The organism is Proteiniclasticum ruminis DSM 24773, from assembly GCF_000701905.1.
In the GTDB taxonomy this organism is placed as follows: domain Bacteria; phylum Bacillota; class Clostridia; order Clostridiales; family Clostridiaceae; genus Proteiniclasticum; species Proteiniclasticum ruminis.
The window spans coordinates 691,901-749,571 of record NZ_JNKC01000001.1 but is presented as its reverse complement, the minus strand read 5'-3'; the positions used below and the strand labels follow the sequence as shown (position 1 = coordinate 749,571).

46 protein-coding genes and 1 pseudogene (2 of these 47 running past the window's edge) are annotated in these 57,671 nt (G+C 43.0%); 32 read left to right on the top strand and 15 right to left on the bottom strand.

Annotated elements, in window-relative coordinates:
* Nucleotides 1-561: the 5' portion of an ROK family protein gene (locus T487_RS0103600; protein ID WP_031574147.1), read on the bottom strand. The gene continues 306 nt to the left of window position 1, outside the view; 561 of the gene's 867 nt are visible here — the first part of the coding sequence; it begins with the start codon at nucleotides 559-561; the stop codon falls past the left edge of the window.
* Between the two features lie 162 nt (nucleotides 562-723).
* Here T487_RS0103600 and T487_RS0103595 point away from each other — a divergent pair, with 162 nt between their 5' ends.
* From T487_RS0103595 to T487_RS0103580, 4 genes are all read left to right on the top strand, one after another.
* Nucleotides 724-1,704, top strand: coding sequence for a LacI family DNA-binding transcriptional regulator (locus tag T487_RS0103595; RefSeq protein ID WP_031574145.1), 981 nt, complete (start codon nucleotides 724-726; stop codon nucleotides 1,702-1,704).
* Between the two features lie 367 nt (nucleotides 1,705-2,071).
* Complete coding sequence (locus T487_RS0103590; protein WP_031574143.1) at nucleotides 2,072-3,451, top strand: PTS transporter subunit EIIC; 1,380 nt, start codon at nucleotides 2,072-2,074, stop codon at nucleotides 3,449-3,451.
* A 44-nt stretch (nucleotides 3,452-3,495) separates the two neighbouring features.
* Nucleotides 3,496-4,854, top strand: a complete 1,359-nt coding sequence (locus tag T487_RS0103585) for a glycoside hydrolase family 32 protein (protein WP_162178214.1) — start codon at nucleotides 3,496-3,498, stop codon at nucleotides 4,852-4,854.
* Nucleotides 4,855-5,109: 255 nt separating this feature from the next.
* A complete protein-coding gene (locus T487_RS0103580) occupies nucleotides 5,110-5,439 on the top strand; it encodes a hypothetical protein (protein ID WP_031574132.1) in 330 nt (109 codons plus the stop codon).
* A 60-nt stretch (nucleotides 5,440-5,499) separates the two neighbouring features.
* Here T487_RS0103580 and T487_RS0103575 read toward each other — a convergent pair whose 3' ends face one another.
* Nucleotides 5,500-7,077 (bottom strand): AcpB/EbpR/MafR family transcriptional regulator, encoded by a 1,578-nt coding sequence (locus T487_RS0103575; RefSeq protein ID WP_031574131.1) that lies wholly within the window; start codon nucleotides 7,075-7,077, stop codon nucleotides 5,500-5,502.
* A gap of 260 nt (nucleotides 7,078-7,337) precedes the next feature.
* Here T487_RS0103575 and T487_RS0103570 point away from each other — a divergent pair, with 260 nt between their 5' ends.
* Complete coding sequence (locus T487_RS0103570; protein ID WP_031574129.1) at nucleotides 7,338-14,600, top strand: SpaA isopeptide-forming pilin-related protein; 7,263 nt, start codon at nucleotides 7,338-7,340, stop codon at nucleotides 14,598-14,600.
* Between the two features lie 102 nt (nucleotides 14,601-14,702).
* Here the strand turns inward: T487_RS0103570 and T487_RS0103565 are convergent, their stop codons facing one another.
* Nucleotides 14,703-15,602, bottom strand: a complete 900-nt coding sequence (locus T487_RS0103565) for an EamA family transporter (protein ID WP_031574127.1) — start codon at nucleotides 15,600-15,602, stop codon at nucleotides 14,703-14,705.
* 481 nt (nucleotides 15,603-16,083) lie between these two features.
* On the opposite strand from T487_RS0103565, the gene T487_RS0103555 reads away from it, so the two are divergent.
* The 8 genes from T487_RS0103555 to T487_RS0103520 all read left to right on the top strand — a co-directional run bounded on the left by T487_RS0103555 (nucleotide 16,084) and on the right by T487_RS0103520 (nucleotide 26,298).
* Nucleotides 16,084-17,235 (top strand): PEP/pyruvate-binding domain-containing protein, encoded by a 1,152-nt coding sequence (locus T487_RS0103555; RefSeq protein ID WP_031574123.1) that lies wholly within the window; start codon nucleotides 16,084-16,086, stop codon nucleotides 17,233-17,235.
* Nucleotides 17,201-18,703 (top strand): DUF6938 domain-containing protein, encoded by a 1,503-nt coding sequence (locus T487_RS0103550; protein ID WP_051651467.1) that lies wholly within the window; start codon nucleotides 17,201-17,203, stop codon nucleotides 18,701-18,703. The genes T487_RS0103555 and T487_RS0103550 overlap by 35 nt, the downstream gene beginning before the upstream one ends.
* 263 nt (nucleotides 18,704-18,966) lie before the next feature.
* The gene (locus tag T487_RS0103545) at nucleotides 18,967-20,028 is read left to right on the top strand and encodes an ABC transporter substrate-binding protein (RefSeq protein WP_031574119.1); all 1,062 of its coding nucleotides are present in this window, start codon (nucleotides 18,967-18,969) and stop codon (nucleotides 20,026-20,028) included.
* 108 nt (nucleotides 20,029-20,136) lie between these two features.
* Nucleotides 20,137-21,252: an ABC transporter ATP-binding protein gene (locus T487_RS0103540; RefSeq protein ID WP_031574117.1), complete on the top strand. Its 1,116-nt coding sequence runs from the start codon at nucleotides 20,137-20,139 to the stop codon at nucleotides 21,250-21,252.
* On the top strand, nucleotides 21,245-22,897 hold the full coding sequence (locus T487_RS0103535) for an ABC transporter permease (RefSeq protein ID WP_031574109.1): 1,653 nt from the start codon (nucleotides 21,245-21,247) through the stop codon (nucleotides 22,895-22,897). The genes T487_RS0103540 and T487_RS0103535 overlap by 8 nt, the downstream gene beginning before the upstream one ends.
* Nucleotides 22,898-22,987: 90 nt before the next feature.
* Nucleotides 22,988-24,709 carry a sensor histidine kinase gene (locus tag T487_RS0103530; RefSeq protein ID WP_031574108.1) on the top strand — a complete coding sequence of 574 codons (1,722 nt, stop codon included), beginning with the start codon at nucleotides 22,988-22,990 and terminating at the stop codon, nucleotides 24,707-24,709.
* Nucleotides 24,706-25,467, top strand: a complete 762-nt coding sequence (locus tag T487_RS0103525) for a response regulator transcription factor (protein WP_031574107.1) — start codon at nucleotides 24,706-24,708, stop codon at nucleotides 25,465-25,467. The genes T487_RS0103530 and T487_RS0103525 overlap by 4 nt, the downstream gene beginning before the upstream one ends.
* Before the next feature lie 12 nt (nucleotides 25,468-25,479).
* Entirely contained in the window at nucleotides 25,480-26,298 is an 819-nt protein-coding gene (locus T487_RS0103520; protein ID WP_031574106.1) for an HAD family hydrolase, read from the top strand.
* Nucleotides 26,299-26,426: 128 nt separating this feature from the next.
* Here the strand turns inward: T487_RS0103520 and T487_RS15285 are convergent.
* The 5 genes and pseudogenes from T487_RS15285 to T487_RS0103490 form a co-directional block, all read right to left on the bottom strand.
* A pseudogene (locus T487_RS15285) lies at nucleotides 26,427-27,017 on the bottom strand (DUF1349 domain-containing protein).
* A 282-nt stretch (nucleotides 27,018-27,299) separates the two neighbouring features.
* Nucleotides 27,300-27,743: a MarR family winged helix-turn-helix transcriptional regulator gene (locus tag T487_RS0103505; protein WP_031574105.1), complete on the bottom strand. Its 444-nt coding sequence runs from the start codon at nucleotides 27,741-27,743 to the stop codon at nucleotides 27,300-27,302.
* Nucleotides 27,744-27,925: 182 nt separating this feature from the next.
* Nucleotides 27,926-28,843, bottom strand: a complete 918-nt coding sequence (locus tag T487_RS0103500) for a VOC family protein (protein ID WP_031574102.1) — start codon at nucleotides 28,841-28,843, stop codon at nucleotides 27,926-27,928.
* Nucleotides 28,844-29,398: an NADPH-dependent FMN reductase gene (locus T487_RS0103495; RefSeq protein WP_242848006.1), complete on the bottom strand. Its 555-nt coding sequence runs from the start codon at nucleotides 29,396-29,398 to the stop codon at nucleotides 28,844-28,846.
* A 321-nt stretch (nucleotides 29,399-29,719) separates the two neighbouring features.
* Complete coding sequence (locus tag T487_RS0103490; protein WP_031574097.1) at nucleotides 29,720-30,118, bottom strand: hypothetical protein; 399 nt, start codon at nucleotides 30,116-30,118, stop codon at nucleotides 29,720-29,722.
* Between the two features lie 509 nt (nucleotides 30,119-30,627).
* Here T487_RS0103490 and T487_RS0103485 point away from each other — a divergent pair.
* Nucleotides 30,628-31,995 (top strand): sodium-dependent transporter, encoded by a 1,368-nt coding sequence (locus T487_RS0103485; protein WP_031574095.1) that lies wholly within the window; start codon nucleotides 30,628-30,630, stop codon nucleotides 31,993-31,995.
* A gap of 72 nt (nucleotides 31,996-32,067) precedes the next feature.
* Here the strand turns inward: T487_RS0103485 and T487_RS0103480 are convergent, their stop codons facing one another.
* Both T487_RS0103480 and T487_RS0103475 read right to left on the bottom strand, forming a co-directional pair.
* Nucleotides 32,068-32,580 (bottom strand): GNAT family N-acetyltransferase, encoded by a 513-nt coding sequence (locus T487_RS0103480; protein WP_031574092.1) that lies wholly within the window; start codon nucleotides 32,578-32,580, stop codon nucleotides 32,068-32,070.
* 33 nt (nucleotides 32,581-32,613) lie between these two features.
* Complete coding sequence (locus tag T487_RS0103475) at nucleotides 32,614-33,069, bottom strand: outer membrane protein assembly factor BamD (protein ID WP_031574090.1); 456 nt, start codon at nucleotides 33,067-33,069, stop codon at nucleotides 32,614-32,616.
* Nucleotides 33,070-33,291: 222 nt separating this feature from the next.
* Here T487_RS0103475 and T487_RS0103470 point away from each other — a divergent pair, with 222 nt between their 5' ends.
* The 7 genes from T487_RS0103470 (at nucleotide 33,292) to T487_RS0103440 (ending at nucleotide 38,570) form a co-directional block, all read left to right on the top strand.
* Complete coding sequence (locus tag T487_RS0103470; RefSeq protein WP_031574088.1) at nucleotides 33,292-34,392, top strand: helix-turn-helix domain-containing protein; 1,101 nt, start codon at nucleotides 33,292-33,294, stop codon at nucleotides 34,390-34,392.
* A gap of 26 nt (nucleotides 34,393-34,418) precedes the next feature.
* Nucleotides 34,419-34,622 (top strand): PLDc N-terminal domain-containing protein, encoded by a 204-nt coding sequence (locus T487_RS0103465; RefSeq protein ID WP_031574086.1) that lies wholly within the window; start codon nucleotides 34,419-34,421, stop codon nucleotides 34,620-34,622.
* A complete protein-coding gene (locus tag T487_RS0103460) occupies nucleotides 34,623-35,540 on the top strand; it encodes an ABC transporter ATP-binding protein (protein WP_031574084.1) in 918 nt (305 codons plus the stop codon).
* Nucleotides 35,537-36,301 (top strand): ABC transporter permease, encoded by a 765-nt coding sequence (locus T487_RS0103455; protein WP_031574082.1) that lies wholly within the window; start codon nucleotides 35,537-35,539, stop codon nucleotides 36,299-36,301. Before T487_RS0103460 ends, T487_RS0103455 begins: the two co-directional genes overlap by 4 nt.
* A 263-nt stretch (nucleotides 36,302-36,564) precedes the next feature.
* Nucleotides 36,565-37,326, top strand: coding sequence for an SDR family NAD(P)-dependent oxidoreductase (locus T487_RS0103450; RefSeq protein WP_031574080.1), 762 nt, complete (start codon nucleotides 36,565-36,567; stop codon nucleotides 37,324-37,326).
* A 16-nt stretch (nucleotides 37,327-37,342) separates the two neighbouring features.
* A complete protein-coding gene (locus tag T487_RS15735; RefSeq protein ID WP_051651465.1) occupies nucleotides 37,343-38,131 on the top strand; it encodes an HNH endonuclease in 789 nt (262 codons plus the stop codon).
* Nucleotides 38,132-38,168: 37 nt separating this feature from the next.
* Nucleotides 38,169-38,570 (top strand): (deoxy)nucleoside triphosphate pyrophosphohydrolase, encoded by a 402-nt coding sequence (locus T487_RS0103440; RefSeq protein ID WP_031574075.1) that lies wholly within the window; start codon nucleotides 38,169-38,171, stop codon nucleotides 38,568-38,570.
* Between the two features lie 544 nt (nucleotides 38,571-39,114).
* Here T487_RS0103440 and T487_RS0103430 read toward each other — a convergent pair.
* Genes T487_RS0103430 through T487_RS0103420 form a run of 3 tightly spaced genes read right to left on the bottom strand, consistent with a single transcriptional unit; the run spans nucleotide 39,115 to nucleotide 41,806 of the window.
* The gene (locus T487_RS0103430; protein WP_031574071.1) at nucleotides 39,115-40,356 is read right to left on the bottom strand and encodes a dicarboxylate/amino acid:cation symporter; all 1,242 of its coding nucleotides are present in this window, start codon (nucleotides 40,354-40,356) and stop codon (nucleotides 39,115-39,117) included.
* A gap of 25 nt (nucleotides 40,357-40,381) precedes the next feature.
* A complete protein-coding gene (locus T487_RS0103425; protein ID WP_143004574.1) occupies nucleotides 40,382-40,942 on the bottom strand; it encodes a FumA C-terminus/TtdB family hydratase beta subunit in 561 nt (186 codons plus the stop codon).
* Nucleotides 40,943-40,960: 18 nt separating this feature from the next.
* Nucleotides 40,961-41,806, bottom strand: coding sequence for a fumarate hydratase (locus T487_RS0103420; protein WP_031574066.1), 846 nt, complete (start codon nucleotides 41,804-41,806; stop codon nucleotides 40,961-40,963).
* 177 nt (nucleotides 41,807-41,983) lie between these two features.
* Between T487_RS0103420 and T487_RS0103415 the strand changes: the two genes are divergently transcribed.
* From T487_RS0103415 to T487_RS0103400, 4 genes are all read left to right on the top strand, one after another.
* Nucleotides 41,984-42,922 carry a LysR family transcriptional regulator gene (locus T487_RS0103415; protein WP_031574063.1) on the top strand — a complete coding sequence of 313 codons (939 nt, stop codon included), beginning with the start codon at nucleotides 41,984-41,986 and terminating at the stop codon, nucleotides 42,920-42,922.
* A gap of 368 nt (nucleotides 42,923-43,290) precedes the next feature.
* A complete protein-coding gene (locus tag T487_RS0103410) occupies nucleotides 43,291-46,221 on the top strand; it encodes a DEAD/DEAH box helicase (protein WP_081827525.1) in 2,931 nt (976 codons plus the stop codon).
* A gap of 64 nt (nucleotides 46,222-46,285) precedes the next feature.
* The gene (locus T487_RS0103405) at nucleotides 46,286-46,591 is read left to right on the top strand and encodes a DUF960 family protein (RefSeq protein ID WP_051651464.1); all 306 of its coding nucleotides are present in this window, start codon (nucleotides 46,286-46,288) and stop codon (nucleotides 46,589-46,591) included.
* An 86-nt stretch (nucleotides 46,592-46,677) separates the two neighbouring features.
* Nucleotides 46,678-47,103, top strand: coding sequence for a YkvA family protein (locus tag T487_RS0103400; RefSeq protein WP_031574055.1), 426 nt, complete (start codon nucleotides 46,678-46,680; stop codon nucleotides 47,101-47,103).
* A 62-nt stretch (nucleotides 47,104-47,165) separates the two neighbouring features.
* Here the strand turns inward: T487_RS0103400 and T487_RS0103395 are convergent, their stop codons facing one another.
* A complete protein-coding gene (locus T487_RS0103395) occupies nucleotides 47,166-48,056 on the bottom strand; it encodes a DMT family transporter (protein WP_031574052.1) in 891 nt (296 codons plus the stop codon).
* A 302-nt stretch (nucleotides 48,057-48,358) separates the two neighbouring features.
* Here T487_RS0103395 and T487_RS0103390 point away from each other — a divergent pair, with 302 nt between their 5' ends.
* Nucleotides 48,359-49,708, top strand: a complete 1,350-nt coding sequence (locus T487_RS0103390; protein ID WP_031574050.1) for an MATE family efflux transporter — start codon at nucleotides 48,359-48,361, stop codon at nucleotides 49,706-49,708.
* A 64-nt stretch (nucleotides 49,709-49,772) separates the two neighbouring features.
* Here T487_RS0103390 and T487_RS15730 read toward each other — a convergent pair whose 3' ends face one another.
* Nucleotides 49,773-50,363, bottom strand: a complete 591-nt coding sequence (locus T487_RS15730) for a helix-turn-helix transcriptional regulator (protein ID WP_051651463.1) — start codon at nucleotides 50,361-50,363, stop codon at nucleotides 49,773-49,775.
* 434 nt (nucleotides 50,364-50,797) lie between these two features.
* On the opposite strand from T487_RS15730, the gene T487_RS0103375 reads away from it, so the two are divergent.
* The 6 genes in view from T487_RS0103375 to T487_RS0103350 are tightly spaced (at most 37 nt apart) and all read left to right on the top strand, a layout consistent with a single transcriptional unit that may run on beyond the window.
* Nucleotides 50,798-51,574, top strand: coding sequence for an acyl-CoA dehydratase activase (locus T487_RS0103375; protein ID WP_031574045.1), 777 nt, complete (start codon nucleotides 50,798-50,800; stop codon nucleotides 51,572-51,574).
* A 22-nt stretch (nucleotides 51,575-51,596) separates the two neighbouring features.
* Nucleotides 51,597-52,820: a 2-hydroxyacyl-CoA dehydratase subunit D gene (locus T487_RS0103370; protein WP_423219162.1), complete on the top strand. Its 1,224-nt coding sequence runs from the start codon at nucleotides 51,597-51,599 to the stop codon at nucleotides 52,818-52,820.
* A gap of 1 nt (nucleotide 52,821) precedes the next feature.
* Nucleotides 52,822-53,961, top strand: a complete 1,140-nt coding sequence (locus tag T487_RS0103365) for a 2-hydroxyacyl-CoA dehydratase subunit D (RefSeq protein ID WP_031574040.1) — start codon at nucleotides 52,822-52,824, stop codon at nucleotides 53,959-53,961.
* Nucleotide 53,962: 1 nt separating this feature from the next.
* On the top strand, nucleotides 53,963-55,144 hold the full coding sequence (locus T487_RS0103360) for a YkvI family membrane protein (RefSeq protein WP_051651462.1): 1,182 nt from the start codon (nucleotides 53,963-53,965) through the stop codon (nucleotides 55,142-55,144).
* Nucleotides 55,145-55,180: 36 nt separating this feature from the next.
* The gene (locus T487_RS0103355; protein WP_031574036.1) at nucleotides 55,181-56,803 is read left to right on the top strand and encodes a class I adenylate-forming enzyme family protein; all 1,623 of its coding nucleotides are present in this window, start codon (nucleotides 55,181-55,183) and stop codon (nucleotides 56,801-56,803) included.
* A gap of 37 nt (nucleotides 56,804-56,840) precedes the next feature.
* A protein-coding gene (locus T487_RS0103350; RefSeq protein ID WP_031574034.1) for an acyl-CoA dehydrogenase family protein crosses the window boundary here: on the top strand, nucleotides 56,841-57,671 show its 5' portion. It continues 309 nt past the right edge of the window; the window shows 831 of its 1,140 coding nt (coding positions 1-831); its start codon is at nucleotides 56,841-56,843; its stop codon lies beyond the right edge, outside the window.

Genomic DNA, 57,671 nt, shown 5'->3' with positions numbered 1-57,671 from the left:
TCCTTCATTGGCAGGACCTGCAGCAAGCCCTTCCAAACAGGTTTTGTGATAGGGGCAGAACCCCTCATAGGTGTCCTTGGGATTTTTATGTATCATAATATGTCCCATTTCCGGATGCAGCATCCCGTTATGGATTTTTCCATCAATGACGTAGCCTCCACCGATGCCTGTGCCTACGGTGATATAGAGGAGCGTATGCTCCTTTTCGTAATCGCCGAAGGTGATTTCCCCAAGTGCAGCTCCGCTGACGTCTGTGGCAATCTCCACGGGGATATTCAGACCTTTTTTCAGACTGCCCAGAATATCAAAATCTCCCCAGTGAGGTTTTGGGGTGGATGTGATATATCCGTATTTTTTCTTGTCCTTGTTCAGCTCCAGAGGACCAAAGCATCCTATACCAAGAGCATTGAGGTTTTTATCTTTGAAGAAATCCAAAGTGTCCTTCATGGTTTCCTCTGGAGTTCTGGTAGGGATGGAAATCTTCTCAAAGATCTCTCCTTTTTCATTTCCAACGGCCAGCACAAATTTTGTGCCTCCTGCTTCAATCGCGCCAAGTCTCATGAAATATACCTCCTAAATGTTTTATTCTTTCGCTTTCTTTTAGTTTGGGTGAAGTTTACTACTCTGTCAATGTTTTCAGTGATTTTCCTAGGGTTCATTTTGTGACCGGTTCCTTTGTGGTATGATGAAGATAAGAAAAGGGTAAAGGGCAGGGAAGAAGACATGATGACCATCAATGATATTGCAAAACTTGCAGGTGTGGCAAAAAGCACCGTCTCCAGATATCTCAATGGAGGATCCGTCAGCAAAAAGACAAAAGAGACGCTGGACCGAATCATCAAAGAAACGGAATATGTGCCAAACACCTTCGCCCAGAGCTTGAAAGTGAAGCAGTCCAATCTCATCGGCATCATCATTCCCAGGCTGAACTCTTATGCGACGAATGAAATCCTTCAAAGTGTGGACCGGTGTCTGAGGGAAAGAAATTATCAGCTTCTCATCGTGAATACAGATCAGGATGTGGACAGGGAAGTGGAGAACCTCTATGCACTCTCCAGACAGAAGGTGGCAGGGATCATTCTTCTAGCTACAGCGGTGACCAAAGCTCATAAGGAAGCCATGGAAAAGATCGGTATACCGGTGCTTCTTTTAGGACAGAGAAGTGATGCCACCTATGCCATCGTCCATGAGGAGGAAGAAGCAGGCGCTGCCATGGGAAGGCATGCCTTGAAGCTCGGTCATAAGAAGATTCTGTATCTTGGTGTCACAGAGAAAGATGAGTCTGTAGGCGTTCTCCGGAAGAAAGGTGTCATGGATGTCCTGAAAAACACAGTGGGCATCAAGGTTCAGGAAGAAGAGGTGGATTTTAATTTTGACATCACCTTCCAGTTTCTGAAAGAATACCTGAAAGGAAGAGAAGAAACCTATATCCTCTGCGCCACAGACAACATTGCGCTGGCCGCTTATAAAGCCAGCATCACCCTGGGGAGAAAAGTGCCGGAGGATGTCTCAATATCCGGCTTTGGCGGGTACTCCATCACGGATCTTGTGACGCCGTCCATCACGACGGTGCGCTATGCTTATAAGGAAATGGGCAGAATCGCTGCGGAAAATCTTTTAAGGCTTCTTCAGGGAGAAGAGATTCCGAAGAAGATTGCGCTCAGCGGAGAGTTTCTCCCAAAAGAATCCACCAAAATGCTTTAAATAGCGGAGTGCAGCATTTCACCTAAAACGCAAAGGTTTTAGGTGATTTTTTATTTTTGAAAGTTTTTAAAAAAGTTTGCCTGATACCCTTTACAAATGAATTGAGATACACTACAATAAAACTAAATTAGAACCGGTTCCAATTATCAGATAAAATTATAGCACGAACTTATCTTAGATAAAATAGTACAAAAGAGAAGATAATCATTGGTAATGAATGAAGTTGAATCAGAATTGATTTGATCAGCATGAAATTCTGATCAAGTGATTACTGAGGATTAGGTTAAAAAAACACAAATTATAAGAACCGGTTCAATATTTTGCTGCACACACCTTTATGCTACCCTAAGATGGAGGAGGAAATCTTATGAAACATGAAAAATCGATTCAAGACATCCTGCAGGCCGTAGGCGGAAAAGAAAACATCAAAAACTTTGAACATTGTGCCACAAGACTCAGAATCATCCTGCACGACAACAGTAAAGTGGACAAAGCTCTCGCTGAAAATGTGGAAGGCAGCAAGGGATATTTCTTTAACACCGGACAGCACCAGTTTATCTTTGGAACCGGAAAAGTAAATGAACTGTACCAGGAGTTCCAGTCCAGCCAGGGCACAGGAGAGACCGCAAGTTTCAAGGATGATGTCTACTCCAATATGAACGCTGGACAGAAGATTGTGAGAACCTTAGCGGATATTCTGATTCCTCTGATTCCTGCTCTTGTGACCACAGGTCTTCTCATGGGACTCAGAGGTCTCCTCCTGGAACTTGGTGTGGAAATGAGTGATACCGTGCTCATGCTGTTCCAGATGCTGACAGATACAGCCTTTGCATTCCTTCCTGTGCTCATTGCCTATAGCGCCACCAAGAAGTTTGGCGGAAATCCTATCATCGGTATTGTTGTGGGTCTTATGATGGTAGCACCCCAGCTGCCCAACGCCTGGGCTGTGGCAGGTGGAGACGCAGCGCCTCTTTATGTGAGCCTTCTTGGCATCAGCATTCCTCTTGTCGGATATCAGGGATCCATCATTCCGGCTATAGTAGCTGGGCTTCTGGTAGCGAAGATTGAAAAAAATCTCAGAAAAGTGGTGCCTCAGCTCATTGACCTGGTGGTAACGCCGTTCCTGACACTGACAGTCACTATCTTCCTTATGCTGTTTATCTTAGGACCTATCACTCATCAGATGGAAGTATATGTGACAGATTTCATCCTGATGCTTATTGAAGCGCCTCTTGGCATAGGCTATATGATTTATGCAGGCCTTCAGCAGGTGCTTGTCATCACAGGTCTTCATCATTCTCTTTCCATCCTGGAGCTGCAGCTTCTGGCGGAAACAGGCACCAATGTGCTGAATCCTCTTGGCACTGCCAGCATGGCGGGGCAGTTTGGTGCAGCCATCAGTGCAGCGCTTCTTATGAAGAACAAGCTGAAGAAGACCAATGCCATCTCTTCCACCACCTCTACGCTCTTTGGTATCACAGAGCCGCTTCTTTTTGGAGTGAACCTGAGAAGCATGAAGATATTCATCTCTGGTATTCTAGGTGGAGCCATCGGTGGACTTGTAACTTACATCTTTGGACTCACTGCTACTGGTATGGGAATCACCTTTATTCCTGGGCTGCTTCTGTATACCAGTTCCGTCGGTGCTTTAGTGCAGTACCTTATAGTCATCGCTGCAGCTTTTGCCAGTGCGTTCTTCTTTGTAAGACTGCAGGCGAAGAAGATTTCTGAAGAAATCAATGCCTGATAGAGACATATGCAGGGAGGATCATGGATCTAAGGAGGATAAGGATGAAGAATAAAATACAGAAAAATGGAGCCATGGATTTCCATGTGCTCCCTCCCCATGGTCTTCTCAATGACCCCAATGGACTGGTGCATTTTAATGGACTGACCCATGTGTTTTTCCAGTGGAATACAGAGGGGACAGATCACAGCTACAAAGCCTGGGGACATGCAGTAACAGAAGACTTTGTCCATTATACTTATTATGAGCCTGCACTTCTTCCAGATGAATCCTACGACAAGAATGGCTGCTACTCTGGAAGCGCTTTGGTTCATGAAGGAAAACTGTATCTCTTCTATACAGGAAATGTGAAGAATGCAGATGGAGAGCGGGAAAGCTATCAGTGTGCCGCTGTTTCAGAGGACGGGTTCAGCTTCAGAAAACTTGGACCGGTCATTGGAGAAGTTCCAGGATATACTGCCCATGTGAGGGACCCTAAGGTCTTCAAAGGGGAGCAGGGAGAGTTTTATATGGTCCTTGGGGCTCAGAGGGAGGATCTCACAGGTGATACCATCCTGTACCGGTCCATGGATCTTAAGAACTGGGAGTTTCTGGGTTCTCTTCTCGCTAAGAGAGAGGACCTAGGGTATATGTGGGAATGTCCGGATCTTGTGAGGCTGGGAGAAAAAGATGTGTTTCTTTTTTCTCCTCAAGGTCTTTCGGAGGATGGACACCGCTTTAAAAATATTTTTCAGACGGGCTACTATACCGGAAAATTTGACTCTGGAAGGTTTCATAAGGAGGAAGCTCCTTTTGATGAACTGGACCGGGGATTTGAGTTTTATGCGCCCCAGACCTTTGACATGCCCGATGGAAGAGTTCTTCTTCTAGGATGGATGGGCACCATGGAGAAAGAGAAGGAAGAAGCTTTACCTACACTCAAAGAAGGCTGGGTACACCACTTGAGTATACCAAGAGAGCTTCGGATAAATGCAGAGGGGAAAGTCATGCAGTCACCCGTTAAAGAGCTTTTGGGTTTCTTCAAAGAAGAAAATGCAGTAAGCGGAAAGGAGCTGAAGATTAGGAGAGAAGGATCGTTTCTTCTGGAGGTTCTCAATGAGCATGAGGCTCAGAGCATCCGTCTCCGTGTATCTTCTGATGTGGAACTGAAGCTGGAGGATCAGTGGTTTACGGTGGAAAGAGTCTCCTGGCTGGATGGAAAGAAGGAGATCAGGCAAGTGCCGCTGCCGCTGGGGCTGAAGAACCTGAAAATCATAGGAGACCATACTTCTCTGGAGATTTTTATCAACGGGGGAGAAGAGGTGTTCTCCTTGCGGTGTTTTGAAAATTCCTCAGATAGTTTGGTTTCTCTAATCAGCTCAGAAGCAGTGACCATGAAGATGTCAGGATTTCAGAAGGGCTAAGAATAAAGGATATAGTAAAAGGGAGCAGATGCATGGCATCTGCTTCTTGTTATTTTAGGATGTTATGTGCTTGCTAGAACCTATTTCAGAAAGGAATAATATTCAAGGATAAGTGATAACAGTTTATAATAACTCAGTTTATAATAATGAATACTGTAAACAGACAGAGGTTGATAAGTTCTAAATCTCCTGATATAATTTCGATAAATTTAGCATAAATGTATTTTTTCAGTAGAATTGGAGAAGTGAGTAAACATGGACTATAATACCGCAACAATGATCTACGGATTTTCTGGATTTCACCGACGAGAGAGTGGACTTACGCCGAACCTGAAACTGATGCATCTCATGATGGAGTCCTATGAGATGGAAGAGCGGGATTTCCGGCTTACGCTGGATGATTTCTATGTCTATGTGGATGTTGTTACGAAGAAGATTCATCATAGCAGCGATCAAAGCTTCCGGGAGGACCTCAATTATACCTTTGAAGATCCAAAAGCGAAGTTCGTACTGTCTGAAATCAGAAAGCAGGTGACAGAACGTTCTTTCATCCGTTTTTTTCTCCCGCTAATCGATAGAATCTAATTGATATGAATATATAAAAGGCAGGCGTTATTTTGACGCCTGCCTTTTTCTATTCTATTTCTAATAATGGGTAGTAAATGTGGCTTCGGTCAGAGGATGTTCTTTCAAGGTCTCTTTTTTGTCCATATGGTTTTTGATCCGTTTCATCTGATCCGCTTTCTTCTTGTCCACCACGGTGCTGATGGCTTTGTAGATGGAACTGATCTGATAGCCTTTTTCGTGGAAATGGAGATAGAGCACCGCGTTTTTTATGTCGATCTCCACCGAGGTGGTGGAGACTAAAAGATCAAATTGGTACTTCTCCAGATCTTTTGCTGTAAGCTCTGCTTCTGTGTAGATTTCCACGTCGATCATACTGTTGAAGTTTGCGATGAGAACATCCCGGACCGCTTGTGCATGGTTTTGACTGAGATGGCTGTAAAGAAGCACTTTACAGGATTTGAAGTTTTTGAAGAGATGATTTGTGAGGCTCTCGCTGTGGCACAGAAGTGTATAGTAGAGCTCCTCCAGAAGCGCTTCGGATGCGTTCACACCACGGCTTTTCAGGATGTCTTTGAAATAACTGGTTACATAAGTGTAGAAGAAGGGATACTCCAACTGATGATGCGTGACGATGATGAAGTCTCGGCTTCTGAAAAACAGATAGTCCGGAAGAACAGTAAGACCTTTCCCTTTCACGTGGAGCTGCAGAAGTTTATACAGTTCGATGAGAAAAGGCCAGCACTTCGAGGGCGGCAGCTGGAAAAGGTCTGTGGTTTCTTCAATCAGCCTAAAGAGCTCCCGGGTGCTTTCCTGAAAAGCAGGGTCTTTTTGAAGCCGTTCTTTATAGTACTCTGTAGTGTATTGAAGCTTCATGAAAGAGAGTTCATCCAAGACGGTGTCCAAAGAAAGTGCTCCGAGTGGGAAGCCGGTAAGACTTTGACGAAGCTCTTGGCGGATCTCAGGAAGCTTCTTCTCGGTGAAGAAGGACACAGGATACACGGGATGAAAGTGTCCTTTCTGGGCTCTCGTAAGTGAAACTGCAAACTGAAAAAGGATCTCCTGGGATTTGATGAATTTACTGTACTCATGGCAGTAAGGGGGATGAGTTTTCAGGAGACGATGAACATTCTCTTTGTCCAAATTTCTGAAGGGCCATTCGTCCTGACTGTAGGCTTCAAAAAAGTACCGTGTATAGAACCGTCGGATGAAGAACTCTTGGCCCCTTACCGCTAGAGGGCTTCCGGATACTTTGAGGTGATAGGGTTCCAGGGATTTTCTGATTTTCTTCAGAATCCTTTCTAAAGAGGAGGAGCTGAGAAAGAAATGTTCCTGAAGCTCACTGCAGGATGCTTCACCCTGGAAGAAAAGGTATTCAAGCAGCTGGAATCCGATGCTCTCCCGAAGAAGCTTTCTCTGGAAGTAATCCATACCGATGGAATCAGGCAGCAGCAGCTTCATTCCCTCGTTGGAGGAAAAGATCTCTCCAGAAAGAGGGAAAAGATCCACTTTCAGCTCATCCAAATAATTCAGAACGCTGCGCTGAGACAGGTGAGAAACCTCTGAGAGGCTCTGGATTGTGATTGGATCGTATTTTCTGTACAGTGCATTCAGAAGGGCATATTTCTTTTTATCTTTTTCTGACAGGATTTGCCACATGATGATCTCCTTCAAAATTCCATAATTATCCCAGTTTAACATAGCTGCAGTATAGCAAAGAAATTGGGGTTATATTCGTCAAATTTTGCATATGGATACGCAAAAACTGAAGAACCCCAAGTGAATAAGTTTGATAAAATATAAATAGTTATGGATAGTTATTATTATAAAATACAAAATACAAATAAAGCAAATGGGATTCGACATTCACTTGTTTTATTTTGTTTGTATAGAAATGAGAGAGTATAGGAGGATGAACCATGCGAATGACCCTGCGTAGAGGAAGCGCGCTGCTTCTTGCTATGATTCTACTTCTGCAGAGCGTGTTTGCCATTCCGGTGGAAGTACACGGAGATGCTGTAGGAGAAGAGTTCTTAATGAAAGCAGCCCATGTGACGGACAGTGAAAAGAATCTTACAAAGTCCATGAAAGCTGGTGGAGAATATCTTCTGGCATTGGACATGACAATGACCCTTCAGGAGGGAGAAGAAAAGAGAGATCTTATTTTAGCCTTACCTGATTTTTTTGCGCCAGAGAACCTTACGGATCTGGAAGAGGCGCTTCAGATAGCATTTGAAAATGGAAAGCTCAGCCTGTCTTTATCAGGAGATGAAAGCTTTGATGGAACCCTTTATATTCCGTTTAAGATGACGGGAGAAGACAAGGAAGGATCCACAGTGCTCCATGAGACAGACGAAGGCTATATCCTTTCCTTTGTGCCTGCACCGATAGAGGAAGAAAAGGACACTGAGGAAGCTCTGTTCCTTCCAGAAGAAAGTGTTTCTATGAGCACAGTGGAAGAAGATTTCCGGTTTCTTAACATTCAATTTACAGATTTAGCTGGAAATATCTTCAGTGCGGACAATCCCTACAGCATCGACGGGAAAGAAACGGGGAAGATCCATTTTGACTTTGAACTCAAGAATGGGCATGTGGTGAAGGCAGGAGATACAATGAGTTTTCCGCTGCCAAAGGAGCTGAAGCCTGTCACCGCAACCAATGGAGAGCTGGGGAATATCGGAACCTGGAACGTTTCTATAGATGGTGTAGTGAACTTCATCTTCGATAAGAATGTGGATGGAGATGATGTTAGGGGGACATTTTGGTTCAAGGTGTTCCTGGATGAAAAAGAGATGGATGAAGCCGTGGAACAGGTCATCGAGTTTGAGGAGATATATCCTGATTTTACACTGAAGTTCCCTGTGACCCCTAAGGGTGGTACTGCCATTGACAAAAAGGGGACCATCAACACGGAAGGATGGAACGCAACAGAAGCCTACTGGAGTGTGGATATCAATACGGCACTTCTGAAGATGGTGGACCCTGTCGTTACAGATGTGATACCCAATAATATGCTCTTTGAAGAGGGGAGTCTGGTGGTGCGTTCATTAGAAGTGAATGCCAAAGGGGAAAGAACCACTGGAAAAATATTGGATCCAGACTTATACACCCTGGAGATGGTTTCGGGCAATCCTGAGATCAAGCTTCATGGATTAGTAGAAGAAGACCTTCAGAAAGCGTACCGCCTGGAATATACCACAACCATCAAGGAGCCTGCAGAGGGCTTTTCAGGAGTTCAAGTTTTTAAGAATAAAGCTAATCTCACAAGCGATGGCAAGATGAATGCAGCAGAGGCCACCGTTTCCAGTGGCTATGGAGATGCGCTGAAAAAGAAAGCACCTGTCTATGACAGTGTAAAGCAGCAGCTGAGCTGGGAGATTGAATACAACTACAATGAAAAAACCATTCCTATGGATGTGGCGTATCTGACGGATACATGGACTCCGGCAGGGGTTATGAATCTTGTAAATGACAGTCTTCATGTTTATCCAGTGGATATTGATGATAAGGGAAATGCTTCTCCTTCAGAGATACCCCTCAGTACTGAGCTTTATGAACTGACCTATACCCCGGGGGCGGGATTCAGACTTGAGTTCCCGCAGGGTGTTGAGGGACAGGCCTATGTCATTCGCTACAAAACTCAGCTGGTGAATACATCAGGAGATCCAATCATCACAGGTTCAGGCACAGTAAACAATAAAGTGGAAACGGGACAGGAGAAAACATCCTCTGGAAGTGGCGGATATGGACAGCAGGGGCTTATTAAGAGAATGGTGGGCACTGATGTCGGAAAGAAAGAAATCACATATGAAGTGGTCATCAACAGAAACGGCTATGTCATGGAGAATCTGGTACTTACGGATCAGTTCACAGGGGATGGATTATCGCTTCTAAAAGATACAGTGCTGATCAAGGACAGCAGCAATGTGGCATTGGTGGAGGGGACAGACTACCTGCTGAGCTACACAGCGCCGTCTGGAACCACACCTGGAAGTTTTAAAATAGAATTTCGAAAAACCATTGATAAACAGCTGACACTCACCTATACCACGCATTTCGAAAGAAACAGTGACGGCACGGCAACCTACAAAAATACTGCGGGCATCACATGGAAGTATGATGGAAAAGACTATAACATCGGTGGAATTACGGTAGACACTACACCTAAGGGACATACAGCAAAAAATGGTGTCAAGAACGGAAGTTATAACGCGGTGGAGAAAAAGATCACTTGGTCCATCCATACAAATTATGCAAGGCTTCCCATTGGGAATCCTTATATCATTTCGGATGTGCTGGATGCCAGCCAGGAATATGTGGCGGATTCTCTCAAGGTGTTCACTTATGAAGTGGATAAAGATGGCTCCATCATTAATGAGACAACCATGGCACCTGAACTGTATCAGGTGGTATATCCTTCAGAAGAAAATGGAAACAAGATCACCGTATCCCTTGTGGGGCAATATGAAAAAAGAATTTCTGTTGGAATCCGCTTTAAGACGCAGTTCAAAAATGAACTGATCAGTGAACCTTCTGTCCGAAACAATGCAACCTTCCAAAGCGGAGAGACCAGCTTTGGGTTAAATGCCACAGTGAACATTCCTTACGGAGGAAAACTGGCAGATAAAAAGGGGGTACAGGCAGGAGATTTCAATGAGCGTGCGGACTGGACAGTCTATCTGAACCCTAATCGGTCCAAATTGTCTCAATTTGTTCTTACGGACAGTCCGGATCTTAATTCGGTTTTACTGAAAGAAACCTTTGAAGTTGTCCTGGGAGTTGTAGATATAAATGGGAAGATCACCAAATCTACTAAAGTGTTGGAAAAAGACAAGGATTACACCCTGTCGTTCTACTCCGATCCTGTCACGGGCAAAGAGCGGTTTGAGCTGAGCTTCCTGAATGAAATCACTGAAGCTTATGTGCTGAGCTACAGCTCCTATATTGATCCACTTGCGCCTCAGGGCGAAGCGATAGAAAATACCTATACTGTCACAGGAAAGAATGTCCAAGAAGATGTGAGTGGTGGTTCCACTTCAGAAATTGTGAAAGGGAATAGTGGCGGCGGATCTGGAAGCAGTGTCCGTGGCGGTCTTACCCTCACAAAGAAGAGCGAGAAAGAAGTACTTCTTTCTGGAGCGCGTTTCGGTCTGTTCACCTCCGATGAGAAGCAGCTCTTAAGAGAAGCTGTGACAGATGAAGAAGGTGCATTGACCTTTGGCGGTCTCAGAAGGGGCAAGTATGTTCTGAAAGAACTGGAAGCGCCCACGGGTTATGTCATCAGCGATGAACTGGCAAATGGAATAGAAATTATACTGGATCATACAACGGATGGGGAGATGAAGATTCTAAGCTATATCAATGAGAAGACCAAAGCAACCATCCGTAAGATTACTTCGGCAGGAGAGCTCATTTCTTCGGAAGCGGTATTTAATCTCTACAAAGCAGATGGCACTCTGTATGCGCAGAACCTGAAAACGGTGGGCGGTGTCATTATTCTGGAAGACCTTCCTGAAGGCAGATACTATGTGGTGGAAACCCAAGCACCAGAAGGATACATCAAAAATACAGCGAAGCATTATTTCGACATCTGTATCGAAGAAAACGGCACCCAGGTGAAACCTGTGGTGAATGTCAGAAACTATAAAGCGTCTGTAGAACTGAAGAAAACAGACAAGAATGGACAGGCGCTCACTGGAGCGGTATTCAGTCTTCTCGACAGTGAAGGGAAAATCCTCCGTGAGGATCTTCGGGTGGATTCTGAAGGACGTTTAAGAGTAAGCGATCTTTCTCCGGGAAAATATAAACTTATGGAGACGGAAGCTCCATCAGGATATCTGCTGAACGTGAAAGGTATGGAGTTCGAAATTTCAGAAAGTGTGGAGGGTGAGCCAAAACCGTTCAGTCTAGATAATTACATCAACTATAAAGGTGCGGCTGAACTTTATAAAACTGATGCCGCAAAGAAACCTCTTCAAGGAGCTGTCTTTAAGGTGGTGGATGAGAATGGAGTTACAGTTCAGGAGAACCTTGTATCCAGAGAAGATGGAAGAGTTCATGCGCTGAACCTTTCCCCTGGAACCTACAGCTTTGTGGAAACCAAAGCCCCTGCGGGGTTTGTGCTGGACAGAACACCAAAGTCTTTTGTGATCCCAGTCAGTAATAGCGGCGAGCCTTCTATGGTCGTTGCGGGAGACCGCATAAACTATAAAGGTTCTGTGTACATGAAAAAAGTATCAGAAAATGGAAATCCGTTAAGCGGTGCAGTGTTTGCGCTTTATGAGAAGCTGCAGGACGTGAGAGTGAAGGTGGGCGAATACACCAGCACCTCCATGGGGCTTGTCACTGCTGGAAACCTGGCGCCTGGTGCTTATGAGTTCATCGAAGTGAAAGCACCGGAAGGATATATCATCAATGAAGAACCTGTGGCTTTTGAAATTTCAGACGAATCCGAGGGACAGCCGCTTCAGGTGAATGCGGGAGAGGCTGTAAACTACAAGGGCTCTGTCCTTCTCACAAAACTTGGAGAAGAAGAAACCCGACTTGAAGGGGCTGAATTCAGTCTCTATCAGGAAGGCGTGGAAAAGGCGCTCATGGAGGGTCTTGTGACAGATGAAGACGGAGAGCTGATTGTCGTGGATCTTTCCCCTGGAGAGTACTACTTCCTGGAAACCAAAGCCCCTGCTGGATATATGATAAACCTTGAACCGCTGTTTTTCAGCATCCAAGAGACTGATACTGGAGCTCCTGAAAGAGTTTTGAAATCCATGGAAAACTATAAGGGATCGGTCCTTCTTCAAAAAGAAAACAGCGAAGGAGAGCCACTCCTGGGAGCGGTCTTTGCACTATACAATGAGTCCGGTGACGTGGTTCTTGAAGACATCACTTCTGATGATGAGGGAGTGGTACGCATAGAATCTCTCGAACCTGGAAAATATCTATTGAAAGAAACCAAGGCCCCAGAAGGATACCTTCTTAATACAGAGCCTGTGGCATTCTTAATTGCTGAAAGTGCGGAAGGGGTACCTGAAGTGCTTCGTTTAGGAAGTTTTATCAACTACTTTGGCAGTGCAGAACTCTTAAAAACAAATGAAAATGAAGAGCCTTTAGCGGGCGCTGTCTTTGAACTTCGGGACGAAGAAGGAGAAGAAGTGCTGCTGGAGGGCCTCACCACCGATGAAGAAGGTAAAGTATTGATTGAGGATCTTACACCTGGCACCTATCGTCTATACGAAGTGGAGGCGCCAAAGGGATACTTGAGAAATCTTGAACCTGCAGTCTTCACCATCTTAGAGGAAGCTAATGGGAAGCCTGAACCCGTTAAGGTAGGGCCTTTTGTGAACCATAAGGGAACTGCAGTGCTGAAAAAGGTGGATGAGGAAGGAAACGGACTGATGGGGGCAGAATTTGCCCTGTACGATGAGGAAGGTCTTCTTCTTCAGGAGGAGCTCGTATCAGATGAAGAGGGGGAGGTGCTCATAGAGGATCTGTCTCCAGGCACCTATGTGCTGAAAGAAGTGCAGTCTCCAGAAGGCTACCTTTTAAATCTCACAGAAATTACATTCACCATTGAAGACACTTATGAAGGAACTGTGGATGTGCTTCTCCTGGATGAGTATACCAATTATCTTGGCAGCGCTTATCTGATCAAGACAGATCATGAAGGAAACGCTTTATCAGGTGCTACTTTTGATGTGGTAACAGAAGATGGAGAGCGAGTCATAGAAGACCTGAGAAGTGATGAAAATGGAAAGGTTCTGGCAAGTGGCCTGGCGCCTGGAAAATACTACTTTGAAGAGACCAAGGTACCAAAAGGATATGTTAGAAATACAGAGAAAATCTTTTTTGATATTGCCTCTTCGGAAGAAGGCTCTCCAGATGAGGTACATGCCGGTACACTAGTGAATTATAAGGGCTCAGCAGTCCTTAAGAAAACAACAGTGGACGGAACAGGGCTAAAGGATGCAGAGTTCGCGCTTTACAGCGAAGAAGGCCTGCTTCTGGAAAACCTGACAACAGATGGGGACGGATCCCTTCTTTTGGAGAATCTCTCCCCTGGAAGCTATTGGCTGGAAGAGACAAAAGCGCCGGAAGGCTATATCAGAAATACCGACAAAATAATCTTTGAGATTCTGATGGAAGCAGAAGGAGAGCCTTTAGTACTCACCTTGGATGAGTTTATCAACTGGCAGGGAAGTGTTCTTCTTCGAAAGTCTGATGACACTGGCAATCCATTGGAAGGCGCTGTCTTCGCCCTTAGAAAAGACAATGAGACGATAAAAGAACTCACAACCGACGCGCTGGGGCAGATCCTTGTAGAAGGTCTAACTCCGGGTGGGTATGAGTTTATGGAAATCAGTGCTCCAGCAGGTTTTATTCTGGATCCGACCATTCATGAATTCAGAATTCCTGCGGATGCGGCTGGAGAACCAGAACAGATTCTTATGGGCACAATCAAAAACCATCAGGGAAAAATTGTGCTGGAAAAGACCGATGAGAAGGGGGCGCCTCTAGCGGGTGCTGTCTTTGAACTGAGGGACCAGGATGGAAACCTGATCCGCAAAGAACTGGTCTCTGATGAGGAAGGAAAAGTGAAAGCGGATGGACTCTTCCCTGGAAGCTATCTATTAAGAGAGATTCAGGCGCCAGCAGGCTATATCCGAAATGAACAGACGCTTCAGTTTACTGTGACAGAAGAACATCTCGGAACTCCAGAAGTCTTGAATCTCGGTAATTTTGTGAACTACAGAGGAAGCCTTCTCTTGAAGAAAGTGGACGAAGAAGGACAGCCTTTACAGGGTGCTCAGTTTGAACTGAAGCATCTCGATGGTGAAATGGAAAGCAGCTTCCATGTAAGTGATGAGAGCGGATACATAAAGATTGAGGATCTCTCACCTGGAAGATATTCCATAGAAGAAATCAAAGCACCAGAAGGTTATACCAGAAATGAAGAAGTATTTACGTTTACGATTTTGGAGAGCAGCCTTGTTACACCAGAAACCGTACGGATCACAGTGGTGAATACGCTGGAGTTTGACGATACGGATAGTAAGTCCCCAGGGAATGAACTTCCCGCCACGGGAGAATCAGAAAATGAGATACTCCTACCTCTTTTGGGAACAATGCTTGTTCTGGCTGGGGTATTCCATCTCATAAGACGTAAAAAAGAAAAAATAAGCTAATTAAAAAGATGTGTTCCACAGGATTAAATACCTGTAGGAGCACATCTTTTTTTTGTGACAAAGCCGTATTTTATGGTTGCTGCAGCTTTTCTGTTTTTGGTTCTAGAGCACTTCAGAGAGTGCCAAAAGCAGGATTCCTGACAACACTGTGATGATGCTGGCGTACTGTGGTTTATTTAATTTTTCTTTCAGAAAGATTCTCGAAAGAAGCACAGAAAACACACTGTAAGAGGCGATGAGAGGGGCTGTGATGATGGCATTTCTTGCCATGGCATACACGTAGAAGAACTGTCCCAGGGTCTCAAATCCGGCAGCCAGTCCCCGGTCCTTCTGTTTCAGAAGGGAGAAGGGTTCTTTCTTTATTCTCAGATACAGAAGGAGCAGCAGAGCGCAGAGGAAAAAGGTGAACTCGTAGGCGAGAAGAGCCTGATCCTCCCCGATGAGCTGAAGCTCATCCAGATAGATGGCATCAAAAAATGTGCCCAGTCCATCAATGATACTGTAGACGATGGGAAACAGGATGGCGAAAAGTCCAGTGCGGTACTTCTTTTTTTCCTGTGGGGAGAGAGGGAGAAGGTCTGCTTCTTTCTTTTCCACCAAGGCCAAGGCGAGAACCCCCAGGGTGATGGTTAGAATGGCTAAGATTTCCATCCAGCTTAAGGTGTGGTCAAAGAAAAAGAATATGAGAAGTGCTGTGACTACGCCGGAAGAGTTCTGGATGGGAGAAGAGATGGAAAGCTCAATATAGCGCAGTCCCAGATATCCTATGGTCATGGACAGGATGTACATGAAAGATACAGGGAAATAAGTGACAAGGTAGAGGGGAGAGAACTCCACTTTTTTTGTCACCATGTAGAGGAAGCCGTGGAGCCCCATGACAAGACCCACCATGATTGCTGTCTTCAGATGGCTGGTTTTGTCAGAGGGGACAGCTCCTTTTTTATAGAATAAATCAGAGAATGCCCAGGATAACGTGGTGATTATGGCAAACAGTAACCACATAATAAGTTGTCGCTCCTTTGTTGTAAATTTTGTGTGATGATAAAATTAATTAAGTTTACTAAAGAATTACTGGATTCATTTCTGATGAAGGGAATCTATATCATCATACCCTAAGGAAAGGTTTTTTGTATAGCGCTTTTTTGAGAAAAGTGCTGAAGTTTCTGTATAGAGATTCTGAAGGGTTCTTCCTGAATGTAATGTATTTTAAGGTTCTGGTAAGGTTTTTCGGCAGAGAGAAATGCTAAGGACAAAGCGAAGATAGGTCTATGATTAGTGTTATCGTTATTTTGGCAATCCATGGACATAATGGAAAGGGTATGAATATTTTGTCAAAAATTCAAGAGTGTATGGCTTATGTTTCTAGTGAAGATTATAATAATATTATACTTCTTTGTCTTAGTTTTAACATAAGTTTGAAAGGTTGATGTTCCATCCTCAAAAGATGGTGTAGAGAAGATTTTAGCGAAAATGAGGGGTTTCTATGAAAGAAAGGTATCTTTATCCCCTGAGTGATTCTTCCATTGATATAAGAGGTGGAAACAAAGCGAAAAATCTGAGGTATCTGATGAAGCACAAGTATCCGGTGCCAAAAGGGTTTGTGCTTGTTTATGATGCGCTGGAGCAGTATGGAAAAGACGGTAAAGAAGTTCTTGCGATGATACGGAAAGAGCTCATGGAAAATCTCCATCCGGGGATTTCTTATGCGGTCAGATCTTCGGCATCTCTAGAGGATCAGGGGGATTATTCCTGTGCAGGAGCATTTGAGAGTTATCTTCATGTACGGGGAACGGATGAAGTTCTGCAGAAAATCCTTGAGGTATGGGATTCTCATCAGTCAGAGAAGCTCAAAGCTTATTTGGCCCAGAGCGGACTGTCAAATAAAAGCATCCGTATGGCTGTGATTATTCAGGAGATGGCCCATGCGCAAGTCTCTGGTGTTGCTTTTTCTAAAAATCCCATGACTGGGTTTTCAGAAATCATACTGGAAGCGGCTGTGGGCGATGGAGAATCTCATATTATGGAGAAAAATGCCCCAGAGAGATGGGTGGAAAAGTGGGGAGTCTGGAAGGAAAAGCCATCGGATCCACTATTGCCCGAAGAGGTGTCAAGAAAGCTCTGCAATGAGGTGGACAGTATTGCCAAGGACTATGGACGTCCAGTGGATGTGGAATGGGTTTATGACGGGAAAAACATCTGTTTTCTTCAGGTGAGGCCCATCACAAAACTGGATATACCCGTGTATTCCAATAAAATCACCAAAGAGATGCTTCCTGGCGTCATCAAGCCCTTGGTGTGGTCCGTGAACACTTCTTTCTTCAATAAGATCTGGCGGGAGATTCTGGTGAGTCTTACGGGGGATGAAACCATTGATCCGGATGATCTCACCGGCTATTTCTACGGCAGAGCCTATTTCAACATGGCTCTTTTCGGTCAAGTGTTTGAAAGTATGGGGATTCCCTATGAAGGTCTTGAACTGCTTCTTGGGGTGGAGGAGGATGGACCAAGAAAGCCCCATCTGAAACCTGGGATGAGGGCTTCAGGCTGGTGGAAAGGACGTGAAGGAGGAGAAAATCACCTTTTTGGATCTGCCACGTCCTGTGAGAAGAAAAATAAAAACCCGGGTGCTGTATAAAAGAACCAGTAGCCTGGCGGTGACAAGAGAATCGGTGAGCTCCCTCTACACCTTCGGATATGGACAGTTCCGACGTATCTTCAGAAAGATTGGCGGTCTCATGAAAGAGAGGGGACTGATAGAGGATGTGGAGGAGCTTCTAGAGTCCGGTCATCGGGTGTATATCTCACAAGGCGTTGCTGTGTTAGGCGTTTTCACGCTCATTGGGGCCATCTCAGCATTGGGAAGAATCATCGATGCAGTGACGGATCCTATCATTGCGTCCTTATCAGACCGCATTGCCATGGCCATAGCCAGCTGTGCCCATGCTCTGGGATACAAGCCCTATTGGTTTGATCTCAGCAGTTTCCATGGCACCACGGGCAGTGAAATGATCAAAAAACAGAATGCGCTGTACTCTTTTGGGTCAAAGCTTTCCCAAAGAAGCAGACTTTTTAACCGATTGTACTGGGAGCCTCTCAACAGTGAAGGATTCCGGAAGCTTTCTTATAATGCGGTGGATCAGAAAAATGCGGAGCTTCTGGTGCCCCTTTACGCCAATTTTCCGAAGGACATCCCCTTTGCAGGAACCCATGTGTGGCCTGCCCAAGGTGCAGTCCATGGGGGACTGAAGAATGTGGCCAATGTGATTCCGGACAACTGGCCCATGGGGCTTCATCTGTCTGAAGGAGCCCTTCATACGGTGCAGACGCCCTTTGCCTTCGCGGGCTACAAGATGCTGAAAGGAATGACAAAAAAGAAAACCTTGGGTATGCCTTCCGGCAGCCTTCTGTATACAGGTCATTATGTGGACCATGAACTGGTGTCAAATCTATACGAAGACACGGAAAAAAGAAGGAAAAGGATCGAAGAGGGAAAGCCTTTAAGGCTTCTCATTCCGGTGGGTGGGGCAGGCGCTGGAAAAGAGATGATTAAAGAGCTTCTCAGGTACCTGGCACCAAGGATCGAAAAGAAAGACGTGCAGGTTCTCTTAAACTTTGGAGACCATCTGAACATGTACGAGGCCCTTTGCAAAGAGCTGCCTGAACTTATGAAGGGAGCGGCGGTGCACTTTGACACCTATGAGGAAGTGGAGAAGATGGCACTTCATATGGACCAGCATCTGGAAGGGGTCCATGTCTTTTATCATCAGGATATCTTTGAGGCGGTCTATGCCACCAATCTTCTCATGAGAGAGTCAGATCTTCTTCTCACAAAGCCCAGTGAGCTTTCTTTTTACCCCATCCCGAAGCTCTTTCTGAAACGTGTGGGAGGTCACGAAGCCTATGGTGCCATTTATGCTGCCCAGCAGGGAGACGGTACAGCAGAATGTGAAACAAAGGAAGAAATGATCGGCATGATGGAGGCGCTGCTTTCTCAAAAGGAGCTTCTTCTTGCCATGAACCGCCGTATCCTTCAACTTCATAAGCAGCAGGTGTATCATGGTGGATATGAAGTGGTGAAGCTTCTGACGGAGAGAGAGTCATAAAGTTAAAAAGATGGAGTCCTGAGCTTCTAGAAGAATCAAAGAATACTAAAAAAGTTCAGCTCTATCCAATGACAGAAAAATATGCAAGAATATCACCATGAACCTTTGATTATAGAGGGATTCATGGTGATATTTATCGTTCTTTTTTTTGAAAACGATTTTCCGTCTGTTCATTTTTTAGGATATTTTAGTAGAATTATCGGTTTTAAGAACGTTTACATCGGTCTACAATGAAACTATCAAAACAAACGGGGGTAACATACATGAAAAAAGTCGCAGCTTTACTACTGTCTGCCGTGATGATTCTTTCACTGGCAGCATGCGGAACAAAAGAAGAGGCTCCAAAGGAACCAGGTAATGAGAATCCTGTGGAAACGCCTAATGAAGAAGATAAAGAAACCAAGAACCTTGTAATTTACTGTCCGCATCCACTGGAGTTCATCAACCCTCTGGTCAGCGAGTTTGAAACCCAGAGCGGCATCAAAGTGGAAGTCATCGCAGCAGGGACAGGAGAACTGTTAAAGAGAGTAGAATCTGAAGCAGCAAATCCACTGGGGGATATTTTCTGGGGGGGATCCTTATCCACAGTAAAGCCACTGATGAATCTTTTTGAAGACTACACCAGTGCCAATGAAGATGCAGTGCAGGATGACTTTAAAAACACAGAAGGACCACTGACAAGATTCACAGACATCCCAAGCGTTCTTATGATCAACACCAACCTCATCGGAGATGTGGAAGTGAAGGGCTATGAAGATCTTCTGAAGCCTGAACTGAAGGGCAAAATCGCCATGGCAGATCCTTCCAAGTCCTCTTCTTCCTATGAGCACCTGATCAATATGCTCTATGCCATGGGCGAAGGAGATTCTGAAAAGGGATGGGACTATGTGGATAAGTTCATCCAGAACCTGGATGGAAAGCTTCTTTCCGGTTCTTCAGCAGTTTATAAGGGTGTAGCTGACGGAGAATATGTGGTAGGTTTGACCTTCGAAGAAGGTGGCGCAAAGTACGTGGCGGATGGCGCACCTGTGGAACTGGTTTACATGGAAGAAGGCGTAATCTCCAAGCCAGACGGTATCTATATCATCAACGGAGCCAAGAATATGGCAAACGCCAAGGCGTTCATCGATTTCATCACTTCCAAGGAAGCACAGACCATCATCGTGGAAAAGCTTAACAGAAGATCCGTTCGTAAGGACGTACCTGCACCAAGCTACATGATGCCAAAGGAAGACATGAACATCATCTATGACGAAGAAGACTATGTGGTCGCCAATAAGAATACATGGCTTGAAAAGTTCAACGACATTTTCACAGACTACTAGAATCCATAGAAAAAAGAGTCAAGCGGAGAAAAAGGAGCCCACAACTTCGTTGTGGGTTTTCTTACGCAAAAAATACCGAAAATCGGAGTAAAACAAAGGAGAAAAAATATGAGCAATTCCATTGGAGTCAAAAATGCGGTGAAACGCTTTGGGGATGTCACAGTCATTCCAGATCTGTCCATTGAAATCAAAAATGGAGAATTCTTTACGCTCCTCGGTCCATCGGGCTGCGGAAAAACAACCCTTCTAAGAATGATTGCAGGCTTCAACAGCATCGAGGGAGGAGAGTTCAAGTTTGATGATAAAGTCATCAATGAGATCCCTGCCCACAAAAGAAACATCGGTATGGTGTTCCAGAACTATGCGATTTTCCCGCACCTTACGGTCCGGCAGAATGTGGAGTATGGCCTGAAGATCCGTAAAATGGACAAGAAAGCCATGGAAAAAAGAGTGGATGATATTCTGGATGTGGTGAAAATCAAGGAGTATCAGGACAGACTTCCAGAACATCTTTCCGGAGGGCAGCAGCAAAGAGTGGCTCTAGCCAGAGCTATTGTCATTCACCCCAACGTCCTTCTCATGGATGAGCCTCTTTCCAATCTGGATGCCAAGCTCCGAATTGAAATGAGAAGCGCCATCCGGGATGTGCAGAAGCAGGTTGGCATCACCACCGTCTATGTCACCCATGACCAGGAGGAAGCTCTGGCCATTTCTGACAGAATCGCTGTCATGAAGGGCGGGATCATCCAGCAGGTGGATGCGCCGGAAAAAATCTATACAAGGCCTTATAACGTGTTTGTGTCCACCTTCATCGGTCACTCCAATCTGTTCCACGGCATCGTGGTCAAAGAGGAGAATGGCATAGGGGTGCAGTTCATGGATGGCACAAAGACGTACCTCAATACGTTAACGGATGTGACACCAGGGACAAAGGTCACCGTGGGGATCCGTCCAGAGGAGTTTGGGCTATCTGAAACAGGGATTCTTGCCAGAGTGAAGAATAAGACCTTCCTTGGCAGATACATTGTGTATGAACTGGACCTTCCAGAAGATATGATCCTTCCTGGACAGAGCTCCATTGAGTTTTCCCAAGATCTTGGGCAGGCGGAGAAGCTTTATGAAGTGGGCGAAACATTCTTCTTGAGACCCAACCCTTCCAAGATCAATGTCTTTACTGAAGACGGGGAGAAGAGCCTGATAAAGGATGTGAGATGGGATGGCTAAAAAACGTTCCTTTACCTTCTGGTCCGGTGTGACCCTGGTCATTGTCCTTATTTTTACACTCTTTATTGTATATCCGCTCCTGTCCTTGTTTGTCAGTGCTTTTAGAGATCCTGAAACTCAAGCCTTCACCCTGGAGAACTTCATGAAGTTCTTCTCGAAAAAGTACTATATGAGAGCCCTTGGAAACAGCTTCAAGGTCACGACCCTGACCACGCTTCTGGCAGTGTTTATTGGTGCGCCTCTGGCGTATCTCACCACGGCCTTCAAGATCAAAGGGAAGGGACTTCTGGATATTCTCATCATCATTTCCATGCTGTCTCCACCGTTCATCGGGGCCTATTCCTGGGTGCTTCTTGCGGGAAGAAGCGGCGTGATCACTACATTTGTCAGAAATACCTTTGGGATTGAACTGGGATCCATATATGGCTTTGGCGGCATTCTGCTTGTGCTGACTCTAAAGCTTTATCCCTACATCTACATGTACACTAAGGGCACCCTGAAGAAAGTGGATGCCTCCCTCATCGAAGCCAGTGAAAGCCTGGGCTGCTCCGGCATCAAGAAGATCTTCACGGTCATTATGCCGCTGATTACCCCCACGATCCTTGCCGGAGGCCTCATTGTGTTTATGAATGCTTTGGCGGATTTCGGTACGCCGATGCTCATCGGAGAAGGCTTTGTGGTTATGCCGGTTCTCATCTACAATGAGTTCATCAGTGAGATGGGCGGTTCTGCAAGCTTTGCAGCGGCCATCGCGGTGATCCTTGTCATGGTGACCTCTGTGATGTTTGTGCTGCAGAAGTATGTGGTGAACAAAAAATCCTTCACCATGAGCTCCTTAAGACCCATCCAGGCAAAAGAGCTGAAGGGGTGGAAAAATATTGCTGCCCATGTGCTGATCTATTTCATTGTTTTTGTTTCCATCATCCCTCAGGCCACGGTCATCTACACTTCTTTCAAAGCCACCTCAGGAGCCATCTTTGTCAAAGGCTTCTCTCTGGAAAGCTACAGAAAGATCTTCACAAGTCTGGGCGGACCCATTGTGAACACCTATAAATTCGGCATCATTGCCATCGTCATCATAGTGCTCCTTTCCATGTTCATCTCCTACCTTACCACCCGAAGAAAGAGCACATTGACAAACATCATCGATACCCTGACCATGTTCCCTTATATCATTCCGGGATCTGTTCTTGGTATCACGCTTCTTATCAGCTTCAATGACAAGCCACTGATCTTAAGCGGTACAAGTCTTATCATCATCGTGGCCTTTGTGGTGAGAAGAATGCCTTATACGCTCCGCTCCAGTGCGGCGATCCTGTACCAGATCAGCCCCAGCATGGAAGAGGCGGCGGTGAGTCTTGGAGACTCTCCGGTGAAGTCTTTCTTCAAAGTCACGGCCATTATGATGCTTCCAGGGGTGCTCTCCGGTGCCATTTTGAGCTGGATCACCATCATCAACGAGCTCAGCGCTTCTGTCATCTTGTATACCGGAGACACCAGAACCATGTCGGTGTCCATTTATACAGAAGTCATCCGGGCAAGCTATGGAACAGCTGCGGCGCTCGCCAGTATCCTGACACTCACCACGGTGGTTTCTCTTCTCCTCTTCTTCAAAGTATCTGGAAAGAAGGAAATCAGTCTCTAGAATTCTAGTGGCGGGAAGTTGTAAACTCGAGTAGAATAGAGCTTGGTATTGCATGTTTTAATTGGTCATATGGAACCATGGAGGGAATAAATGAAAAAGAGAACTCACAGTTATTTTAAGGATGACATCCGGCGAATGCTTCTTCTCTATGCGTTTTTGCCCGCCATGGTTCTTACTTTTCTTCTTCTTTTTATGTTCTTCTTCTACTGGAACATGGAGCTGAGAAATACAGTAGAGGCGGAAAACAATCTCATGGCAGAGAAGTTTCAGGAAGCTTCTCTGAACTACAGCGATTTCATGGAAGAGCTTTCCCAGGATGAGGAAGTGTTTTCTGGAGAGCTTTCTTCCAGCCAGCGTGCCGAGATCTATGACCGCTTTTACAGCGTCAGTAACGACATGAAGATCAACGGGGATCTTTATCTTTTCCTGAATGAAAAGGAGCCCATTTTACTTGGCAGGAAAAATCTTCCTTACTATCTGGGAGGGCAGAGCTATGGGAACTGGGGCATCTTCAACATGATGAAGGCAAGAAAGGAAACCCTCTCTGTTCGGGTGATGGAAGAGTCCGAGGGCAATATGCAGCTGGTTTTCGGTCGGCAGGTTCTAAAAGAGGGAATCCCTGTAGGCTATATCGTCATCGTCATGGATGGCAGGCAGTTCCGGGTGCTATTGTCGGAGCAGTCCTCCCAGACCGTGGTGACAGATGCCATGGGGAGAGCGTATATCACAAACAACTATACCTTTCTAGACAATCTCAACCGTATGACTCTGGAGCTGACGCCGGAAGAAAGGATTCTGGAAACCCAGAAGGATGGGTATTACTTGAGAGGAACAGAGATTCTTAATGGCGAACTGAGAATCTATTCCATGAGAAACATCAACAGCCAGATGAGCTTTTTCTTCACCCTGGGCGGAGTGCTTCTTCTGGTCTTCGGACTGATTATTCTTCTGGTTCTTTACAGCACCAAAAAAATGGCCGCATCCAAAACGGAAGATCTCTATAAGATCATCGATGCCTTTAAGGGAGCCCAGGAAGGGGACTTTACCGTGAAGACGGAAATCCGCAGCCATGATGAGTTTCAGACCATCGGCGATTCCTTCAATGAGATGCTGGAGAAGCTCAAAGTCCAGATCGAGCGGAACAAGGAAATGACGGAAAGGCTTTCTGCCACGCAGCTTCGGCAGCTGAGATCCCAGTTCAATCCGCATTTTCTCTATAACACCCTGGACAACATCCGCTTCATGGTGCATTTTAAGCCGGAGGACGCCAGCAACATGATTCTCAGCCTGTCGAACCTTCTTCGCTACAGTCTGGACAATCAAAGGGAAGAAGTGCCTCTTTCACTCGATATGGAGTATACAGAGAACTATCTGAAGATCATGAAGTTCCGGTATGGGGATAGGCTCTCCTATGCGGTGAATATGGAAGAGCTCGCCAAAGAAGTGCCCATTCCGAAGCTTCTCATCCAACCCATGATCGAAAATGCCATCAAGTACGGCTATGTGGGTAAAGACCACCTTCATGTGAGTATTTCTGCCTATGTGCGGGAGAAAGAAATGGTTTTGGTCTGTGAAGACAATGGGGCGGGCATGAAAAAAGAAACGGAGGAAGAGATTCTTCAGCTTTTATCTAAGGATGCGGAATCCAGCTCTCATCTGGGTCTTTTCAATATCCACAGGAGACTGAAGCTGAGATATGGGGATGAAGCTGGAATTGAGATCATTTCCAGCGAAGGTGCTGGGACAAGGGTGGAGGTTTCTGTGCCCCTCCTGAAGGAAATAGAGTCTATGAAAGGAGCTGAAGCAGGATGATTCGAGTGCTCATAGTGGAAGATGAAGAGTTCATCAGAAAAGGTCTGGTCCATACCATGGACTGGCTGAAAATGGACTGCCTTGTGGTGGGAGAAGCGGAAAATGGAGAAGAGGGCTTAGAGAAAATTCTGGATCTCAAACCGGATGTGGTTCTTACAGATATCCGAATGCCGAAACTGGACGGCATCACCATGATCGAAAAAGCCAAGAAGGAAGTGAAGTTCCATTCCATTCTTCTCACAAGCTACGCGGAGTTTGAGTATGCAAAGCGCGCCATTACCCTGGATGTTTCCTCTTATCTTCTGAAACCTGTTTCTGAGAAGGAACTGGAGGAGGCCATGGAGAGAATCCGGACGGATCTTAAGATCTACAAAGATCCCAGAGAAGAAGAAAAGAATCCGCTTCTACGGGAAATGGAAGACATCATGGCCCAGGGAAGTGCCACCAATTACTACGTGGTGGAAACCATAAAAGCCATCACCAAAGAGTTTGGGAGCAGAATCAGTATTGAGACTGTTTCTTCTGAGCTGGGGGTGAGCCCCAGTTATCTCAGCAGAAAATTCAAGGAAGTCACAGGAAAGACATTCCTTGAAGTGCTTCATGAGTATCGGATCATTCAGAGTGCGAAGCTTCTCGCCACGGGCAAGTATCGGGTGGGGGAAGTGGCGGACCTCAGCGGGTTTTCGGATTACAAGCACTTCTACAGTGTCTTTAAAAAATATACGGGGATTGCACCCACAGAGTACACGAAAGGGTAAGGGATAAGAACCATGAAAGAACTGAAGAATATTATGCTGCTCAGCGATATGGACGGAACGCTTCTGGGAGACGATATGAGGGTGTCTTCGAAGAACAAAGAGGCCATTGACAGATTCATTGAGGCAGGAGGCACCTTCGGCATTGCGACAGGGAGAAGCCAGGTGAATGTGAAGCCTTTTATTGAAGGGGTCTCCATCAATGGCCCTTCCATTCTCTATAATGGAGCCATGCTGTATGACTTTCATCAGGAGAAAGTCGTTGATGTGGTGACTTTAGAGAAAGAGGGGCTGAAGGATGTGATGAAATGGATCCTTCATACCTATCCGGAAGTCATGATCTTTATCTACACAAAAGAGGAGAGCCATCTATTGTCAGTAAAAGATCTGGCGGATGAGAGCATTCTAAAAGACCATGAGCCCTATGTGGTATCAGACCTTACCCGGATAGAGCAGGAGCCTTGGGTGAAAATACTTCTGGCTGGCATCGGAGAGAATCTGGAAGAGATCCGAAGACATTTGGAAGAAAAAGACCCAGAACATTACAGGTGGGTTTCTTCTGCAGATATTTTCCTGGAAATTCTGCCAGCTCATGTGTCAAAATCCACCATGTTCCCAAGACTGAAGGAGACCTTCGGGGAGGAAATCCGCATTGTGGTCCTGGGAGACTACTATAACGATGTGGAGATGCTGAAAGAGGCGGACTACAGCGTGGCCATGGGGAATGCTCCAGAAGATCTCAAAGCTCTGGCAAAGGACGTGACAGGTTTCAACTATGAAGATGGAGTGGCGCAGTTTATTGAGAGGCTTCTGAAGGGAACGGTGGAAATTTGAGGGTGAATTTTCTTTTTCCATCCACGTATCTTTTGGACACATAATAAGTAAAGAGCCGCTGCAGCACCTTGGATGAAAGGTGAATTGCAGCGGCTTTTGTCTTCAGAAAATCATTCATAGGAGAGGTGTTAGAGGGAATCATCAGGCTTTTGCCCCTCATGGGGAAGCCACTTGCACTCCGTCATCTCCATATGGGTGAAGTTAGCTTTTTAGCCATAGAGTCCAAAGGAGATTTCTTCTTTTCCTTTAAAGAGGTGACAGATCCTAATCTGATGGAAGATCATTCCGTCTTCAGAGCATTCGATGCGAAAATCATCCAGTCTTCGGCTGAGCCTGTACCACATGGATTTTATTGTTGCAGGGATTTCTGTGGTCGCCCAGTCTGAGTAGCCATGATTGGTCACGACACTGCCTAGATGCTAAAAGTTCTCATCTTCATACTCGATGGAGGCTTTGATCCAGTTGTCGCTGTCCAGATAAATACAAACGCCGCACTGATCAAAGCGGTGCTTGCTGTCAAATTCTGTCTTCACCACAAAAGAGAAGTAGGGACCTGATGTTTTCATCTGGAGCACTGGAGCGTTGTCATTCCGGAAGTGATAATAGGTTCTTTGCCACAGATCCGTCCGGGGAACAGTGGTGATTTCAATTTTATCCGGGGTAATCTTATAGTGTTCAGGCTCTCTTGTCCATTCCAGTTTTTTAGTATCAAACATCATGAATTATACCTCCAATGTTATTTCTGTTAAGTAGTATGTTTCCTTGGCAGAGAGGCTTCTCCTTCGTGGGCAAGGATATAGGATGGATCCTTGGGAAGATAGTTGGATGGGGTTCCATGCGTTTTCCTCATTATAAGGGGTTTCTTAGGATGCTTCAATATTAGCCCGGAAAGTGGAGTCTTCTCATAAGAAGAGCCGCTGCAAAAAATCTGTAGAGATTTCTTGGCAGCGGCTTAATGCTTTTATTTGGCAGCGGACAAAAGATTTGATGACTTATTTGGTCTACTCTTCCTCTTGGCTTATGGACCTCTTGGAGAGAATCTCCAGGAGATCATCTAAAGAGTGTAAGATCATGTCCACATCATACTTCGGATCATCGATGCCCTTAAAGGTGGTCATGAGGGTACTTTCTTTACAAAGCTCATGGCAGGTGCTTTCTTTGCCCACCAGGGAGACTTTTCTCTGGTCACTTTCACAGACGTGGTTTTCTATATAGCCCACTTCAATGAGTTTCCGGATGGCTTTGGAGGCGGTGCTTTTCTTCATGCCCAGCCGTTCGCAGACGCTCTGAAGATCTGTATGGGGATTGTTTTTCACGTCCAGCACAATCATCAGTTCCGATGGATTGAGATCTTCTTCCTTTGCGATTTCAGCAAGGCTCAAACTCATGAGATGGTTGATCTTCAATAGTTTCGTATACAGGGCATCCATGGTTTCAAAATTCATTTTTTCAGCCTCCTTTCACCTCAAGCTATGGGCGGGTCTACTGGGGTCAGCTCGTTCTATAGGGAAACAAGCTCTGAAGACCGCGGGCCTCAAAGCTTGTTTCATCTGTCAAGTAATTATACCGTCCATCTGTTCACTTTTCAACTAAACTGTGATAGATTCCTTCAAGGTCCGAGCTTTCTTTACGCTGCTTTCGTGTCAACTTCCAGTTTGATTTTGATATGGGAAGGATCGTAGAGGTATTCTCCATCTTCCTCTTGGAAGGTTTCCACCTTTGTCTCCTCAAGTCTTTTCTTCAGCGCCAGATAGTCTTCTTTTCCGGATAAGACCAGAGTATAGAAATCCAGGCCAGCCGCATCTTCAGGAGCCGGGATATCCGTCTGTTTCCAGGAGTTGAAGGCAACCACATGGTACTGCTCTTCCTCAAGACCCACATCACCCATGGCGAAGCTTCTCATCATGAGTCCTTCCGCAAATCCCATGATATCTCTGTAAAAGGTCAGCATATCGTTTAGATTGGAGCCGTATAAGTGGATGTGTCCCATTTCCATGTCTTCCAGCGGGCTGTCCACTTTCTCATTCTCGGATAGATGCTGAAAGAGCTCATCCAGATCCAGAGGATCCCGTCCATCAGTCAGGGTGCCGTTGGTGTAAAGAAACTTCAGGTCACCTGCTTTTTCCACATACTGTCCGCGCTCTTTCGTTCGAACATAGAGCTCAATGTCATTTCCTTCCAGATCCTTCAGATAGGTGGTCTTGGACATGCCATGGTCTGTAGGGGAATTGGGGTATTTCACCGCAAAGAGCATAGCGATGGCTTTGACCAGTTCTTTTTCACTGGGATAGAGCAGGGCGAAATGATACATGCCAGTGGTATTGGAGTATCTTTTCAGATCCTCTACTCTCCTTAAATAGAGAAGAGGCTTTTTGGTATCTCCGAGGACAGCGTGATCCTCACTCTCCTCATGAAGAGTCATCTTCAGCACTTCCTTGTAGAAGGCGGTCTGTTCTTTCAGATGCTTCACTTTCAGATGTACCAGACCCAGACGGGTTTTGGGAGACAGCTTTGCCTCACCGGTGGTATAGGGAACTGTTTTCAACTAACTCACCTTCCTGATGGTTTCAAAAGCTCTAGACCATAGAATCACTTCATCCAGCATGGCGTCTGCGTTCACTGCATGGTGTGCGCCTGGCTTAAATATAGAGAAGTTCTCGAAGTCTGTGATCAGGGAGAAGGACACCATGGTTCGGACAGACGCTAAAGAACGTTCTGCGTTGATGCCTCTTAAGGACTGGATGGCAAAGGCGCCGCCAAGTCCGCCGTATCCGACATAGCCTACTGCCTTGTTCCTGATTTCTCCATCAAGATAATCCAGGGCATTCTTGAATGCTCCGCCGACAGAGCGGTTGTACTCTGGGGTGACAAATACATATCCGTCAAAGGAAGCGATCTTACCGAGCCATGCACCTACGGCTGCCATCTGCTCTTCGGAAGCAGCAGCACCCAGGAAGGGCAGATTGTAGTCCTTAAGATCTACCAGTTCATATTCCACACCTTCATCCTGTCTTGCCACTGCAAAATCATGGATCCACTTTCCTACAGCTTCACCGTTTCTGCTTTCTCTTACGCTACCTATAATAATTCCTATTTTCATGATGTTCCTCCAAATAAATTATATTTTAGTTTTTGTTTGCTAAATTAGTCTACTTTTCAACTAACTTAAGACTATCATACCTCACATTAGTCTACTTTTCAACTAGTTTTATCAAATTTATTTTATTTTTCTTTTTAATGCTGGATAAATAGAAATGAAAAACCGATGAAGGCCATTGATTTACAATGACTTTCATCGGTGAATATAAATATGGATGTTACTAACTTATGAGGCAGCAGAATCAAGATTCTGATTTCAGCAGTTTTCTGCAGGAGAGTCTATTCGGGCTGAAAAGGTTCAGCTTCTATCGTGACGGAAATGTTATTTAAAATCAGATAATTCTATAGAAAAGTCATCATCCAGGTATACAGCGACCCACTGATCTGCTTCTGTGAGATCCATCCTGTTTGTAAGAGATGAGGCGCTTCCATCAGGATTTTCACCGTAGACGACTTCAATCTCTTGAGGGGAGGGACTGTCAGAGATGAGAACGTTAAACCAAATCAATTCACCTTTATTGAAAGTGCCGTTTTCCTTGCTGAGTTCATAACTGGAAAAGATCAGCCATTCCATATATACATTGTCGCCGATGTATCCTATGTCATCAATGTCCCCAAGGGCAATATACGTTCCGGTCCGATCTCTTCCTGTAAAATGATTCATAACGGTGCATCCGGAAAGAAAAAGCAGCATCAATATCATTGCGGTGGGTTTCTTCATTTCATCTCCACCTCAAAGCTGATTTATAGATTTATACTAGTATAACATTCGTTTCGATATGATAAAAGAATATTAAGAGGAACAGAATATATAAAGTGTACGTAGGGATCGTTGTGCTCATGTGTTTTTAGTTTTTAAACTTCAGTATTAGAGTGATTTCTGTGGATGGTTTGAGGAGTCCTATATAGGATTTAGAATGACGATTCAAGAAGCGAAACTTACAAGAATCAATCAAAGGAGAAACAAGATACTTTGAATATCAAATTTTGTTCTGCCATCTGTTGCAAGAGTAATAGCTGAATGCCTTATGGAAGATTCGAAATTGCCAGAATAATAATATTAATGAGAAATAATAACAAATAAATTGTAAGTACCCGAAAAGAATGATAAAATAAACAATATTCTATAGCGAAGTTGTGCTGGTGTGGATTCCGTGTATCTTAGTGATGCATGGAATTTTCTGATATCTGAGCTGCTAACTGGAAATGATAAACGGGGATGTGTTTAGTATGGAAAATAAAAAAGAAAAGCGAGGACAGTTCTCGTCGAAGCTGGGATTTGTCCTGGCGGCCTCTGGTTCTGCTGTGGGTCTTGGCAACTTATGGAGGTTTCCATTCACGGCTGGTGCCAATGGTGGAGGAGCCTTTGTTCTGGTGTATTTTGTGATTCTTTTTATCATCGGATTTACGTTAATGCTGGGAGAACTGTCCATGGGACGTGCCACCATGCTGTCACCCATTGGTGCATATAGAAAGCTGAAATCAAAGTATGCCTGGATTGGTGTGTTAGGTGTAGCTGCTGGCTTTCTTATCCTCTCTTTTTACAGCGTCATTGGCGGATGGGTCATCCGGTACCTGGTGAAAGCTGTATCCGGTGATTTCAATGTGACAGATGGCGCAGTGCTTGGAGAGCTCTTCACGGATTTCATTCAGAATCCTTTGGAGCCTCTTGTATATCATGGCATTTTCATGGCACTGACAGTGTTTATTGTCATCGGTGGTGTTGCCAAAGGAATAGAACGCTACAGTAAAATTATGATGCCATCATTATTTGTGATGCTGATCCTTCTCATGGTCCGCTCTCTGACCCTTCCAGGAGCCATGGAAGGTGTGAAATTTCTTCTGATTCCTGATTTTTCAAAAATCAATGCCGAAGTGATTCTGGCAGCCATGGGTCAGGTGTTCTTCTCCTTAAGCCTTGGGATGGGGACCATGATCACCTATGGCAGTTACCTTGATAAAGAACAGAACTTGATTTCCAGTGCCATGGAAATTCCTCTCATCGATACCATCGTCGCTTTGGTGGCTGGACTTGTGATTCTGCCTGCTGTTTTTTCCTTTGGATTCAATCCGGAAGGAGGACCTGGGCTTTTATTCATCACACTGCCTGCGGTGTTCTCCCAGATGCCCCTTGGTGGTTTCTTTGCGGTGCTGTTTTTCATTCTGGTGCTCTTCGCTGCCCTGACCTCGTCCATTTCCATCCTGGAAGTAGTGGTGTCCTATGCGGTGGATGAAAGAGGCTGGTCGAGAAAATTCTCCACTGTGACCTTGGCTGCTGTAATCTTTGTCATGGGGATTCCTTCCTCACTGGGACAGGGAATCTGGTCCCATGTAAGATTCTTTGGCCGGGACATTCTGGACAACGTGGACTTTCTAGCCAGCAACGTCTTCCTGCCCCTGGGCGGACTTCTCATGTGCCTCTTCATTGGATGGGTCTGGGGAGTGGATAAAGCAATAGATGAAGTGACAAACCATGGGAAACTTTCCTTTCCTCTGAAAGGGTTCTGGTCTGTGATGATCAAGTATGTGGCCCCCATTGGGATTCTATTTGTTTTTGCGCAAGCCACAGGGCTGCTGGATCTGATTATGGGCGCATAAAAACAGATCAATACATGATTTTACTCATAGCAAAAAGGCATCCATTAAAATGGGTGCCTTTTTGCACGAGAACTATAGCTCTCGATCTATGTCGTATTCCAGATAAACAGAGTCTTCTGCTGGATTTTCATGACCCACATCGGAAAAGAGGATGTTACCGCCCATCTTCTGGTAAAATGCCAAAGCACTATGGTTATGGGCATTACAGGAAGAGTAGAGCTTTGTCAGCTGATGGTCTTCACCGTATGTTCTGATGAAACGGAAGATTCTCTTTCCGATGCCTCTGCCCTGATGGCTGGACAGCAGGTAAAAGGAGTGAAGCACGAGATCCTTGGGCCTTTCTTCTTTTTTTCGGGGTCTTCCAAAGGAGAAGTACCCAATGGGGGTATCATCAAACTCTGCGATATACACAAAGGTGTCCGGTGCAGTGATTTGGCTGTGGAACTTTTTTTCATGCAGGGTTCTATCAAAGGAATCAAGCATTTCCTTGGGATAAATACCCTCATAGGTTTCCTTCCACACCTTTTCCCGAAGACCGGCAAGAAGTGGCGCATCTGTTTTTGTGGCACATCTGAAGTTCTCCATAATTTTTCCTTTCTAACTAATTTCAGTACGATTCTACAATCCTGCAAACTGGGGTCCTAAATAAGTGGTGAGGAGCTTTATGATGTTCTCCTCTTCTCCAATGTACTGCACCATCATGGTGTTTTTCTTGAAGAAATGGGGTTCAGAGATCCAGGAAATTTCAATTACTTTGGTCTTGGACTTGTTTTGGTAAGAGGAGCCATCCTTTCCTATTCCAGATGCCACTTCTTCCAAAGCGGTGGGATTCTCATAGAAATAGACATCCAGTATGTCGGTTCCCGTTTTGATACGCATGCGGATGCCTGGAAAGATATCGTAATCTGCCTCTTCCACACTGCTTTCATAGTTCTGGTCTTCCAGATAAGTGATCATGTCTGCCAGGTCTTTCTCGTTGTCCGTTGTAAGCACCGTTTTTTTGGGGGAACAGCCGCTTACTAGGAGAAGAACTGTCATCAGGAGAATGCCGAAAAGGCTATGTTTCTTTGACATGGTTTGCACCGGCCTTTCACTTTCATACTTTGTTATTCTATCTTCATCTTATCAGATTCTATCTTGATTTCGTGACATTTCTAAGACATTTGGTGTCAGTTAGATTTAGAAAAAGTATCCCATTGGTTGATTTTATTTACCGAAGTATCCTTTGCATCCATTGTTTTTTTCTCTGGAAAAAAGGATAATCATGATAAAGAGATATTTGAGGGAGGAATGGCCATGAAGGAAATCCAGATCAGTAAAATCATCCTGCAGAAAAGAAAAGAGAAAGGACTCACCCAGGATGCCCTGGCTGAATATATGGGGGTCACCAAAGCCTCCGTATCCAAATGGGAAACAGGGCAGAGCTTTCCGGACATCACCTTTCTGCCACGCCTGGCCTCCTTCTTTAACATCACCATTGACGAACTCATCGGATATCTGCCTCAGATGGAAAAAGCTGAAATCCGAAGAGTCTATAAAGATCTCAGTGACCGGTTTGGGAAGGAACCGTTCCGGACGGTATACAAGGATGTTCTGACCATTACAGAGAAGTATTACAGCTGTTTTCCCTGTCTTCTGCAGATGTCTATTCTTCTTCTCAACCATCATATGCTGGAGGAGAAGGAGGAGCAGAGTGAAGTGCTGGGAAAGACCCTTCAGCTGCTGCGGCGGGTCAGGGAGGAAAGTGGAGATCTTTGGCTCATGAAACAGGCAACTTCATTAGAGGCCACGGTACAGATGATTCTGAGAGATTCTCTGGAAGTGCTGGAGCTTCTGGAGCCGAATTTCCTGCCCATTTCCGGAGATGAGGTGGTGCTTGCCAGTGCCTATGCCATGCGGGGAGAGGCGAAGAAGGCTGCATCAGTGCTTCAGGTGAGTCTTTATCAGCATATGATGAACTACCTTTCTGTGGGTGCATCGTATCTCATGCACGTGTCTGGAGATCTGGAGGTTTTCAAAAAAGCACTGAATAGGATTTTTCCTGTAGCGGATACCATGGGAATCATGACCCTTCATCCTAATGTCATGGGACAGATTGCTTTCTCCGGTGCCCATGGCTACATGGTCCATGGACAGAAGGAGGAAGCGCTGAAGATGCTTCGCCTTTATACAGAGGCCTGTAAAAATTTCAAGTTTCCTTTTCAGCTGCAGGGAGATGAGTTCTTTACAGAAGTGCTTCCTTGGCTGGAGGAACTGGATCTTGGCAACAGTGCCCCCAGAGGAGATAAACTGATCAAGGAAGGGATGCTGAGCGCAGTGAAAGAGTACCCTCTCTTTCAGCCTCTTCAGGAGGAGCCTGCTTTCCGGTCCATACTTCTGGAGCTGGAAAATCTGTAAAAATAAGAATAATTGGAGGAAGAAACATGAATCTAGAAGGATTACGAGAATATCTGCCGGTGCTGATCCCACTGATCATCATGCAGTTTGCCCTGACAGCCGCATCTTTGTGGCATGTGCTGACCCACAAAAACTACAAATTTGGAAACAGACCCTTATGGGTGGTTCTGAGCTTTGTGCAGTTCATCGGACCAGTGGTGTATTTTATCTTTGGAAGAGGCGAAGAATAGATGGAAGTGTTAAAGATTGAAGGTCTGACAAAAGCTTTTGGTTCTTCAGAAGTGATTAAAGGCATTGATCTTTCTGTGACGGAAGGGAAGATCTTTGGGTTCATCGGCCAGAATGGTGCAGGAAAAACCACCACCATGAAGATGATTCTGGGGCTTCTGGAGAAGGACCAGGGAGAGATCTATGTTTGTGGGGAACCGGTAAAATACGGAGAGACCAGAACCAACCGGTATATTGGGTATCTGCCGGATGTGCCGGAATTTTACAGCTATATGACCCCCATGGAATATCTCAGCCTTTGCGGTGAGATCACAGGGATGGAAAAGGAAAAGATCAAAAAAAGAAGCGAGGAGCTTCTGTCCCTGGTAGGGCTGCCAATAAGCAAAAAAAGAATCGGCACCTTTTCCCGGGGCATGAAACAGAGACTTGGCATTGCCCAGGCGCTTTTAAATGAGCCGAAGCTTCTCATCTGTGATGAGCCCACGTCGGCGCTGGATCCCATGGGCCGTATGGAGATTCTTAGGATTCTCCAGTCTGTGAAGGGAAAGACCACAGTCATTTTCAGCACCCACATCCTTTCGGATATGGAAAGGATCTGTGATGAGGTGGCTGTTCTCCATGGAGGACATCTGGTGCTTCAGGGACCACTGGAAGAGATCAAGAAGAAGCACAGAAAAGAAGGCCTGGATGTGCTGTTTCAAGAGGAAAAAGATCTTCATGCCTTCATGGCTTCTGAAAAGCTGTCATCTTATGAGATGGAACGGGATGGAGATGGAAGAAGTGTTCTTGTAACAGGAAAAAACATGGAAAATATACAGAAGGATGTCTATGAGGTGCTTCTTACTCTTCAGATTGTTCCGCAGAAGGTGGAGCTGCTGGAGCCCACCATGGAGCATCTTTTCCTGGAGGTGGTCAAGTGAGAAGTTTCATTGCTTTTACCAAAAAAGAGATCATGGAGAGTGTTCGCACCTATAAGTTTATGATTCTGTTTCTGATCTTTGTGGTCTTCGGATTCCTCAATCCTGTCATGGCCAAGGTGCTGCCGGAGATTCTTGAAAGTGTTCTGCCGGAAGGCATGACCATTACCCTGGAAGAGCCCAAAGCCATAGATTCCTGGATGCAGTTTTTTAAAAATGGAGCCCAGACGGGAATGATCGTCCTGACAGTGATTTTCAGCGGGATCATGGCGGGGGAGATTTCAAAAGGAACCCTCATCCATATGGTGACCAAGGGTCTTTCAAGAAAGGTGGTGGTGCTTTCTAAGTTTACTTCAGCGGTGTTTCAATGGACTTTGTCTTACGCCGCATCTGCCCTCATCACCCTGGGGTATACGTTGTACTTTTTTGAGAAAATGGAGCTGACGAACCTGTTCTTAGCCATTTTGGGTATGTGGATCTTTGGGGTGCTTCTCCTCAGCATGGTCATCTTTGGAGGCCTGCTGTTTAAGAATGTATATGGGGTGCTACTACTTGCGGGAGGAGCAGCACTGATTTTTACACTTCTTGGGCTGTTCCCAGATCTTAAGCCCTATAATCCCATGACGCTGGTTTCTGAGAACGTGAACCTCATGACGGAGATGTTCTCTTCGGGGGATTTTCTTCTGTCAGCGGTTGTGGCGGTTCTTCTCACGGGGCTTCTTCTTCTCATTTCCATGTCCAATGCATTGAAGATCACAGAATAGATTTTGATAAAGACTGCAGTAATGCGGTCTTTTATTTTGCGATAAACACAGATAGAGGTGCCTGCTCAGGAAATTTTTCAGAGCTGACTTCAGAAAAATGAAAAGTTACTGTCCTGACATTGGGATATATTTTGTGGTACTTTCCAGTTAGATGCATCTAATAGTATACAAATAAGAATAGATTCTATACATAATTCTGTAAATTATTTAAATATACAGTTAATTTTGATATACTAGGCTTAGTGTAAACCATTAAATATGAGGTGAGAGAATTGGATGGAAAAGTATGTGTCATCACCGGAGGAGCCAATGGCATTGGAAAAGCCTTGGTAAGAGCCTTTGACAAAGAGGGCGCTTCGGTGGCATTTATTGATAAGGATGGAGATGCAGGGAAGGATCTTCTTTCATCACTTCAAGATCAGAAGAAGCACTTCTTTTTCGAGGGAGACCTTGCTTCTGAATCTGTGTTGGTGGAGTTTGCGGAAGAGATCAAGAAAAGGTACGGGAAAGTGGATGTTCTCATAAATAATGCCGGTTTCAGCCATAAGGGGCTTCTCAGCGGCTGCACCTATGAAGAGTTCAATGAGATTCTTCGGGTGGGGGTATCTGCGCCGTATTATCTTACGCTGCTTTTGAAAGAGCATTTGAATCCTGTGGCTTCCATTGTGAACATCACATCCACCAGAGCCTTCATGAGTCAGAAGGATACGGAAAGCTATAGCGCTGCGAAAGGCGGGATTACTGCCTTAACCCATGCCATGGCCATGAGTCTACAGGGACTTGCAAGAGTGAACAGCATTGCTCCTGGATGGATTGATACTGGGGATGATGAGAATTTCAGTGAGGCGGATAGGAAGCAGCATCCTTCTGAAAGAGTGGGTGTGCCAGAAGATATTGTTAGAACAGTTCTGTTTCTTTGTGATGAAAGATCTTCATTTATCAATGCAGAAAATATCACTGTGGATGGTGGTATGAGTAAGAGGATGGTCTATCATGGGGATGAGGGATGGAAGTACAATAAATAGATTTCCTTAACTCAAAATGATTTTAGATAACTTTGAGAGGATGAAAGATTTGAATAGGAATCGTGAAGAAGAACAAGTTCGAAGTGAATCGAAAGTATCAATTTTAAAAGATTATTATTCAAGATATTTGATTGATATTAGGGGGCTTAAAAGGTCCACGGTCAATCACTATTTCGATGCCCTGAATAACATATCAAGAAAGCTCAAAAGCATGGGGTTAGTACAAGAAGATATTTATGAAATTGGCGATATTGAAAGGCTTTCTGAAGTTCGAGAGATTCTATTTGGGGATGAAGAGTTCATGGCTCAAGATAAAAGAGGGAATCAAATGTACAGTTCGGGCTTAAATAATTATTATCGGTTTGCCTGTGGTGATTCCTTTTCCAAACTAAAAGATAAGGTTAAACTACTCGATATGCCTATTGAAATGAATCTCAGAGAAAGATCTGAAGTATACAGGTGGCAAAGATCTGAGATTATAAAAACTCAGTCCTTAGAATTGGCCGGTTATAAGTGCGAACTCGATTCTTCACATCATAGCTTTATAGCGGAGAGAACGAGAAAACCTTATATGGAAGGTCATCATGCGATTCCATTGAGACATCAGACAAAATTCTCAGTGAGTCTTGATGTATATGCTAATATTGTTTGTCTTTGCCCTACGTGTCATCGGAGACTCCATTATGGAATAGTCGAGGATCGATTTGAAATGATGTCGAGATTGTATGAAGATAGATCTTCAAGACTGGCTCAAAGTGGCATATACTTAAGTAAAGAGGAATTCGCAAAAACCAGTGTGCTGTAGAATTCTCAAATAATAATGATGAAAGAATGGGAAATGAATGAAAACAATAGAAGTTGTTGCTGCAATATTTAAGAGAGGAGATTTGTTTCTGTGTATGCAAAGGAATGAATCTCCTCTAAAGTATATTTCGAGGAAATTTGAGTTTCCAGGCGGTAAGATTGAGCCAGGAGAACAGAGAGAAGTGGCTTTACAGCGTGAACTTCATGAAGAAATGGACTTAACTATTTCAGTTTCACAGGAACAATATTTAATGACCGTAGACCATACTTATCCTGATTTCAGGATTATCATGCATGGATATTTGATTGAAGTTGATGATTTAAAGTTTACGTTAAATGACCATAGAGCATTCCGATGGATAGAGAGAAAGAATCTATTGCTTCTTGATTGGGCACCGGCAGATGTTCCTATAGTGGAGAAATTAATGAGGGAGATTTAAATGATAGCAAATAGTGAATTGAGTAAGGGCTTAGTCCACGGTTTTGTGGAAAGAACAGAAACTGCACTGGAATCATATAAACCTATAGAATACTTTGCATAATTATGAGCGAGACCTATCTTGAGAATAACTATAATTAAACTTCGGGGAAACCTGATGTAATAGAGAAGACCTAGCCCATCTGCTCATAATAAAAGAAATGATGAAAAACAATCGTAGAAACTTACAGGAGTGTATGAAACACAAATTAGCTTATATTATGATTGAAGAAGAGTATGATCATATAAACCGATATCTAGATATAGTAATATTAAAGCGTATTTATTGACAAGATCTTCTTGCACCCATATTATTGCAGCAAGATGACGGAGTTGTATGTTCATAAAGAGACAAATATAATGTCCTTTAGAGTGCTTAAGGAGAAATAGAAAGAGACCCCTCCACCTCATGTTTGTACAGTGTTTTTGGAAGGGTCATGAATTATTATTATATATAATAAAGTCAGCACAGACATTAGCTTAGTAATTGTCTGTGCTGAAACTTATTAAGATACTTGTTCAAGAATATCTTCGGTATCTCTAAGTGTTTTTTCTGAACGAGCTACAACTACAGCCGCAGCTGCATCTCCAACAATGTTTGGTACAACTCTGCCCATGTTTAAAATTCTATCAATACCTGCAAGTAATGCTACACCCTCCATTGGTAGATTAGCCGCTCCTAATACAATCGTTAGCATGATAAGACCAGAACCAGGAATACCTGCAGTTCCTATTGCAGCAAGTGTTGCTGTGAACATGACCATGATTTGATCCATAATACTCAAGTTGATACCGAAAATTTGAGCAGTGAAGATAACAGCGACTGCTTGATAAATAGCAGTACCATTCATATTAACAACTGCACCTAATGGAATTACAAAGTTAGCTGTATCGTCATCTACTCCAAGTTTTTTTGTGGATTCTAGAGTGAGTGGGATTGTAGCTACGCTAGAGCATGAGGCGAATACAAATGCCATAGGTTCTTTCATGGTTGCAAGGAATTTCTTTGGGGATATCTTCCCGAAAAATCCAGCAACGAGACCGGCTTGAACAAAAACCAGGTAAAATATGGAAGAGATATATAGGGCTATAATAGCTTTACTGTATGGGATTAAAATATCCAAACCGTTTGATCCAATTACATTTGCCATAAGTCCAAATACTCCGATCGGCGTATATTCTAGGATTATCGAAGTAACTTTTTGCATAGCTTCTTGTCCAGCGGCAAATAAATTGAGTAGTGGCTCGGATTTCTTGCCGAGCTTAAGGAGAGCTAAACCTAGTATTATTGAAAAGAAAATAATTTGCAATAACTCATTGTTACTTAGGGAAAGGAATATATTAGAAGGAATTATGTTAACTAAAGTATCAACAAAAGTTACTTCTTTTGCAGCTTCAGCTACTGGAGCTGAAGGAGTAATAGTCACTCCTGAACCGATGTTCATTACATTTGCGATCACTAAGCCAATGAATATTGCGAAAAGTGTAGTAACAAGGAAGACAGTAATTGTCTTAAGTCCAATTCTTCCTAATCTTTTTCCATCACCCATATTTGCAACGGCATTTACGATAACACACAATACCAATGGAGCAACTACCATAGTCAACATTCTTGTTAATATTGTACCCAAGAAAGAGAACATGGATGCTTTCTCTCTCAAAATGAGCCCTGCAACAATTCCTAATACAAAACCAATCATAATCCTAGTAAAAAGACTTATCTTATTCCATGACTTTAAAATCCCCATTTTTTTGCCCCCTTATCATTTTATACTACACAATTCTGTATTTTTGCACTTGTTCATCTTGGAAAACTCTTCCATTAACATCAATTCCAACAATGAGACGAAGGTTTTCAACATATAGTCGTTTGATGGACTCAGTGCCAAGATCTTCATATGCAACTACATCACATTCTTTAATTTGATTGGCAATCATAGCAGATGCTCCACCGATACTTAAGAAATATACACCGCAATGCTTTCGGTATAATTCAGGTATATAATCTGAACGCTCGCCCTTTCCTATCATTCCCACTATACCAAGTTCTAGCATCATTTCGACATACTTGTCCATACGTACACTTGTAGTTGGTGCCGCTGAACCGATCACCTTACCTGGCTTTGCTGGAGTTGGACCTACATAAAATATAATCTGATTTTCTAGCTCGATTGGTTGAGGTCTATTGTTTAATATATTTTCTTGAATCCTCTTGTGTGCTGCATCTCTTGCGGTATAAATGATTCCTGTTAACTCAACAACATCTCCAATTTTAAGTGATTGAATATCTTCTTTTGATAATGGAGCAGTAAGTTTAATTATTCTATTTTGCATGATTCTCACCTCCTTAGATTATAGTTCAGCTGAAGCTTGTCTTACTGAGTGACACTGAAGGTTTACTGCGACAGGTAAAGAAGTGATATGGCAAGGATAATATTCGATGTGTACGTCTAATGCTGTCATCCTTCCACCCATACCAAGTGGTCCGATTCCGGATTTATTTATTTCATCTAAAAGCTCTTTCTCAAGGTTTTCATAAAATGGGTTTTTATTGTGGACTCCAATAGGTCTTAGTAATGCTTGTTTAGCAATCAGAGTAGTTTTATCCATGGTTCCACCAATTCCAACTCCAACAACAATAGGGGGGCAAGCCTTTCCTCCTGCGTTGAAAACAGATTCAAGTATAAACTTCTTTACACCTTCATATCCGTCAGCTGGTACTAAGTTTTTGAATGTACCCATATTTTCACTGCCACCACCTTTAGGCATTACGGTAATTTTGACTTTATCTCCTGGAACAATATCAGTATGTAATACACAGGGGGTATTATCATTTGAGTTTACTCTATTCAATGGATCTAAATATACAGACTTTCTTAGGTACCCTTCAGTGTATCCCTTTCTAACTCCATCATTAACAGCTTCTTCAAGCGGCTTTCCTGTCCACGAGATTTGCTCTCCAATTTCCATCATGACAACAGCCATACCCGTATCATGACAGACAGGCATTTCTTCTTTCGAAGCAAGTTTTGCATTATCCAGTAAAAGTAAAAGTGTTTCTTTGCCATAAGGAGATTCTTCCTTTTCATAGGCATTTTCAAGTGCATTCATCACGTTATCATTTAAATGATAACAAGCGTCCTTACATAGATTAGCAATAATCGGAATAAGATCTTCGGTGTTAATTGTTCGTAACATATTTACCTCCTAAAATGTATTCTGGTGACTAAGTCATATATTTATTTAGGGCTTATTGATTTATTTAAGAGTAAACGTTTAAGTTATAAAAGTAAAATATTTGATTTTAATAAGGTTATAAATTAAACTTATAACAATAAGTCAAAAAATTGATAATATTAACACAGGGAGAAGATTATGGAAGTGGTTTATGAATACATCGAAGAAGTTTATAAAGCGGGATCTTTTACACGGGCAGCTCAATTTTTACATATAAGTCAACCTGCGCTGAGTATAGCTATTAAAAAGTTCGAAGATGAAATAGGACATCCTATTTTTATAAGAAGCAGTAAACCTATTGCACTAACATCCGTTGGAGAAATAATATATAGACACATAGAAGAAATAAAAAACCTTGAAATAAATACAAAAGCAGAAATTAATGACACTATGAATAAGGGGATTAGAAATCTAAGAATTGGAGGAACTCAATATTTTACTGCTTTCATTATTCCGAACATGATTGTGAAGATTAAAGAATCTTTTCCAGATATTAATATTGAGATAATAGAAGCAAGTTCAGTCTCATTAATGGAAGCACTAGATAAAAATGAAATTGATGTTATGTATAGTGTTAAAGATCTAGATATTACTAAGTATTCATTTTATCCAGGAATCACAGATTACTTATTTTTTGCAATACCTAGAAAATTCATCAGTTATGAAGCTATATCTGATTTTCTCATTACACGAGATGAAATCGTAAATAATGAATACCGATTTATAAAATCAGTCTCAACATTGGATATACTAAAAAATCTTCCGTTCATTACCCTTCGTAATGGTAACAACTTATATTCTAGAGCTATGATGATTTTTGAATTAGAGGGTTTTAGACCCAAAATAGAGTTAAACCTCGATCAACTTACTACAGCTCACTATAATTGTATGTGTGGAATCGGAACAACACTGACCACGAATCATTTGATTAAGAAAATAGATGATGAAGATAAACTCTACTATATAAAATTAGAGCATGAGTTGATGGCGAGAAATTTCAAGTTGATCATGAAGAAGGATAAGTACGTGTCATTAGCAATGGAAACGGTACTGTCCATCATGAGTGATTTCATATAGTGTGTGAACTAGTATTTAGAATGAATTCACATAGTGCCTAGAAAGTGTATCAATTTTATGAGTAATGCGTTTAATGCCAGCTACTTATAATGAATATCATAAAAAGAAGAGATGTACACCTCTACAGGATTTATACTAAGGAGCAAATATTTGTTATACTATTCATGAGATGACTAGAATCTAATAGTTGATCATACTTACCGAGACTTTTAGATCATCGTGCAGAACTATATTGCTCATGTAAAATAAATTAGTATTGCAATAAATGAATATATGGGCTTCAAATAGTTAACATGAGATAGACTAAGGAACACGAATGGACACCGGCAGATGTTCCTATAGTGGAGAAATTAATGAGGGAGATTTAAATGATAGCAAATAGTGAATTGAGTAAGGGCTTAGTCCACGGTTTTCTGGATAGAACAGAGACTGCACTGGAATCATATAAACCACGACTGATCATTAATGATCCTGAGAGAGGAGAAAAGGTACTTACTAGTATCATTCATGAACTCTCTCATTGTGATGCGTTCTATTTTTCAGTAGCATTTATCACAGAAAGTGGCGTTACGGTCCTACTAAATACACTTAAGGAATTGGAAGAAAAAGGGATACGCGGAAAAATTATTGCTTCTCAATATCAGAATTTCTCATCTCCAAAAGCCTTAAAAAAACTCTTAGAATTAAAGAATATTGAGCTAAGAATTGTTACTCAAGAAGCAGCTAAAATGCATACAAAGGCATATATTTTTCAAAAAGGTGAGGAATACTCCATAATAGTTGGTAGTAGCAATATGACCCAAAGTGCGTTATGTGAGAACAAAGAGTGGAACTTAAAAGTATCTTCATCAAAAGAAGGAGCTATCGTCTCAAACACAATTGAAGAGTTCAATAGTATGTTTGCTCACGCTACAATCGTAGATATCAATTGGATTGATGCGTATTCAAAAATATATGAACTTCAAAGAAGTATTAATAGTACTGCAGAAAAAACCATAGAAGATCATCTATCCGGTAAACTACTGTACCTCAATGCGATTAAACCAAATAAAATGCAGGTTAATGCATTGCAAGAACTGGAAGCAACAAGAAATAGACAGCATGAAAAAACATTAATCATTTCAGCTACAGGTACAGGAAAAACCTATTTGTCAGCATTCGATGTTAAAAAATTTAATCCAAAGAGATTTCTATTTGTAGTTCATCGGGAGCAAATCGCTAAAGAAGCATTGAAGAGTTTCAGAAAAGTTATAGGCTTTGAAAAAACAATGTCGATATTAAGTGGAAATCATAAGGATTTTCAAGCGGATTATATTTTTACAACAATCCAGACACTCTCAAAAGAGCATATTTATAGGCAGTTCTCGCCTGATGACTTTGAGTATATTGTTATTGATGAAGTCCATCGTGCAGGGGCCAAATCATATAAAACGATTATTGATTATTTTCAGCCGAAATTTCTACTCGGTATGTCCGCGACTCCTGAAAGAACAGATGGATTCGATATATTTGAACTATTTGATCATAATATCGCCTATGAGATTCGACTGAATGATGCCATGAAAGAAGATCTCATATGTCCATTTCATTATTTTGGCATTACAGAATTAACGGTCGAAGGAAAAATCATTGATGATCAGACACAGTTTAATCATTTGGTTTCAGATGCTAGAGTTCAATATATAAAAGAGAAGGTTGAGTTTTATGGGTATTCTGGAAGTCGTGTAAAAGGGCTTGTGTTTTGTAGTAGAAATGAAGAAGCTCAGAATCTATCGCGAAAATTTAATGATATTGGATATAGAACAGTTGCTTTAAGCGGTGAAAGTTCTCAAGAAGAAAGAGCTGAAGCCGTTCAGAGGTTAGGACAAGTTGAGAATGAAGGTGCCTTGGACTATATCTTTACAGTGGATATTTTTAATGAGGGTGTGGATATACCAGAAATTAACCAAGTTGTGATGTTAAGACCAACGAAGTCTGCTATCATATTTGTTCAGCAGCTGGGAAGAGGCCTAAGAAAGGTTTACGGAAAGGAATATGTTGTTGTATTGGATTTTATTGGAAACTACGATAACAACTATTTAATCCCCATCGCCTTGTCTGGAGACCAGTCTTACAATAAAGATAATATTCGTAGATATGTTGCTGAAAGCAACAGAATCATCTATGGCTGTTCTACGATAAATTTTGACAAAATAACACGGGAGAGAATCTATAAATCTATTGATCACGCAGATTTTAATGATCTGAAGATTATTAAAGAATCTTATCAGGATTTAAAGAATAGATTGGGTAGAATTCCGTTACTGACTGAGTTTATTAAATATAATGTCATTGATATTGAAAGAATCTTTGCAAGGACGGGTTCATATCATAACTTTCTTCGTAAATACGAGAAAGACTATCAGATTGTACTTACTTCTGAAGAAGAAAAATTTATTGAATTTATTTCTCTCAAGTACGCAAATGGAAAGCGACCACATGAGTTAGAGTTCATTAAACTACTACTGAACGAAGATTCTGCAGTTCTTGATATACTCGATGATTTGTTATTTGAAAAGTATAGAATCGAAGTAAATAAGAATACAAGAATCAATTTAATAAACCAAATGACGCAAAATTTTGCTACAGGTTCATCAAAAAACACCTTTGCTAAAGCAATCTTCATTGAGAAAGAAGGACAAGGGTATAAAAGATCAAGTGCGTTTCTTCGTTGTTTACAGAACTCTGTATTTCAACAAATGGTCACAGAACTTCTAAATATTGGACTTAGAAAGTATGAAGAGAGATACAGTAATCATTATCGAGAAACGAATTTTGTGCTCAATGAAAAGTATACTTATGAAGATGTATGTAGGCTTTTAGATTGGAGTAAAAACGAGGTTCCTCTAAATATTGGTGGCTATAAGTTTGATAAAGAGACAAAGACTCTCCCCGTGTTTATCAATTATCACAAGGACGATGATATTAGTGAGACAATACAGTATCATGATGAGTTTTTCTCACCTTCAGAGTTCTTAGCCTTTAGTAAATCAGGGCGTACAGTACAGTCTGATGATGTTCAAACCATATATTCTGCTAAAGAGTTAGGTGTTGAAATTTTACTGTTTGTCCGTAAGGATAAAACAGATAAAACATCGAAGGAGTTTTACTTCCTTGGTAAGATTGATGCGGTTGGAAGTCCGGTCCAAGCAAAGATGCCAGGTACGAATGTGAATGTCGTTAAAATAAGATATAAGCTTGATGTTCCGGTTAGAGATGATTTGTATGATTATATCACGCAAGAAAAGATAGCAGATTAGCTGTGAAGCGATTAAGAATTTTTTCAAATTCCATAATACTCTTATCAAAACAAAGAGGTGTATTATGGATAGAAAAATGTTCAGTGGAAACCGCTACATGACCAAAGGCATTCAGACGTTTTTGAGACCAGATCTACAGATTTTATTATGGGATCTCATTGACGGTCTAGATGTGGAAAAAGACTATCTCCAGGTGTTCAAGCTGGAGATGAAGGAAGAAGACCTTAAGCTAACCCATCAGCAAGAGAACCCGGACTACTCAGTATCTTATACAGTAAAAGTAGATCATCCTTCCATTCATCAGGATGAAAAAATCTATGTCATTGATGATGGAGATTATTCGACGATGATGTTTGCCTCTGAGTATTAAGTAAAGAAGGGGCTTCATTCATACTGCTGACTTATGATATACTCTGATAATCAATCAAAAACAAGAGATGAAAAGGAGCGGAACCCATGGATTTTGATGAAAAAGAACTGGAAGAGAAGAAGTATACGGAAGCCTATTCCGAAGAGAAGCTGTTTGATAAAATTATGAAATTTGCAAAGAAAGCAGGCATCAAAGTCATCTATCTGGCACTGCTTCTATACTACACATTGCAGCAACCCGAAACCCCAATGAAGGCGAAGTCCGTTATCATCGGAGCCTTAGGCTACTTCATCTTCCCGGTGGATCTGATTCCGGATTTCATCCCAGTAGCGGGGTATACAGATGACTTAACTGCACTCATGGCGGCACTTGTGATGGTTGCGTTCTACATCAATGAGGATACAAAAAAGAAAGCCAGGGAGAGGCTGATGGTTTGGTTTGGCAGTTACGATGAATCGGATTTAAGCAAAATTGACGAGAAGATGAATACAGCAGAAGAAACAGAAGAGTAAGTAAAAAGAGGAGATTCCCACAGCATAGTGAGAAATCTCCTCTTTAATTTATTCATCAGATGCTATCCCATAAAGATCACAGCAACACCAAGGACGCCCACAATGGCTCCAACAATCTCATTGGTTTTCACCTTCTCTTTAAAGAGGAAAATGGTCACTGGAATGATGAGAATAGGCACAATGGCCATGAGTGTTGATGCAATGGCAGTTGAAGTGTATTTGATGGCCATGAGAGACAGGGAAACACCAACCACGGGTCCAAAGAGGGATCCGATGGTGATGCCCACCATGGCTGTTTTATTCTTAAAGGCGGCGAAGAAGTTTGGCCACTTCTTCGTAACGGTGATGATGAGAATAAAACCAAGAATTCCTGAAAAGATACGGATCTCCGTGGCCACAAAAGGATTGAGCTCTGCGACACCCACCTTGGAAAGGATAAGACCCAGTGCTTGCCCAACAGCACCAAGGAACGCAAAGGTGATGCCTTTTAAGGGATGCTTCACCACAATCTTCTGGGAACCTTTTTCTTTGCCCATGATGACAATGGCAATGCCAAGAAAAGTCAGCATCATACCTAAGATCTGCACAAGACCCAAGGTCTCATCCAGAAGAAAATAGCTGAGCACCGCAGTGATGGGCGGAGCCAGAGCCATGATGAGCATGGAGATCCTGGCGCCAATCTCTACAAAAGCCTGGAATAGGAACATATCACCGATGACGAAGCCCACAAGACCTGAAATCAGAAGTGCCTGGAATGCCTCGGGAGAGACGGAGAGATTTCTAAATCCATCTGTGATGAAAAAGTTAATCACCGTAATGATCAGAAGTGAAATGACCAGTCTCATGAGGTTCAGCACAAGAGATCCTACCTTCTTACCGGAATATTCAAAAGAGACGGAAGACCCCACCCAGCAGAACGCCGTGAGAAGTGCCGCGATTTCGCCTATAAACATATCTGTACCATCCTGTTCACGTTATTTATCATTGCTAAATCGTAACACAGCTCTTCTCTTTTTCCTAGAATTTTTATTTTCTGTAAGTCTATGAGAAACAGGTGAAAAGGAAGAAAAATCACACACTCTCATAGAAGCTTTTATCTAAAATCACCAGATTGTCAAATCAGCCACGGACCCATTGAAAAAGTTTGAAATTTCATGGGTTTGACCAGTAGGGGAACTTTGGGTACGATAGGATGGAAAAAATGTTCTTGTTACGGCATGGGCTTTCTTGAGATGGCCTTCTTTTTGGAGGAATTATGGGTAAAGAGCAAAGAGAAAAGAAAAAGCTCTATGAAACCTTTTTTAAATATGTATCGCTTAACGTGCTCAGTATGATTGGGTTTTCTGCCTTTATCCTGGCAGACACCTTTTTCATTGCCAACGGCATTGGAAAAGATGGTCTGGTATCATTAAACCTTGTGATACCTGCATACACTGTGATCTATGCCACAAGCCTTCTTCTAGGCAATGGGGTTGGCACCATGTTTTCCATTTACAAAGGAGAAGGAAGACAGAAGCGGGGCAGTGAGATGTATACCATGATGATTCTTGTGGGCATCGCGATCGGTCTTTTTTATACTGCGCTGGGGGTTCTCTTCCCTGAAGAAATCGTGAAGCTTCTTGGGGCGGAAGGGAAGATTTTGGATCTCTCTTTAGGATACACCACCATGGTCTTTCCCTTCTCCGCTATTTTTATGATCAGCAGTATGCTGGTGAGTATGGTGAGAAACGACAAAAGACCAAAGCTTGCCATGAGCGCCATGATGGCAGGGAGCCTGTCCAATATCCTTCTGGATTATATATTCATCTATCCTCTGAACATGGGCATGGCAGGAGCGGCGCTGGCCACAGGTATTGCACCCATCATCAGCATTCTGGTGCTACTTCCTTACTTCATCAAAAAGGAGAACACCTTTCATCTCATCCGGTTCCCATGGAGACCAGGGGAGTTGAAAAAAGTACTCTTCATCGGAGTGCCATCCTTTATCACGGAGCTTTCCTCAGGCCTTGTGATTCTTCTTTTTAATCTCGTGATCCTGGAGTATGTGGGGGAAACTGGGGTTGCTGCTTATGGAATCTTAGCAAATCTTGCGCTGATTCTTATTGCTGTGTTTTCAGGAGCAGGGCAAGGGATCCAGCCTATTGTGAGTTATAATCATGGCCAGGGAAACAAAGAGAACATCAGGCATACCTTAAGACTGGGGCTTTTCTTCTCCTTCTTTCTGGGAGTGGTTCTCTATTTGTTCTTTATGGCTTTTCCAGAAGAAATCATCAGAGCCTTCAATCCGGAAAACAATCTGGAGCTTTATAGCATCGCAAAAGACGGGATGGCGCTTTATTTCACCTCCTTCTTTTTCGCTGGCGTCAATATCATGATCATCTCCTATTTCTCTTCCAAAGCAAAAGCCAGGATATCCTTTATGATATCCATGCTTCGCGGTATTGTGCTGATTCCCTTTGCACTGTTTCTGCTTACGCCGGTCTTAGGCATCAATGGAATCTGGCTCACCATCCCTTTGGTGGAGTTCGTTACGCTTCTTTTGGGACTGTATCTCATCTTTTCTGAAAACAAGAAAGAGGAGCCTTCACACAAGTATATTGTGTAAAAGGTTCCTCTTTTTCATGTAAGAAATAGTGAATGTTCAGCTCTAGAGAGTTCTTTCCTAAGGATTACTGCTTTTCCTGATTCTCTCTCTGGGCATACCTTTTTAAGGCTACAGCGATGAGGATTCCGGAAAAAAAGAGAACAGAGCCAATGAGAATGAAGACAGAGCCCATGACAGACACAGGATTTCTTGTGGCAAATTCTATGAATACGGGATCTTGACCAAATAGATCATCACCAGGAGATCCGAAAAGTCCAAACATCCTTTTTGTCAGGAACCGTGCGAGAAAGCCCAAGCCTGCGATGGCCGCTCCGGAAAAGGCAACATAAACGCCAACAATCCATCCGTATCTCTTAATCATCTTTCCCATGATGCTCGGCAGGTTCTCCACCCAGGAGGGCATGGAGGAAGAAGTAGCGGGCTGAGGATGGGAGGATGTGCTGCTCTTCGTCTCTATACCTTTATCAGAAAGAAGCCAGTCTGTGGTGACACCAAAGACATCCGCCATCAGTTTCAGTTTAGAGATTTCAGGATCCGTATCTCCGTTTTCCCATTTGCTCACAGCCTGGCGGGAAACCCCTAGTTTTTCTGCCAGGGCTTCCTGAGAGTAGCCTTCTTTTTTTCTAAGATAAAATATCTTTTCATTCAGTTTCATAGCTCCACCTCTTTTTCTTTGATATCTTCAGTATAGTGGACTTTTGGTTGCAAAACCAGAAAGAAGGGATTGAACTTTCGCAACCAATGGTTGCGTATGCCCAATAACATTACTAAAGCAGCAAATGAAGAGCATTACAATAACTCCTCATAATGGTCTGAGATTCAGAGCCCTGGAGACAACCCATCATGCAGACAATAAGAAACGGAAAAAATTTCAGAATGCTTCATGAATAACCTTTACAAATAAAACAAATGGTGCTATTGTTAATTTATTAACTTGTTACTAGTTTACAAGTAACAAGTTACAGTATTTTTTTGAGAGATAATGTTTTCATAAAGAGGATTTAGCGCTAAAAAGAATATGATATATTTTGATTCTATATTTTTTTATTATTAGATGTTTGATAATAAACAAACAAAAAGAGGTGCGAGATGGTTACGGTCGGAATAGATATTGGCTCTACCACTTCCAAGTGTGTAGTAATGCAAGATGGGAAGAGAATTCTTGGTTCAGCACTGATTAAAGGTGGTGCAGGAACTCAAAAACCAGAGATGGCATATGAACTGGCCCTAGAAAATGCAAGAATCAAGGAACAGGATATTGGACTAATCATGTCCACAGGGTATGGCCGATCAACATTCGAGAAATCGGATGCGAATCTAAGCGAGCTGACCTGTCATGCAAAAGGTGTATATTTTACCGCACCCGGTGCACGTACCATCATTGATATTGGTGGACAAGATGTAAAAGTCATGTCTTTGAACGCCAATGGCAAAATGAAGAGTTTTCTGATGAATGACAAATGCGCAGCAGGAACAGGAAGGTTTTTGGATGTTATGGCAGGGATCCTTCAAGTTTCCATTGAAGACTTGGAGGTGCTGGCGTCAAAGTCTCATCAGCCGGCATCTATTTCCAGTACTTGCACTGTATTTGCAGAGTCTGAAGTGATATCTCAAATGGCAAGAGGGATTAAACTGGAAGACATCGCTAGAGGAATCTGTGAATCTGTAGCCAAAAGAGTCGCTGCTTTATCCCAAAGGATTGGCATAGAGGAACAAGTTTATATGAGTGGGGGTGTTGCAAAAAACGGTGGCGTTAGAAATGCTCTTGAGAGATCGCTGAACAAACCAGTGCTCTATCATGAGGACGCACAATACATGGGGGCGATAGGGGCTGCATTATCAGCGTATGAGCGGTTATCTATTTGAAAAGGAGGTAAAAATGTCAGAGATTAAAAAAGAAAGAAAGCCATTGGATCCCAATTCAGCCAAGTCCAAGCTTAATGAGATCATCGTCAAACACTATGAGGAAGCGCATGAAGCTAAAAAAAATGGAGAAAAAATAGGTTGGTGTGCAAGTAATTTCCCGCAAGAGATTTTTCAGACCTTAGGGATTAAGGTGGTCTATCCAGAAAATCAGGCTGCAGCGATAGCGGCCAGAGGTGCAGGAGAAAAGATGTGCAGCTATGCAGAAGGCCAGGGGTACAGCAATGATATATGTGCGTATGCAAGAATAAACTTGGCATATATGGATATCAAAGATGCACCGGAACAAAATATGCCTCAACCAGATTTTGTCTTATGCTGCAATAATATCTGTAATTGCATGATCAAATGGTATGAAAACATTGCTAAGGAATTAAATATTCCGATGATCCTTGTCGATATTCCATTTAATCCAGACTATGGAGTGAGTGATGATCAAGTAGCTTATGTAAAAACACAAATTGAGGAAGCAATCACAAGACTTGAGGACATTACTGGGAAGAAGTGGTCTGAAGATAGGTTTAAAGAGGTGATGGCGATATCCAACAGAACCTCAAGAGCTTGGCTTGAAGCAACTTCTTATACAAAATTCAAACCCTCTCCACTGAGCGGATTTGATCTTTTGAATCATATGGCTGTAGCAGTTTGTGCAAGGGGAACCGTTGAAGCAGCAGAAGCTTTTGAGCGTTTGACAGAAGAATATAAGGAAGCAGTTGAGTCAGGAAACAGCACATTTAGAGCGGAGGAAAAGCATAGAATCATGTTTGAAGGAATCGCATGCTGGCCTCATCTAAGAACTACTTTTACAGGTCTCAAATCAAGAGGAATAAATATGGTAGCGACCATTTACGCCGATGCTTTTGGTTTTATCTATGATGATTTTGATGGTCTCATTAGAGCCTACTGTAACGTTCCAAATGCAATGAACCTGGAGCACGCAAAAGATGTGAGAGTAAATATTGTGAAGAAAACAAAGGCTGAAGGTATGCTGGTTCATACGAACCGCTCGTGTAAACTCTGGAGTGGATTCATGTATGAGATGAGCAGACAGATTGGAGAAGAGTGCGATATTCCAGTCACTTCATTTGATGGAGATCAAGCAGATCCTAGAAATTTCTCGGAAGCTCAGTATGAAACAAGAGTTCAGGGACTTACAGAAATCATGGAAATGAATAAGGAGGTTCACTAAGATGGAACAGTTAGACATTCTTATAAAAAAGTTCCAGGATGTTTCTGAACACCCTGAAGTACAAATGAAGGCATATCTTTCCCAAGGCAAAAAGGTTGTTGGATGTGCACCGGTTTATACGCCAGAAGAGATTCTCCATTCCATGAATATCGTACCCTTTGGATTATGGGGGGCCGATATTGAGATTGAAAAAGCAAAGAGTTACTTTCCAGCGTTTATATGCAGTATTACTCAGTCAATTCTAGAACTTGGGATGAATGGTTCTTATGAGGGGATGAGCGCAATTCTGATTCCATCCCTCTGTGATTCATTGAAATGTCTGGGGGAAAACTGGAAATATGCAGTACCCCATATTCCTTTCATACCGATGGTATATCCTCAAAACCGTAGCAGCCGTGGGGCGAAGATGTATACTCATTCAAATTATAGCCGTGTCATAGAGGATCTTGAAAAAATCACTGGAGAAACGTTCTCTCAAGAGTCCTTGGCAAAATCCATGGAAATCTATAATGAGCACAATAGGCTCATGCGGGAACTGGATGAATTTCTCTCTGATAGACCAGTACTGACTGCAGTGGAGAGAAGTGCGGTATACAAGAGTGCATACTTTATGGATAAGAAAATTCATAGCCAGTGGATCCAAGAATTACTCACTTTAATGAAGCAGTCAGACAGAAGTCCTAAAAATACCATGCGTATCATAACGACAGGTATCATATCCGATAACAAGACCTTCCTTTCCTTGTTGGACCAATATGGTATTGCGGTAGTTGGCGATGATATGGCCAGCGAATCCCGTCAGTATCGCGTTGATTCGGAAAGAAAGGACCTACCTTTACTTGATCTTTCAGAAAAATTCACACGAATGGGGCATTGCTCTGTGCTCTTTGACGAAGAGAAGAAAAGAGCAGATCTCATTGTCTCCATGGCCATCGAAAGAAAAGCTGATGCGGTTTTAGTGGTTATGACAAAGTTCTGTGATCCTGAGGAATTTGATTATGTCATTATAAAGAAAGCTTGTGATAAGGCTGGAATCCGATGTCATATGATTGAGCAGGACCGCCAGATGTCGACATTTGAACAGACGCATACCTCACTTCAAACTCTTGTAGAAACCAATAATTTACTTACGGAGGTTTAAAATGAAACTCATTGACAAAAAGAATATGTCAGTTACCATCGGTGTGGCTTTTGTCTGGTTTACAACTCAATTTGGTGGCGGATTCGCATCAGGTGCACAACTTTTCCAGTACTTTATTGCGTTTGGGATCTGGACCCTCATAACACCAATCATTGCGCAGTGTCTTAGCGCACTGTATCAATGGTATGCATTGCGTTTTGCACATAGGAACAAGACCTATGATTACAGAAGCTTCAACAACCGCTTTTATGGGAAATTTGCTCCTGTGTTTTCGAATCTATATGAAGTAGTTTATTTTGTGCTTCTTTGTATTGCTCCTTCTGTGGCATTTGCCACTGGTGGTGCTACCATGGCTGCACTCACCGGGATTCCCTATATCATCTGCACTTTAATCATTGGTGTATTTATTTTCTTCGTGGCTATATATGGTACAGATATTGTGAGAAAAGCCGCAGCTACATTATCTGTTTTAATCGTTGTAGGACTTCTCATTGTTTATATTCCTAATATCATTGCACAGTGGGAAAGCATTACGGAAACCATAAAAGTTATGGCAGATAATCCAGCTCCAGCAGGCCCAGCCCTATGGAAATCTTTCCTTTATTTCTCATTCCAGCTGGCTTCTATCGGACTTTTTGTACAGCATGCAAAGCCCTTTACTTCTGATGATGATGCGAAAAAAAGTATGATCTATGGACTCATTGTCAATATAGGAATCATTTCATTGTGCACAGTAGGAATGCTTGCGATAGCTACCAATCCTGAAGTGGGAAGTGTTTCCGTTCCGATACTGCTTCTTGTGAAAAATGGAGTGGGCAGCTCATTCATGCTTCCGATCATCTCGCTGCTTATCGTACTGGGTGCTGTATCAACAGCTGTCAATATGATTGCTGGAGTGGTTAATAGAGTAACCAGCCAGTTTGCCAAGGAAGAAGCTGCATCAGGTGATTCTAAAAAACCTTCAAAGCTAGGAGTAATCACTACGTTTGTATTTGTGATCATGGCCTTCGGTATAGCTCAATTCGGGCTGATACCACTAGTTGCAAAAGGATATGGGTATCTTGGATATATTACCATCGCAGTAGTAGTTATTCCGTTCACGATTCATATGGTAATGAGCTTACTTGGTTTATTGAACAAAAGTGAAGTGCTGGAAGACAAAACAGAAAAAATTGCACAATAATTGGTATGAATGACGTAAAGGAGAAAGCAGGTAAAGATGGAATTGATAGATTGTACTATAGGAATTTTTCTGAAAGATCAGACCAGACGATATGGTATGAATGTAGGGCTCAACTTTATGGAGCATACATACCTTTGGCGTGAGATCGATGAAATTTCGGATCAAGTGGCACTTTATTTTATCAATAAAGCATATACCAGAGGAGATCTGGTATCCATATGGTCAATAAACTGTGAGGAATACATCTTTTGCTTTTTAGGGCTCATTAAAGCGGGCTTGGTTCCTGTCCTTTATAACAGTCATTACCGTTTTGAAGAAATTGAAGATTTACTGCAGGATCATCCTGTGGCCGCTCTGTTGTATGGTGACCTGCCTGGCGAACTCCAGGCAGGACACCTTCTATCAGAGATAGACAATGAATGTCTATCTCCAAACAAGGCACTTTCTATAAAAAAAGTAGTGGAGGAAGCCAGGAATACGATAAAAATAGAACGGCTGATAACTGAAGGAAAGAGGCAGCTAGCGGAGAGAATGAATGAACTCAAAGCAGATGACACCGCAGTGATTCTTTTCACATCCGGAACAACCAGCAAACCCAAGGGAGTGATGCTGTCTCATAGGAGCATTTTAAACAATGGCACAGAAATCGCCCGGAAAATGTCTTGGACAGAAAAAGACAATCTTTGTGTGGCGGTGCCGCTATTTCATTGCTTTGGCATCACGGCGTGTTTAATGGCTTCCCTTTATGCGGGTTGTACCATGACCCTATTATCTCAAGCAAGAACATCAAAGATATTGGATGCCGTAGAAAAGAAAAAATGTACTGTTTTAAATGGGGTGCCCTCGATGTTTTTGGCACTTTACCATAGAAAAGAGGAAGAGAGAGAAGCCCTGAAATCTATACGCTCTGGCGTTGTGGCAGGTTCTGCCATATCAGAAAAAGAGTATGAATTGATTACAGGCATAGTGCCTAATGCAAGATTACATCCTTCTTACGGTCAGACAGAGTCCTCTCCATGCATTACCATTGCTCGAGTAGAGGATTCCATCTTAAAAAAATCACAAACATGTGGACAGAAAATTGACCATGTGGAGCTCCGGATCTACGACGGGAGACTCAAGAAAGAAATGAAACCATATGAAGTGGGAGAAGTTCAGACAAGAGGGTACCATGTGATGAAAGGGTATCACAATATGCCATTAGAAACTGAAAAGACCATTCTGAAAGATGGATGGCTGAGAACAGGAGATCTTGGGTATGTGGATCAGGAAGGATATCTTTATATCACAGGACGAATGAAAGAAATGATCATTCGAGGTGGAGAAAATATATCACCAAAGGAAATTGAAGGTGTACTGATGGAGTATGGGGGTATCAGGGACTGCAAAGTTCTAGGAGTAGCCAGTGAAGTGCTCCAGGAAGATATTGCAGCCTGTGTGGTGGAAGAAAGAGAAGGCACTCTTTGTTTAGAAGATTTAAGAGTATATCTTAGCAAAAGGCTTGCTCAATACAAAGTACCGAAATTCCTCTTTCTCATGAAAGCCTTACCGTACAATGGCAGTGGAAAAGTCATGATGTGCCACCTGAAAAAGCAGGTGGAAGAGAGAGTTGGATCCCTTCCTGAATGTGAAGGGCATATGAAAAGAATTACGTTATAAATACAAAAAACGATGTATAAAATAGGGAGGCAAATGGATGTACATAACAGAAAAACATGAAATGATCAGAAAACTTGTTCGGACTTTTGCAGAGAAAGAGCTAACCAGTGAAATTCTGGATCAAGTGGAGGAACAAGGAACATTTCCAGAAGAAATTCTACAGAAGATGGCAAAAGCAGGATTCTTTGGTGTGAAGATTCCTCAAGCCATGGGCGGTGCAGGTGGAGATCATAGAGCTTATGTTCTGGTTGTAGAAGAAATTGCTAGAGTCAGTGGCGTAGCAAGTGTCTACGTTTCTTCTCCCAACTCGTTATCAGGAGGACCTCTATACATGGATGGGACCGAAGAGCAGAAGGAAAACTATCTGGGACCCATCATCAGAGGAGAGAAGAAGCTTTGTTTTGCTTTAACAGAGCCCGGTGCGGGATCAGATGCGGGAAGTATGAGTTCAACCGCAGTGCGTGAGGGTGATTACTATATATTAAATGGAAGAAAAACATTCATCACTATGGCACCGTTGTCAGACTATGCGGTGGTTTACGCCAAGACAGATGCGAGTAAAGGGACAAGGGGAATCAGTGCCTTTATTGTCGATATGACTTTGCCGGGAGTATCTTGCGGAAAAGCAGAAAACAAAATGGGGCTTAAAGGATGTGCAACCAGCGATATCGTTATGGAGAATGTCAGAATTCATAAGTCGAATCTTTTGGGAGAAGAAGGAAAAGGATTCACGAACGCAATGAAGACACTAGACACCGGAAGAATTGGTGTAGCAGCACAATCCATTGGTATTGCGCAGGGTGCTTTAGATGAAGCGCTGCGCTACTCTAAAGAAAGAAAGCAGTTCAACAGAAGAATTGCTGACTTT

What these genes read in the sequence shown, in the direction of transcription:
- T487_RS0103430 (WP_031574071.1), bottom strand. Translation starts at nt 40,356, where the DNA reads ATGGGGATTTTAAAGTCATGGAATAAGATAAGTCTTTTTACTAGGATT.
- T487_RS0103530 (WP_031574108.1), top strand. Translation starts at nt 22,988, where the DNA reads ATGAAAAAGAGAACTCACAGTTATTTTAAGGATGACATCCGGCGAATG.
- T487_RS0103460 (WP_031574084.1), top strand. Translation starts at nt 34,623, where the DNA reads ATGGAAGTGTTAAAGATTGAAGGTCTGACAAAAGCTTTTGGTTCTTCA.
- T487_RS0103555 (WP_031574123.1), top strand. Translation starts at nt 16,084, where the DNA reads ATGAAAGAAAGGTATCTTTATCCCCTGAGTGATTCTTCCATTGATATA.
- T487_RS0103390 (WP_031574050.1), top strand. Translation starts at nt 48,359, where the DNA reads ATGGGTAAAGAGCAAAGAGAAAAGAAAAAGCTCTATGAAACCTTTTTT.
- T487_RS15735 (WP_051651465.1), top strand. Translation starts at nt 37,343, where the DNA reads ATGATTTTAGATAACTTTGAGAGGATGAAAGATTTGAATAGGAATCGT.
- T487_RS0103525 (WP_031574107.1), top strand. Translation starts at nt 24,706, where the DNA reads ATGATTCGAGTGCTCATAGTGGAAGATGAAGAGTTCATCAGAAAAGGT.
- T487_RS0103570 (WP_031574129.1), top strand. Translation starts at nt 7,338, where the DNA reads ATGCGAATGACCCTGCGTAGAGGAAGCGCGCTGCTTCTTGCTATGATT.
- T487_RS0103565 (WP_031574127.1), bottom strand. Translation starts at nt 15,602, where the DNA reads ATGTGGTTACTGTTTGCCATAATCACCACGTTATCCTGGGCATTCTCT.
- T487_RS0103580 (WP_031574132.1), top strand. Translation starts at nt 5,110, where the DNA reads ATGGACTATAATACCGCAACAATGATCTACGGATTTTCTGGATTTCAC.
- T487_RS0103520 (WP_031574106.1), top strand. Translation starts at nt 25,480, where the DNA reads ATGAAAGAACTGAAGAATATTATGCTGCTCAGCGATATGGACGGAACG.
- T487_RS0103425 (WP_143004574.1), bottom strand. Translation starts at nt 40,942, where the DNA reads ATGCAAAATAGAATAATTAAACTTACTGCTCCATTATCAAAAGAAGAT.
- T487_RS0103595 (WP_031574145.1), top strand. Translation starts at nt 724, where the DNA reads ATGATGACCATCAATGATATTGCAAAACTTGCAGGTGTGGCAAAAAGC.
- T487_RS0103365 (WP_031574040.1), top strand. Translation starts at nt 52,822, where the DNA reads ATGGAACAGTTAGACATTCTTATAAAAAAGTTCCAGGATGTTTCTGAA.
- T487_RS0103440 (WP_031574075.1), top strand. Translation starts at nt 38,169, where the DNA reads ATGAAAACAATAGAAGTTGTTGCTGCAATATTTAAGAGAGGAGATTTG.
- T487_RS0103480 (WP_031574092.1), bottom strand. Translation starts at nt 32,580, where the DNA reads ATGGAGAACTTCAGATGTGCCACAAAAACAGATGCGCCACTTCTTGCC.
- T487_RS15730 (WP_051651463.1), bottom strand. Translation starts at nt 50,363, where the DNA reads ATGAAACTGAATGAAAAGATATTTTATCTTAGAAAAAAAGAAGGCTAC.
- T487_RS0103505 (WP_031574105.1), bottom strand. Translation starts at nt 27,743, where the DNA reads ATGAATTTTGAAACCATGGATGCCCTGTATACGAAACTATTGAAGATC.
- T487_RS0103415 (WP_031574063.1), top strand. Translation starts at nt 41,984, where the DNA reads ATGGAAGTGGTTTATGAATACATCGAAGAAGTTTATAAAGCGGGATCT.
- T487_RS0103575 (WP_031574131.1), bottom strand. Translation starts at nt 7,077, where the DNA reads ATGTGGCAAATCCTGTCAGAAAAAGATAAAAAGAAATATGCCCTTCTG.
- T487_RS0103400 (WP_031574055.1), top strand. Translation starts at nt 46,678, where the DNA reads ATGGATTTTGATGAAAAAGAACTGGAAGAGAAGAAGTATACGGAAGCC.
- T487_RS0103535 (WP_031574109.1), top strand. Translation starts at nt 21,245, where the DNA reads ATGGCTAAAAAACGTTCCTTTACCTTCTGGTCCGGTGTGACCCTGGTC.
- T487_RS0103355 (WP_031574036.1), top strand. Translation starts at nt 55,181, where the DNA reads ATGGAATTGATAGATTGTACTATAGGAATTTTTCTGAAAGATCAGACC.
- T487_RS0103410 (WP_081827525.1), top strand. Translation starts at nt 43,291, where the DNA reads ATGATAGCAAATAGTGAATTGAGTAAGGGCTTAGTCCACGGTTTTCTG.
- T487_RS0103495 (WP_242848006.1), bottom strand. Translation starts at nt 29,398, where the DNA reads ATGAAAATAGGAATTATTATAGGTAGCGTAAGAGAAAGCAGAAACGGT.
- T487_RS0103545 (WP_031574119.1), top strand. Translation starts at nt 18,967, where the DNA reads ATGAAAAAAGTCGCAGCTTTACTACTGTCTGCCGTGATGATTCTTTCA.
- T487_RS0103485 (WP_031574095.1), top strand. Translation starts at nt 30,628, where the DNA reads ATGGAAAATAAAAAAGAAAAGCGAGGACAGTTCTCGTCGAAGCTGGGA.
- T487_RS0103465 (WP_031574086.1), top strand. Translation starts at nt 34,419, where the DNA reads ATGAATCTAGAAGGATTACGAGAATATCTGCCGGTGCTGATCCCACTG.
- T487_RS0103490 (WP_031574097.1), bottom strand. Translation starts at nt 30,118, where the DNA reads ATGAAGAAACCCACCGCAATGATATTGATGCTGCTTTTTCTTTCCGGA.
- T487_RS0103420 (WP_031574066.1), bottom strand. Translation starts at nt 41,806, where the DNA reads ATGTTACGAACAATTAACACCGAAGATCTTATTCCGATTATTGCTAAT.
- T487_RS0103360 (WP_051651462.1), top strand. Translation starts at nt 53,963, where the DNA reads ATGAAACTCATTGACAAAAAGAATATGTCAGTTACCATCGGTGTGGCT.
- T487_RS0103470 (WP_031574088.1), top strand. Translation starts at nt 33,292, where the DNA reads ATGAAGGAAATCCAGATCAGTAAAATCATCCTGCAGAAAAGAAAAGAG.
- T487_RS0103475 (WP_031574090.1), bottom strand. Translation starts at nt 33,069, where the DNA reads ATGTCAAAGAAACATAGCCTTTTCGGCATTCTCCTGATGACAGTTCTT.
- T487_RS0103375 (WP_031574045.1), top strand. Translation starts at nt 50,798, where the DNA reads ATGGTTACGGTCGGAATAGATATTGGCTCTACCACTTCCAAGTGTGTA.
- T487_RS0103395 (WP_031574052.1), bottom strand. Translation starts at nt 48,056, where the DNA reads ATGTTTATAGGCGAAATCGCGGCACTTCTCACGGCGTTCTGCTGGGTG.
- T487_RS0103585 (WP_162178214.1), top strand. Translation starts at nt 3,496, where the DNA reads ATGAAGAATAAAATACAGAAAAATGGAGCCATGGATTTCCATGTGCTC.
- T487_RS0103590 (WP_031574143.1), top strand. Translation starts at nt 2,072, where the DNA reads ATGAAACATGAAAAATCGATTCAAGACATCCTGCAGGCCGTAGGCGGA.
- T487_RS0103405 (WP_051651464.1), top strand. Translation starts at nt 46,286, where the DNA reads ATGGATAGAAAAATGTTCAGTGGAAACCGCTACATGACCAAAGGCATT.
- T487_RS0103540 (WP_031574117.1), top strand. Translation starts at nt 20,137, where the DNA reads ATGAGCAATTCCATTGGAGTCAAAAATGCGGTGAAACGCTTTGGGGAT.